Consider the following 57,671-nt stretch of genomic DNA (forward strand, 5'->3'; position numbering starts at 1 on the left):
CGGCCAGGCTGGAGGCGCGGCTGAATCCCGCATGGGTGAGCCACCTCCTCCAACACCTCGTCGCGGGCCTGCTGTCCGACCCCGGGACCGCGCAACTGCTCCAGCGCGCCCGCGACGCGTACGCCACGCGCAGCCGGAGCCTGATCGAGGCGTTGCGGCAGAACGGGATCACCGTGGCCGACCGCTGCGACGGACTCAACGTCTGGATCCCGGTGCCCGGTCGCACCCAGCGGGTGATCGCTGCCCTGGCGGAACGCGGATGGGCCGTACGGCCGGGAGCGGACTTCGCGGTCACCAGGAGCACCGCCTCGGCGATCCGGGTCACGACGGCCGGCCTCACACCCCAGCAGGCCCAGGCGTTCGCCGCCGACCTCGCACGGGCCATGCCCTGACGCCCCCTCACCCGCCTTACACCCACCGCAACCAGGGAGAAAGCCCATGTTCACCGGCCTGAGCGCCTTCCCGCTCACCCCGATCACCGACAACGGCATCGACGAGCAGGCCCTCGCGGGACTGGTCCGCCGACTCGCCGCTGCCGGTGTCGACTCGATCGGGGCACTGGGCTCCACGGGCTCCTACGCCTACCTCACCCGCGAGGAGCGCGCCCGGGCCGCCCGTATCGCGGTGGAGAACGCCGGCGAGACCCCCGTGGTCGTGGGCATCGGCGCGCTGCGCACCCGGCACGTCCTCCAGGCGGCCGAGGACGCCCAGCGCGCGGGCGCGGCAGGGGTGCTGCTCGCACCGGTGTCCTACCAGCCGCTGACCGAGGACGAGGTGTTCGGGCTCTTCGAGGACGTCACGGCGAACCTCTCCGTCCCCCTGGTCATCTACGACAACCCGGCCACCACCCGTTTCACATTCCCCGACGAGCTGTACGTGCGGGTGGCGGAACTGCCACAGGTGGCGTCCGTCAAGATCCCCGGCGTACCGGCCGACCCCGCGGCTGCCCGCGCCCGCGTCCAGCAGCTGCGGCAGACCCTGCCCAGCACCGTGACCATCGGCGTGAGCGGCGACGCCTTCGCGGCCACCGGGCTGAACGCCGGGTGCGACGCCTGGTACTCGGTGATCGCGGGCACCGTCCCCGGACCGGCGCTGACCATCACCCGCGCCGCACAGTCGGGCGACGCCGACCGGGCGCTGGCGGAGTCCCGGCGGCTCCAGCCGCTGTGGGAGCTCTTCGCCCGGCACGGCTCGCTGCGCGTGGTCGCCGAGGCCGCCGCACAGCTGGGCCTGACCCCGCCCGGCAGCCTCCCGCTGCCGCTGCGCGGACTGCGCGCCCAGGACCGGGCGCGCGTCGCCGAACTGCTCGAACAGCTGGGGCCGAACTCGTGAGACAGCGGGACACCACAGCGCCGGCGTCCTCCGCCTCGGCACCGGCCCCGGCCCCGGCCCCGTCATCGGCCCCGTCATCGGCAGCGCCCGCGGCGGCGCCGGGTTGGGGCGGTCTGGCCCGCTACATCACCGCCGCGACCCTGGCCCGGGCTTCCGACGGTGGTGCGGTGGTGGCCATCGTGCTGCTGGTGACCACCAGCGGCGGCCCCGGCTGGCTGGCCGGACTGCTCGGCGCCTGCATCACGGCACCCCATCTGCTGGGCCCCTTCGTCGCGCGGGTCCTCGACACCGCACGCGACGGCCGCAAGGTGATCGCCGCAGCGTGCATGGTGCACGGCGGCACCCTGGCGGCGGCCGTACTGCTCCACCCCGTCACCACTCCGGTCGTCACCGGCGTACTGCTGATCGCCTCCGGACTGGTCGGCCCGCTGCTCACCGGAGGGATCAGCAGTCGGCTGCCCGCCATCGCCGGGGAGGGCCGGGAGCGCCAACGCCGCGCCCAGGGCTGGGACGTGGCGACCTACGGCATCGGCGGAACCGTCGGCCCCACCGTCGTCGCGGCGGTCTCCGCCTGGGCCTCACCCCTGGTGGCCGCGCTCGTCCTCGCCGGGGGGACGTTCCTGGCCGCCGCCGTGGTCCGCTTCCTCCCCTACGCCCCGCCCCCGGCCGCCGCCTCCGACGTCCCGAAGCCCGGACGCACCCTCGTCGGCATCCTCACCTCGGGGCCGCTGCGCCGCACGTTGTACCTGACCGTGACGGTCGCCTTCGGCGTCGCAGCGCTGCCCGTCACCGCGGTGGCCGGCGCCGGTGCGCTGGGTGTCGGGCCCGCTGCCGCCGGCGTGCTCACCGCCGCCTACGGGCTGGGCAACCTCGCCGGCTCCGCGGGCGTGATGATCCGCCCCGCCCGCGCGGACGCGGACGGGCTGATGACCCGGCTCGCCGCGCTTGTCGCCGGCACCCTGGTCCTGGTCGCCCTGGCCCCGTCGTTCCCGGTCGCCGTCGCCGCCTACGCTGCGGCCGGGATCGCCAACGCGTGCTTCTTCGCGGCCACGCTCGCCGCCCGCAGCGAGTACGCACCCCCGGCCGCCCGCGGCCAGATATTCGTCTGGGTGGGAGCGCTGAAGATCACGGCCGGATCGGCGGGAACCGCCTTCGCCGGAGCCGTCGTCGGCACCTCCCTCCCGCTCCCCCTCACCCTCGCCGTCGTCCTCACCCTCGGCAGCGCACTGCTCTCCCTCGCAGAGCGCCGCTGACCCGCGGTTGCGCCCCGAAGGGGCGCGGGGAACTGCGCGCCCAGCCACAACACACCCGCAGCCTGCGACCCCGGCAAGGGGCACCCCCTCTCCAGCACAGGGGAGGGGCCACCTAGGTCTCACACGGCCAAACCGACCCGCACAGCCCGCACCGCGCCCGCACATGCCCCCGCACCGGCACCCGGACCCGCACCCGGCAGGTGGGGCAAGGGAACGACACCCGCATCCCCGCACCATCGCCGGGCTCGAAGGCGTACCCCGCGCCGCCGCCGGGACCGGCAGCCGCGGCACCGCCGCTCGCCCCATGCCGCCGCTCCCTCACATAGCGGCGCCGCTCCCGCCACGGCGCCCCGGCCAGCGGCGGCAGCTCCTCGTCCCGGGCCGCCATCTCGCGGCCCCGCACATACGCCTCGTACGCCTGCGGGCTGGTGAACCAGATCGCCGGGTCCTCCCCGAAGAGGCGGGCGCGCTTGGCCAGTACGTAGCCGAACTCCTCCGGGGTGAGGTAGCCGAGCTTCTGCGAGGTGAGTGCGTCCTGCCGGAACGCGTCCAGCAGCAGCCATCCGGCGCCGAGGTAGGTGCTGGCGGTGTCGGTGAGGATCTCGTTGGCCGGGGTGCCCTCGAAGGCCAGCCCGAGACGGTGCAGCCACACATGGGTCACCTCGTGGGCGAGGGCGGCCCCGATGTCGTTGCGGTGCTCCTTGAAGCGGGCGTTCAGCTCGACGAAGTACTCGGGGCCCGCCGTCAGTTCGACGTTCGCCGCGTGTGTCATCTCGCGGAAGCTGACGATCACCCGCGCCTCCGGCAGCCGCAAGTGCCGCACCATCACTCCCGCGACGCGCTGGGCACCCAGATACAGATCGTCGGCGTCCGCGAAGGCGATGTCGCCGGGGGCGACGCTGGTGTCGAAGCCGCGCACGGACTCCGCCGACATCCGCCGGTAGAGCGCGGTGATCGCCTCGCGCACCGTCTCCAGGTGCGGAAAGCCCCGCTCCACGGGGTCAGCAACCGAACCACCCATCCCACACCCCCAGCGCGCGGCCTACCGCCACGATAACGCCGCCCCGTGCGGCTGCCGGGAAAGAGGCGGCCGGTGGGGTTTGCGGCCGGTGCTGCCGGTAATACGAACCGCCAGGTGCTTGGGAGGACAGGCACATCCGCGGGAGGCGACCGCGCACGGTCACCCCGGGTGTCACCCGAGCCGCCTCCCGCGGTTGTCGGCACAGATGAAACCGGGAGGAGCGAGTCCCTATGTGCGCCGCACGGTACCGTCACGTTCGCGACCGCGCCCTGGACGTACACACGTCCCACCGGGTGCGGGAACTGCGGGAGAAGGTGCGCGCCGCTGTACGAGAACTGAGCAGTACGACCCCGGCCCACCCCGCATCCCCCACCGTCGAGCTGATCGCCCAGCACACCGGGCTGGCCGGGGACGAGGTCCGGGCGGGGCTGGAGGCGACGGAGAACTGCTGCACAATGGGTCGGCGCCGTGCTGCCGAGCCCGGGCACCGCACCGTCCGCCCGCACGCGACGGGGCGCGTGCTCATCGTCTGACGGCCATGGCCGCGGGGCACGGGTCCCGCGGCTCCCGTGCGTCCGCAGGTCCTACGGCCTACGGTGGCCCGGGCAGGGAGGGGAGGAGTGGTCGTCGGTGGGAGGTTCGGCGTGCGCGTGGGGGTCCTGGATATCGGCTCGAACACCGTTCGGCTGGAGGTAGCGGACGCCGGTGGGGCGGTTCCGCTCCCCGTGCACACCGTCAAGTACCGGCTGCGGCTGGCCGACGACGTGGACAGCGAGGGCCGGCTGCCCGAGTACGCGGTGGAGCGGCTGGCCGAGGCGGCAGCGGCGGCCGAAGAGGAGGCCCGGTCCTGGGGAGTGGTGCGGCTGACGGCCTTCGCGACGGCGATCGTACGGGAGGCACCCAACCGCAGCCAGATCGTGGAAGCCGTACGCAAGCGCTCCGGGCTGGAGCTGCGGATCATGTCCGGGCGCCGGGAGGCCGAGCTGACGTTCCTCGCCGCGCGGCGCTGGATGGGCTGGCGGGCCGGGCCGATGGTGCTGCTCGACATCGGCGGCGGCTCCGTGGAGGTGGCCTTCGGCCGCTCCGGAGTGCCCGACCTCGCGGTGTCGGTCCCGCTGGGAGCGGGGCTGCTCACCCGGGAGCACTTCGGCACGGCGGATCCGCCCCCGCCAGAGCAACTGCGGGCCGTACGCCGTCAGATACGGCACCAGCTGCGCGATGTCACGGCCCGCATCCGCTGGGAGAGGCCGCACACCGCGGTGGCCACCTCCCGCACGCTGCACCAGCTCGCCCGGCTGTGCGGCGCTGCGCCGGGTCGTGAGGGCCCGTTCACGCCCCGGTACTTGAAGCGCGGCCGGCTGCGCACGGAGCTGACCAGGCTGGCGCGGCTCCCGGCGGCCGAACGCGCCGAGCTGCCCGGTATCTCGCCGGCCCGGGCCGGGCAGGCGCTGGCCGGGGCCCTCGTCGCGCACACCACCATGACGCTGCTGGACGTGACGTCGCTGGAGCTGTGCCCCTGGGCGCTGCGCGAAGGGGTGCTGATCCACGAGCTCGAACAGGAAGCCCCGGGCGCGTCCGGAAGTCCAACAACCCCGCACACTTGTCCATAGGCAGCCGCGTACCCCCTCGCGAAGGCTGAGGCGTCGAACCGAAGGGCGACGGCCGAGCGGAGGCTGACATGGCGAGCGGCGAGGCGGGCGACCGGACGAGCGCGGACGCGGCCCGGACCGCCACCCGTGGCGTGACCCGCAGGTCGGTGGTGGCGGCAGGCGCAGCGGCGGGGGCCGGCACCGTACTCACCCCCCTCGCCTTCCCGGCGCCGGCAAGCGCAGCACCCCGCACCCGCACCCTGCGCACCCCGGCCCTCGACGTCACCGTCGATACGGCCTTCCCCCGCATCGTCGACTACACCGACCGCGGGACGGGCCAGACCCTGCACGCCCAGCAGGACCCGGTCCGCACCCTCCGCGTCGACGGCGAGGAACACACCCCCGAGGTCAGCAGCGTGCCGGGCGGCGACAGCAGCAGCATCACCTACACCCTCACCCTCGGCACCGGCACCGAACTCACCGTCGAGATCGAGGCCGAGGACCACCAGGTGCACTGGCGTGTCACCCGTATCAAGGAGAGCGCCTCCGGCCGGGTCGGCACCCTTGAGCTCCCCGAACTGGCCTTCCTCTCCGTCCGCTCTGACCAGCGGCCCGAGCCGGTGCTGTATGCGGCCCGCGTGGAGCTGGACAAGGACAGCAGCGGCGACACCCTGGTCGAGCTCACCGGCAGCACCGAGCCCGATCCCGAACCGGTCGGCTGTGCATACGCGGTCGTCGCCACCGGCGAGCTCGCCGCGGCGATCGAGACCAACACCAGCTACGACAAGCCCGCCGGAACCAAGGGCGCCGCCTGGGACAACGGCCGGCTGTGGCGGCAGACCGTGACCGCGGGCGACGGGGCCCGCTCAGCGCGGCTGACCTGCGGCCAGTGGACCTACCGCGCCGCCACCGCCGGACCGGACCAGACCGAGCCGCTGCCGTACGTCACGGTCGTCGTCACCGGGGACCGCAACGGGGACGGGGCCGCCGACTGGCAGGACGCGGCGACAGCGATGCGCGACATCATGGTCGACCCGCACGGTGCCGACGAGCAGCATCTGCGGGTGGTGCCGCATATCCCGTTCAACTTCGCCAGCCAGGCCACCAACCCGTTCCTGACCACCCTCGACCAGGTCAAGCGCATTCACCTGGCGACCGACGGGCTGCGCCAGTTCACCCTGCTCAAGGGCTACCAGTCCGAGGGCCATGACTCCGCGCACCCCGACTACGCGGGCAACTACAACGAGCGCGCCGGCGGCCTCGCCGACCTCAACACACTGCTGGCCAAGGGCAAGCAGTGGAACTCCGACTTCGCGGTGCACATCAACGCCACCGAGTCGTACCCGGTCGCCAACGCCTTCTCCGAGACCCTCGTGGACAAGACGGACGAGCAGTGGGACTGGCTCGACCAGTCCTACCGCATCGACCAGCGCCGCGACCTGGTCTCCGGCGACATCGTCGAACGCCTGAAGAACCTGCGCCGCGACACCGACGAGGGACTGAACTCCCTCTACATCGACGTCTTCCGCGAGTCCGGCTGGACCTCCGACCGCCTCCAGCGCACCTTGCGCGAGCAGGGCTGGCGGGTCACCACCGAGTGGGGCCACGGCTTCGAGCGGTCGGCGCTGTGGTCGCACTGGGCGACCGAGACCGACTACGGTCCCGACACCTCGCGCGGCATCAACTCCCGCCTCATCCGCTTCATCCGCAACCACCAGAAGGACGTCTTCGCCGACAAATGGCCCACCCTGCTGGGCATCCCGCGGACGGGCAACTACGAGGGCTGGCGCGGCAAGACCGACTGGCACGCCTTCTACCGGCTGATCTGGACCCACAGCCTGCCCGCCAAGTACCTCCAGGCCAGGCCCATCCGCAGCTGGACCGAGCACGAGATCACCTTCGAGGGCGCCGAGGCCACCTCCGTCACCGACACCGACGGCAAGCGCCGCATCACCACCGACGGCAGACGGGTCTACGACGACGGCACCTACCTGCTGCCCTGGGAGCCCCGCAAGGCCACCGACCCGGAGAAGCTCTACCACTTCAATCCGCGCGGCGGACGCACCACCTGGCAGCTGCCCGCCGGCTGGACGAACACCGGCGCGGTGTACGCCTACCCGCTGACCGGCCAGGGCCGCGGGAAGCCCCGGAAGGTGGCCGTCTCGGGCGGCAGGGTCACGCTGACCGCCGAGCCCGAGCAGCCCTACGTCCTCTACCGCACTCCCGCGCCGGCGCCGCGCGACCCCCGCTGGGGCGAGGGCACCCCGCTGGCCGACCCCGGCTTCCACGCGGGCGACCTCGCAGCGTGGACCGTCAAGGGCGCGGCGAGCGTCGAGGTGAGCGAGCGCGGCGACAACGAACTCGTCCTCGCCCCCGGCGGTGCCGCCTCCGTCAGCCAGCGGCCGGCCCGTCTGAAGCCGGGCAGCTACGCCGCGTCCGTGCAGGTGCAGGTCGGCACCGAGGCGGCCCACCGGCGCCGCGCCGCGCTCTCCGTCCGTACCGCCGACGGCGTCACAGCGGAGAACTGGACGGAGACCTCCACCGCCGTCAACCACGTTGCGGCCGACCTCAAGCAGGGCACCCGGTTCCAGCGGATGACGACCTGGTTCACCGTGCCCGAAGGAGGCGGACCGGTCACCCTCGCCCTCATGGCGGGGAAGGGCGAGGTACCGGTCCGCTTCGACCACGTACGAGTGGTCCCCGGGCGCCGCGCCGGCCGCCGAGGAACGCTGGTGTACGAGGACTTCGAGCACGTGCCGCAGGGCTGGGGACCGTTCGTCAAGGGCGACGCGGGCGGCTCCACCGACCCACGCACCCATATCGCCCAACGGCACGCGCCCTACACCCAGCGCGGCTGGAACGGCAAGGCAGTCGACGACGTGATCGACGGCAGCCAGTCCCTCAAGTCCCGCGGCGAGAACACCGGGCTCGTCTACCGCACCGTCCCGCACACCGTCCGCTTCGCGCCGGGGAAGACCTACCGGGTCTCGTTCCGCTACGAGAACGAGAAGGCCGGCCAGTACGCCTGGATCATCGGCGTGGACGAGCCGGACATGCGCGAGCTGGACCGCACCGCACTGCCGGTGGCGACCGAACCCGCCACCCACAGCTACGAGTTCACCGCTCCGGAGAACGGCGAGGCATGGGTCGGCCTGCGCAAGGTCGGCGACGACGGCAAGGCCGAGTTCGTGCTGGACACCTTCACGGTGACGGAGGTGCGGAGGTGAGGCCGGTGACGGAGCTGAGGCCGGTGACGAAGGTGACGGAGGTTAGGCCGGTGACGGAGGTGCCGGACCGGTGACCCGCCCGGGGTGATCACCGTACGCTGCTGCCCTGGACGAGTGAGGGGAGCGCGTGCGGTGGCCGAGCACCGGTATCAGTCCTGGATGCGGTACTTCACCCCGGGCCCCGTACACCACCGGCTCGGCCTGGTCTGCCTCGGCGTCGGTATGCAGCACGGTGCGCTGCCCCCGGTCGGCCCGCGCACCCTCGACCACCACGTCGCCATCGTCATCAGCGGAGGCCGCGGCTGGTACACGGACCCCGGCGATCCGGAAGGCCGCCGCCGGGAGGTGGTGGCCCCCGCACTGCTGTGGCTCACCCCGGGCGTACGGCACCACTTCGGCGCCGACCCCGGCGTGGGCTGGGACGAGAGCTTCGTCGACTTCACCGGCTCCGCCGTGACCGCCTACACCGAACTGGGCTGCATAGAACCGCACCGTCCCCTCGTCCCCCTCAGCGACGCGGGCCCGGCGCGTGCCGCCATCGCCCGGATCGCCCGCTCGGCGCGCCCCGGGAACCCGCTGCTGGAGGTGGAGGCCGCAGCCGCCGTCCATGAACTCCTCGTCGCCCTGCGCCGGGCCCGCGCCGACACCACGGCGGACGGCGCACCCGTCCTCCAGGCCCTGGCCCGCGACGCCTTCCTCCCGCTCTCCGTCGCCGACCACGCGGCGCGGCACGGTATGACCCCCGCCGAACTACGCGCCGCGGTACGCCGCAGCGCCGGGTGCAGCCCGAAGGACTATCTGCTGGGCATCCGCCTCGGCCGCGCCAAGGAACTGCTGGCCGGCACCGATCTGCCCGTCTCCACGGTCGCCCGCCGCGTCGGCTACGACGACCCGGCCTACTTCTCCCGCCTCTTCACCCGCCGGGTGGGCACCCCGCCCGTCCACTTCCGCACCGCCCAGTCCCGCAAGGTCCCCGGCGGCTACGCCAGCCGCGTCCCCGACCCGGACCACCCACCGACCATCCCGTGCAGCCGGCTCAGCGGATAGGGTCGGGCGATGACCAGCAGCAACATCCAGCAGCCCGACGAGTCCGTACGCGCGGAGCTGTCCGCGCTGCGCGACAGCATCGACAACATCGATGCCGCCGTGGTGCACATGCTCGCCGAGCGCTTCAAGTGCACCCAGCGCGTAGGCCGCCTCAAGGCCGACCATCACCTGCCTCCGGCCGATCCGGCCCGCGAGGCCCGGCAGATCGCCCGGCTGCGCGAGCTGGCCAAGGACGCCAAGCTGGACCCGGCCTTCGCCGAGAAGCTGCTGAACTTCATCATCGCCGAGGTGATCCGCCACCACGAGCAGATCGCCGGGGGCGTCCAGCAGCACAACAGCTGACCCGGGCCGCATCAGGCAGCCCGGGCCACACCGGTCCGTCAGGAGATCCCGCCGCCGCTCAGGCGTCCTCCTCGCCCAGCCGGTGCACCCGCACCAGGTTGGTCGAGCCGGGGACGCCGGGCGGCGAGCCCGCGGTGATGATGACCAGGTCGCCGCGGTCGCAGCGGCCCAGCTTCAGCAGCATCTCGTCGACCTGGTCCACCATCTCGTCCGTGGTCTGCACCATCGGCCCGAGGAAGGTCTCCACACCCCAGGTGAGGTTGAGCTGCGAGCGGGTCGCCGGGTCCGGGGTGAAGGCCAGCACGGGGATGGGGGAGCGGTAGCGGGACAGCCTGCGGACCGTGTCTCCGGACTGGGTGAAGGCCACCAGATACTTGGCGCCGAGGAAGTCGCCCATCTCCGCGGCGGCACGGGCCACCGCACCGCCCTGGGTACGCGGCTTGCTGCTCTGCGTCAGCGGCGGCAGCCCCTTGGCGAGCATGTCCTCCTCGGCCGCCTCGACGATCCGGCTCATCGTCCGCACCGTCTCGACCGGGTACTTCCCGACGCTGGTCTCGCCGGAGAGCATCACCGCGTCGGTACCGTCCATCACCGCGTTGGCCACGTCGCTGGCCTCCGCGCGCGTGGGGCGGGAGGCGTCGATCATCGAGTCCAGCATCTGCGTCGCCACGATCACCGGCTTGGCGTTCCGGCGGCACAGCTTGATGGCCCGCTTCTGCACCAGCGGCACCTGCTCCAGCGGCATCTCCACGCCCAGATCACCGCGGGCGACCATGATGCCGTCGAACGCGTCCACGATGGACTCCAGGTTCGCCACCGCCTGGGGCTTCTCCAGCTTGGCGAGGACGGGCAGCCGCCGGCCCTCCTCCGCCATCACACGGTGGACCTCCTTGATGTCGTGCCCGCTGCGCACGAAGGAGAGGGCGATCAGATCGGCGCCCATGCGCAGCGCCCAGCGCAGATCCTCGATGTCCTTTTCGGAGAGCGCGGGCACGGAGACCGCGACCCCCGGCAGGTTGAGCCCCTTGTGGTCGGAGACCATGCCGCCCTCGATGACCATCGTGTGCACCACGGAGCCCTCGACGCGGGTGACCTCCAGCGTCACCCGGCCGTCGTCCACCAGGATCCGCTCACCCGCCGTGACATCGGCGGCCAGCCCGGGGTAGGTGGTGCCGCACATCGAGCGGTCACCCTCCATCTCCTCGACCGTGATCGCGAACTCGTCGCCCCGTTCAAGGAGTACAGGCCCTTCCTGGAAGCGGCCCAGCCGGATCTTCGGGCCTTGAAGGTCCGCGAGCACCCCCACGTTCCGCTGTGTCTCCTCCGAGGCGGCGCGCACCCGGTGGTAGCGCTCCTCGTGCTCGGCGTGCGTTCCGTGGCTCATGTTGAACCGGGCAACATCCATTCCGGCCTCTACGAGCGTCTTGATCTGCTCGTACGAGTCGGTGGACGGGCCCAGGGTGCTGACGATTTTCGCTCGGCGCATAGCCCGAGCCTAAGACTTACCGGCGCGTAAAGAACGGCCACCGGACAATTGTCCAACCGCCTTTTACCGAAAAGCCATTCAATCCCGAGGACAACTATTAAAGTGGGCGGCCATTTGCTCTGATGAGCGCCCACCGGACTGTTCCGTCTCGACTGCCGAGACGGAACAGCCGAGCGCCCCTCGCGCCCTGCTCGCGGATCAGTCCAGCTGCGGCGGACTCAGCACGAAGCGCGCGTTGACCTGTGCGGACACCGTCTGCCGCTGCGGCTCCAGATCCAGCGCCGGCGGCGGCCCGGCCGCCCTGCCGTACCCGCCCAAACCCCCGGGCGCCGCCGGATAAGGCGGCGGAGCGCTGTTCTCCGCACCCAGATCCGCCAGCTCGACCAGCGCCACCAACCGCGCCCCCAGCGCCTCCGCGTACTCCCGGGCCCGCGTCACCGCCTCCCGTACCGCCTGCTGCCGCGCCGTACGGTGCGCCGGCGAGTTCCGCCACAGCCCCCACCACGGACCCTGGACCTGCGTCAGCTCCAGATCGGCCAGCCGCGTCGTCAGCTCACCCAGCACCGTGAAATCCGTGACGGTGGCATTCAGCCGCACCCGCCCGTCATAGGCGTGCACCCGCTCCCGCTTACCGTCCCGCATCTGGGGCTGCACACTGAACGTCCCCGTCGACAGCTTCTCCACCGCATCGCCGTAGCTCTTGACCAACTCCAGCGCACGCGCGTTGCGCCGCGTCAGATCCTCCAGCGCAGCACGCCGGTCGGTACCGCGTGCGGACACCGAGATACCGATCCGCGCATACTCCGGGTCGAACTCCAGGCTCGCCTCCCCGCGCACCGCCACCCGCGGCGCGTCAGGGGTGCCGTAGGGCACGGCGCCGAAGCCGCCGCCCGGACCGGCCTCCAGGCCGGAGTCCGCGTCGGCACCGTGCAGCGGTGGGGGAGGAGGCGGTGGAGTTCCCGGTATCTGTGTCATACGCCAACTGTGGCAGACCTCCCCGCAGCTCCGGCGCCCGACCGGTCGGCCCCGAGCCCGAACCGGGTGAAGGCCGTACGCTCCGGCAGCGGGTAACTCTCCCGGCCCGTCACCGCGTTGAGGATCACCGCACTACGGTGCGCGGCCAGCCCCAGATCCGGCGCCCCCACCCCGTGCGTGTGCCGCTCCGCGTTCTGCACGAAGACCGAGCCGGTGACCGCGGGGTCCAGCACCAGCCGGTACTCCTGGTCCACCAGCGGACGATCCGAGCCGTCCCGGCGCAGATACGGATCCAGCGCTGCCAGCATCCCGTCCGCCGGGCGCTCGGTGTACCCGGTGGCAAGCACCACCGCGTCCGTCGTCAGTACGCTCCGCTCCTGCTGCTCCGCGTGTTCCAGATGCAGCTCCAGCTGCGAGCCGCCGCCCCGCCCGGCCGTCCGCACCCGCACCCCGGGCGTGAGCACCGCGTCAGGCCAGCTACCGCCGTCACCATCTTGACCGGTGACACCGCGACCGCCCCCGCCGTCCAGCAGCAGCGTCCTGCGGTACAGCTCGTCGTGCACCGCCGCCAACGTCTCCGCGTCCACCGCCTTGTGCAGCTGCCACTGCCGGGGCACCAACCCGTCACGTACCCGCTCGGGCAGGCCATGGAAATAACGGGTGTAGTCCGGAGTGAAGTGCTCCAGACCCAACTTGCTGTACTCCATCGGCGCGAACGCCGCACTGCGCGTCAGCCAGTGCAGCCCCTCCCGCCCCACCGGACGCCGGCGCAGCAGATCCAGGAACACCTCGGCACCCGACTGGCCCGACCCGACCACCGTCACATGCCCCGCCCCCAACAGCTCCTCCCGGTGCTCCAAATACGCCGACGAGTGGCACACCGGCACCGACGGCGCCTCCGCCAGCGGTCGCAACGCCCGCGGCACATGCGGGGCCGTACCGATCCCCAGCACCACGTTCCGCGCGTACGACCTGCCCAGCGCCTCCGCCTCGCCGTACGCACCCAGCTGCGTGAAGTCGACCTGGAACAGGCCCCGTTCGGCGATCCAGCGCACCGAGTCCACTTGGTGCCCGAAGTACAGTCCGGGCACGCCCTCGCTCACCCACCGGCAATACGCGTCGTACTCCGCTCGCTCGATATGGAACCGCTCCGCGAAGTAGAACGGGAACAGCCGCTGCCGCTCCCGCAGGAACCGCAGGAACGACCAAGGGCTCGCCGGATCCGCCAACGTCACCAGATCCGCCAGGAACGGCACCTGAAGCGTCGCCCCCTCGATCAGCAGCCCCGGATGCCAGCGGAACGCGGCCCGCTGCTCGTAGAAGGCGCACCGCAGTCCCGGCAGCCCGTCACCCAACGCCGCCAGCGAGAGATTGAACGGACCGACCCCGACTCCCACCACATCCAACGGCTCCCCCACATCCTCGGCCGCCGCCGACCCCTGCTCGACATCCCTCACGCGTCCGCTCCCTCGCATACCGATCCCGCCGACTCCTCCGCCGCCGCCTCTGCCCCTGCCTCCGCCACGAGCTTGAGCAGCGCCGCCAGATCGCTTCCCCCCACCGCCGGGTTGAGCAGCGTCACCTTCCACCACAGCCGGCCGTCCAGCGCAGCCCGGCCCAGCACCGCCTGCCCCCGCTCCAGCAGCCGCCGCCGCACCCGCGCCACCAGCGCGTCGTCCCCGCCCACCGGGCGGAACACCACCGTGGAGATTGCCGGGCGCGCGTACAGCTCGAACCGCTCGTCCTGCACCACCCGGTCCGCCAACTCCACCGCCGCCGCACAGGTACTCTCCACCAGCCGCGCCATCCCCGCCCGACCCAACGCCCGCAACGTCACCGCCACCTTCAGCACGTCCGGCCGCCGCGTCGTGCGCAGCGACCGGCCCAGCAGATCAGGCAGGCCCGCCTCGGTATCGTCGACGGCGTTGAGATAGTCGGCCCGGTGGTCGAGGACACGCAGCACGCTCCCGTCCGGTACGGCCAGAAAACCCGCAGCCACCGGCTGCCAGCCCAGCTTGTGCAGATCGAACGTCACACTGTCCGCGAGCTCCAGCCCCGCAAGCCGCCCCCGCAGCCCCGCACTGAACAGCAGCGGGCCGCCGTACGCCGCATCCACATGCAGCCGGGCACCATGGCGGTGCGCCACCTCGGCGATCCGCAGCAACGGGTCGACGGCACCCGTGTCCGTCGTTCCCGCCGTCGCCACCACCAGTGCCGGTGCCGCTGCTGTCACCTCGCCCCGCGCCCGATCCCCCCGCGCCGGATCCCCCCGCGCCAGGTCGCCCAGCGCCGTCTCCAGCGCCGAGGGATCCAGCACCCCACGCGGCGTCGGCACCACCAGCGGCGGCTCCATCCCCAGCAGCCATGCCGAACGATGCACACTGTGATGCGCGTTCGCACCGCACACCAGCCGCGCCGGGCCGCCACCACCGTCCGTACGAGACCGCTCGCGGGCCAGCAACAGCCCGAGCTGGTTCGCCTCCGTACCGCCGGTCGTCACCAACGCCTCCGGCACCGCCGCCGCACCGTCCCCAGGGAACACCAGCCGCGCCAGTGCACGACACACCAGCACCTCCAGCTCCGAGGCAGCAGGCGCCTGGTCCCACGAATCCAGCGACGGGTTCAGCGCACTGGCCGCCACATCGGCGGCAGCCGCCACCGCCAGCGGAGGACAGTGCAGATGCGCCGCGCACAGCGGCTCCGCCGGATCAGCCGCCCCACGCGCCACCGCGCCGACCAGCACATCCAACGCCTCCGTGGCACCCGCACCGTGCTCCGGCAACGCCGCGCCCACAGCAGCCCGCACCCGCGCGGCGACCGCCTCAGGGCCGCCCTCCGGCAGCGGTCCCCCTCGCTCCACCGCACCCCGCGACAGTGCCCCCACCACCGTGCCGAGCAGCGGACGCAACGCGGCCGGACCGGCCGGCCCGCCCGCCAGCAGGCCGACAGGTCCAGTTTCCGGACCTGGATCCGGGACCGTTCTCCCACCCGGGATGGTGAATGCAGACGCAGGCACAGACATGGCGGCTCTCTCGTACACAGCGGCCGAACACGACCGCGACCACGATTGGTTAGGGCGGCCTAACTTAGGTGCCGCGTACTGTGCCGCCCGGCGATCTCCGCGCTACTTCGCCCGAAGGAGGTAGATCCGCCCCGACCGACGCGCCGGATCTGGTAAGAGACCCCGCACCCTCACGCCACCGCAGCCCGCACCCCCAAAGCCCGCCGCAAATCGTCCAGCTGATCCTCCAGACGCCGCCGAAGCTCAGGCACCGGGGCACCCGAAGTCAAACACTCCTCACCGCGAGTCAGCGTCTCCTCATCGACAAACGCCTCAGGGAAGGCATACCGCCCCGCCGCCTCCGCCAGCGCCGGACCACGACGAGCCGCCAGCGGCACCACATCGGCGAAATACCGCTCCACATAGCCGCCCAGCAACTCCCACTGCTCCGGCTGCCAGAAACCCTGAGCCGTGGCCGTGAACAAGTAGTTCGACAACGCATCCGCAGGGCCGAACATCGCCTCCCACGCCGCCTCCTTCGCCGCCGCACTCGGCAAAGCCGCCCGACACCGCGCCGCCGCCTCCTCACCCCGCGCACTCGGATCACCCGCACGAACCTCATCGATATCCGCCGCGCCCACCGCACCCAGCACCGACAGCCGCAACAACAGCCGCCACCGCAGCTCCACATCCAGCGCCGGACCACCACCCGGCACCCGCTCAGCCGCCCGCCACGCCAGCAAATCCTCCGGCCCCGTCGCACAGTCGATGAAATACCGCGCCGCCGTCAGCCGCACCCCCGAACCACCAGCAGCCACACCGCCCCCACCACCGCCCTCCAGCAGCTCACGGCACACCTCACCCAGCAACCCCAGCGCCTCCGTACGCTCCGCACCCACCAGAAAACGGTCCGCCGCATGACCCCGCGCAAACGCCAACACCCCCTGCACCACCGCATTGTCCGTCTCGTACGGCAGATGAGCCCGCACCACACGCACGAACTCCAGCGGCCCCAACTCCGCCTCCCGCACCATGTCCCGCGCCGCATTCCACACCACCGCACGCGACAACTGCCCCGGCAACCCCGACAGCGACGAACGCACCGTCCCCCACGACACCGGATCCAGCCGCACCTTCGCATACGTCCAGTCCAGATCGTTGACCAGCACCAGATCCGGACGCGGCCCATCCAGCGTCACCGTCAGCCGACCACCACCCGGCGGCACATCCCGCTCCAGCCGCTCCCGCAGCACCAACCGCGACTCGTCCACCGGAGCCCGGTCGTACAACCCCACCGCCAACCGATGCGGCCGGTCCCCGCGATGCTCCACATCCACATACCACTGCCGCGCCTCCGACTCGCCTACCCGCGGCACCAACGTGTCCACACCCGTCGTCCGCAGCCAGCTCTCCGCCCAACCACGCACATCCCTCTCCGAGGCCCGGCCCAACGAGTCGAGAAAATCCGCAAGCGTCGCATTACCGAACCGATGCCGCGCGAAATGCCCATTGATACCCGCCAGGAAACTCTTCTCACCCAGCCACACCACCAACTGCCGCAGCGCCGAAGCACCCTTCGCATACGAGATCCCGTCGAAATTGCCCCGCGCCGCCGCCGTATCCGGCACCGCATCCGCATCCGGCGCCACCGGATGCGTCGACGGCCGCTCATCCGCGTCGTACCCCCAGCACTTCCGCTCCACCGCGAAATCCGTCCAGGTATCCGTGAAGCGCGTCGCCTCACTCAACACCTGATAGCCCATGTACTCCGCAAACGACTCGTTCAGCCAGATATCGTCCCACCAACACAACGTCACCAGATCGCCGAACCACATATGCGCCATCTCATGCGCAATCACCATCGCCCGCGTCTGCCGCTCCGTATCAGTGACCGCCGAACGGAAGACGAACTCGTCCCGGAACGTCACCAGACCCGGGTTCTCCATCGCCCCCGAATTGAACTCCGGCACGAACGCCTGATCATAGGAGTCGAACGGATACGGCTCATCGAAGATCTCATGAAAGCGGTCGAAGCAGCGCCGCGTCACCTCCAGCAGCTCCCCCGCATCCGCCTCCAAATACGCCCCCAGCGACCTACGCACATGCAGCCCGAACGGCAACCCCGCGTGCTCCGTCCGCACCGAATGGAACGGACCCGCAACCACCGCCATCAAATACGTACTGATCGGCGGCGTCGGCGCACACTCCCACCGCCCACCCTCCCCACCACGCGCGGCAACCCCGTTGCCCAACACCGTCCACCCCGCCGGAGCCGTCACCGACACCCGGAACTCCGCCTTCAAATCAGGCTGGTCAAAACAAGCGAACACCAACGGCGCATCAGCCACACAGCACTGCGTGTACACATACGCACAGCCGTCCTCCGGGTCCGTGAAACGGTGCATGCCCTCACCCAGCCGCGAGTACGGCATCAGCGCCTCGACCCGCAGCTCGTGCTCCCCGGCCGCCAGCCCCCGCAGCGGCAGCCGTCCCTCGCACAGCTCCCCCGGATCGATCCCCACCCCGTCCAGCTCGACCCGCACCAGCCGGCTCGGCCGCACCTCCACGAAGGTGTCCACACCCGCCTCCAGCGCGGCGAACCGCACCACGGTCGTGGACCCGAACACATCCTCCCCCCGCGTCAGATCAAGATCCACGGCATACTGCCGCACCGCCACAACCCGAGCCCGCCCCTGCGCTTCCGCACGCGTCAACACGACCATGCGCGCCATAGTGCCGCACCCGCGCACCCCACGCACCGGTATCCGCCCACGGCTTGCCATCCCGGAGCAACTCCCGGCCATGTGGCTGGCGTTGCGCCCCTGCGGCACTGTCTCCCCGCCTCACCACTTCGCCCCGACATGCACATCCATCAGCGCCACGGAAGCACGCCGGGCGACGGAGATGTTGTACGGCACCGTGCCGCGCTTGGTGACCTTCCACTCGACGCCGACCTGGTCGAGGGTGCGGCAGTAGAGCTCGCGGATGTCGTCGGACTTGTTGGTGAAGAGGTAGCGCGGATACTCGTACCGCTTCCGCTGCCCGCCGACCATGCGCGTGGTCCAGTTGGTGATCCGGCAGCCGTCGGAGTGCACCAGCCCACGGATGAGCTCCCAGGGGTACGCGTCGACGATTTTTTGCTGCCAGGAAGCCAAGGTGATTCGGCGCTCGTGCTTCCTCCCCGGCCCGTGCTGGGGGAAGAGGCACCAAAGGTGCTGGGAGTACACCTTTACGTTGTGGCAGCCCTTCTTTGCAGCCCTGGAGACAGAGTTGTGCGGTAACACCCGCCGCATCGCTGTCTCACACTCGTCCATCAGGCCGGGCCAGGCGTCGGCGCAGGTCACCATGAGGCTGGGCACCCGGTGCTCGGAGTACTGGATGATGTGGCCGTCGCCGAGGTAGAGACCGAGCAGGTACGCGTACGCCTGTCGGTCGAAGGCGCGGCCCTCGCAGCGCGGGCACTCCCGCCGCCGCCAGTCCCGGCCGCGGTGCAGTGCGCCTCCCGCCCGACGCACCCGCTCCCTGTGTAACCAGTAGCCGACCGTGCCGTAGGGGACTTGGAGGCGTTGCGACACCTCGCGGTTGGATGCTCCTCGCTCGTGCAGAGCGATTGCCTGTGCCCGTTTCGAAGGCTCGTGCTGTTTCATGTGGGGAGCATCACGCCCCCGCCATGACGAGGGGAAAGAACAGGGCCCCTCTCACTCGTACGAGTGAGAGGGGCCCTGTTTCGGTGCCGGGTGCGGGACTCGAACCCGCACGCCCTTTCGAGCAATCCCTTTTGAGGGGATCATGTCTACCGATTCCATCAACCCGGCTGGCACGCGCCGCACCAGGAGTGTACCGGGTAAGCCCTCTCCATGGTCACTAGGTAGGCTCGAAGCTCCCACCTGTGCGGAAACGAGGAGCCAAGTGAGCGCGGCGGACTTCCCCGAGCCTGAGAGTGCCCAGAGTGCAGAGCCCGTCGAGGCGGAGACGTCGACGGACGGTAGTGCGCATGTACCTCCGGCGACGACCCGGGTCGTGATCGCGGAGGACGAGGCGCTGATCCGGATGGATCTCAAGGAGATGCTGGAGGAGGAGGGCTACACCGTCGTCGGTGAGGCCGGCGACGGCCAACGGGCGGTGGAGCTGGCCCGCGAGCACCGCCCTGACCTGTGCATTCTCGATGTGAAGATGCCGGTGCTGGATGGTATCTCCGCGGCGGAGAAGATCGCCGAGGAGAGTATCGCCCCGGTGCTGATGCTTACTGCTTTCTCTCAGCGTGAGCTGGTCGAGCGGGCTCGGGATGCCGGGGCCATGGCTTATCTGGTGAAGCCGTTCAGCAAGACCGATGTGGTGCCGGCCATCGAGATGGCGGTGTCCCGGTTCACGGAGCTGAAGGCGCTGGAGAAGGAGGTCGCGGACCTCTCCCAGCGGTTGGAGACGCGGAAGCTGGTGGATCGGGCCAAGAGTGTGCTGCAGACGCAGTACGGGCTGACGGAGCCGGCTGCGTTCCGGTGGATTCAGAAGACGTCGATGGACCGTCGGCTGTCGATGCAGCAGGTGGCGGAGGCGGTCATCGCTGACGCCGAGGAGCGTAAGAAGCAGCAGTAGCGGGCGGGAAGTGAGGGGGCGCCTACGACGATGGTGGGCGCCCTCTCGCGTTCAGTCTTCGCCGAGGTATGCCTTGCGTACTGATTCGTCGTGCATGAGTTCTTCTCCGGTGCCTGACAGGGTGATGCTGCCGGTTTCCATCACATGGCCGTGGTCGGCGAGGGAGAGCGCTGCTTGGGCGTTCTGTTCGACGAGCAGGATGGTTGTCCCCTGCTCCTTCAGCTCGCTGATGGTGGACATGATCTTCTGCATCATGATCGGTGAGAGTCCCATGGAGGGTTCGTCGAGCATCAGCAGTTTGGGGCGGGACATCAGTGCGCGGGCCATGGCGAGCATCTGCTGTTCCCCGCCGGAGAGGGTGCCGGCGGCCTGGCGGCGGCGTTCTCCGAGGATGGGGAAGCGCTCGTAGGCGCTGTCGATGTCTTTGGCGATGCTCTCGGCGTCCTTGCGGAGGAAGGCGCCGAGCTGGAGGTTCTCCTCGATGCTGAGCCGGGGGAAGATGCGGCGGCCTTCGGGGGAGTGGGCGAGGCCCATGGAGACGATCTTGTGGGCGCCGACTCCGTTGAGTACCTGCCCTTCGAAGGTGATCTTTCCGGTGGCGGGTTTGAGCAGTCCGGAGAGGGTGCGCAGGGTGGTGGTCTTCCCTGCGCCGTTGGTGCCGATAAGGGTGACGACCTCGCCGGCGTCGACGGTGAACGAGATGCCTTTGACGGCCTCGATCTTGCCGTAGGCGACGCGCAGGTCCTCGACTTCGAGCAGGGCCATCAGTCCGTCTTCCCTTCCTGCTTCCCGTCCCGCGGGGCAGCCGCTGCTTCGTCCGGCGGGGCAGTGGCTTTCTTGTCCCGCGGAGCGGCGGTGCCGGCCTCTTCCGCCGCCTGTACCTCGGCTGCTTCGGCTTCGCCGGGTTCGCCTTCGAAGGGGGTGCCGAGGTAGGCGGCGATGACGCGTTCGTCGCGCTGCACGGTCTCGGGGGTGCCTTCGACGAGTTTCTCGCCTTGGACGAGGACGGCGACCCGGTCGCAGAGGTTGAAGATGAACCGCATGTCGTGCTCGATGACGAGGACGGCGGTGCCTTGGTCGCGGATGGCGAGGACGAGTTCGCGGGTGGCGGTGGTTTCGCCGGCGGTCATGCCCGCGGTGGGTTCGTCCAGGAGCAGCAGTCCGGGTTCGCTGGCGAGGGCGCGGGCGATCTCCAGCTTGCGTTGTTCTCCGTAGGGGAGGTTGCGTGCGAGGTGTTCGCGTTTGTCTTCGAGGCCGGTGAAGCGCAGCAGTTCCATGGCGCGTTCTTCGGATTCTTCTTCGGCTCTGCGGAAGCGGGGGCCGCGGATGAGGGCGGAGAAGAGGCCCTCGTGGGTGCGGGTGTGGCGGCCGACGAGGACGTTTTCCAGGACGGTCATGTTGGCGAAGAGCCGGATGTTCTGGAAGGTGCGGGCGATGCCTGCCTGGGTGACCAGGTGGGAGCGGTGGGGCAGGACGGTGCCTTTGTAGCGCACCGTTCCTTCGGTGGGGATGTAGAGGCCGGTGAGGCAGTTGAAGAAGGTGGTTTTGCCGGCGCCGTTGGGTCCGATGAGGCCGACGATCTCTCCGGCGTGCACATCGAGGTTCACGTTCCGTACGGCGGTGAGGCCGCCGAAGCGCATGGTGACGCCGGAGGCGTCGAGTACGACGTCGCCCGGGGCCGGGCCGGGGCCGGGGGTGGGCGTGTCGGCGGGTGTGGTGGTGGTCGTCATCTCGTCTCACGCCTCCGTCTTGCCGAGGCCGGGGGTCGCTGCCGTGGGGACGTCGAGTTGCCCCGTCTCGTGGAACTCGAGCTGCTTGCGGCGGTCGGCGATGAGGCCCTCGGGCCTGAAGCGCATCAGCAGGATGAGGGCGATGCCGAAGAGCAGCAGCTGGTAGTCGGCCATGAACTGGAGTTTGGCCGGGATGAGGTAGAGCAGTGCGGCGCCGATGAGCGGGCCGCTGACGGTGCCCATGCCGCCGAGGATGACGGCGATCAGGAGGAAGGCGGAGTTGGGTGGCGCGGTGTGTACGAACTTGTACGACTCGGGGGTGACGGAGAACTCGACGTGGGCGAGGACGGTGCCCGCCATCCCGGCGAGGGTGGCGCCGAGGGCGAAGGCCATCAGCTTGAGCCGGAAGGCGTTGACGCCCATGGCGCGGGCTGCGACCTCGTCCTCGCGGATGGCGATCCAGGCGCGGCCGATACGGGAGTTGTCGGAGCGTCGGAAGACGGTGACGACGATCGCGGTGAATACGAGCATCAGCAGGTAGTAGTTGGCGAACCGGCCGAGTTCGAAGCCGAGGATGGTGTGGGGCTCGCCGAGGTTGAAGCCGAAGATCTCCAGGTCGGGGATGTTGGGGATGCCGTTGGGCCCGTTGGTGACGTTGGGGCCGGAGTCGCCGTCGAGGTTCTGTACGGAGATCCGGAAGATCTCTCCGAAGCCGAGGGTGACGATGGCGAGGTAGTCGCCGTGCAGCCGTAGTGAGGGGAAGCCGATGACCAGGCCGAAGACGAGGGCGACGGCGGCGCCGATGAGCACGGCGGCCCAGAACGGCACATGGATGCCGATCGAGGAGGTCTCGGCTCCGGAGACGAGCGCCGCAGTGTAGGCGCCGACGCCGAGGAAGGCGACGTATCCCAGGTCGAGGATGCCGGCGAGGCCGACGACCATGTTGAGGCCGAGCGCGACGGTCGCGAAGATCAGCACGCTGACGGCGATGTTGGTGTAGGCCTCGTTGCTCTGGGTGAGCGGGAAGAGCAGCGCCGCGACGAAGGCGGCGGCCAGGGTGGTGGTGCGGTTCTTTCCGGCCAGTACGGACAGCCGCCGGGGCAGTCCGGCCCTGCCGAGTGCGGGGAAGCCGAACGCCGCCAGTACGAGGAAGCCGATGAAGGGCGGTCCGTCCTCGGCCTGGATTCCGTAGGCGAAGACGTAGAGCGCGACGGCGCAGGCGGCGCAGATCACCAGGATCTCGGCCCAGCCGGGGATGGGTGCTGCCTTCTCGGGTGCGGGTGCCTTGAGTGCGTGGACGAGCCGTTTCCAGGCCCCGGACTCGCCGGTTCCGGAGTCGGGAGGGAGGTCGGTGGGCAGGGCGAGGGCGCCGACGACGGCCAGCAGGGTGCCCGCGATGCCGACCCACATGCCGGGTTCGAAGTTGACGAGGCCGCCGAGTTCGACGGCGATGGCCGCGGCCGTGTACCAGGTGACGCCGAGGTTGCCGAGGGTCAGCAGCAGCAGTGCGCTGTGTTTGCCGCCGGGGGTGAGCCAGCGCAGTCCGGGGACGCCTGCGGTGGCGAGCAGCATGGCCGCGGTGAGGACGGCGGCGGTGAGGGTGAGGAGCTGGAGTCCGGCCGGGTACATGGCGATGGTCAGGTCGCCGGGGAACTCGGAGGTCCAGGTCCAGGGGAGCATGGTGCTCACGAAGGCGACGACGGCCCCGGCGCCGATGAGGATCCGGCCCAGTTTGCGGCTGGCCGACGGGTCGGCGCCGAGTGGGAGCGGCGGGGGTCCTGCGGGGGTGTGCGGTCCGGTGGTGGCCGCTTCGTCGTTGTCCTTGGTGGCGGTGGTGTGCTGTGTCGTCATGGGTATCACGCCCGATCCGCGAGGCGTTCGCCGAGGATTCCTTGGGGCCGTACGAGGAGGACGAGGATGAGCAGGATGAACGCCCATACGTCCTTCCAGGAGCCGCCGCCGAACTGTTCGAGCCCTGGGATGTCGCCGATGTAGGCGGTGGCCATGGCTTCGGCGACACCGAGGACGAGGCCGCCGACCATGGCGCCGTAGATGTTGCCGATGCCGCCGAGCACGGCGGCGGTGAATGCCTTGAGCCCGGCGATGAATCCCATCCGGAAGTTGACCTCGCCGGTCTTGAAGCCCTGGGCGATGGCGGCGATGGCGGCGAAGGCGGCACCGATGGCGAAGGCCATCACGATGATGCGGTCGGTGTTGACGCCCATCAGTTTGGCGGTGTCGGGGTCCTGCGAGGTGGCCTGCATGGCGCGCCCGGTGCGGGTCTTGGCGACGAACAGGCCGAGGGCGAGCATGCACACCGGCGCCGAGACGAAGATGAACAGGTCCTCGCGGGAGAGGGTGACGAAGCCGAGGTCGAAGTCGCCGCCGCCGATCTGCGGGAAGGGCCGGGCCTTCTTCGCGTCGGGGTAGAAGGCCCAGATGGCCTGCTGGAGGGCGAGGGACAGCCCGATCGCGGTGATCAGCGGGGAGAGCCTGGGTCCGCCGCGCAGCGGCCGGTAGGCGAAGCGTTCGGCGCCGATGGCGACGAGTACGGCGGATACGACGCCGAGCAGGATCATCAGGGGGAGGGCGACGGCCAGGCCGGTGCCGTCGGGCAGCCACAGGTAGGCGGTCAGCGCGCCGAAGCCGCCGATCATGAATATCTCGCCGTGGGCGAAGTTGATGAGCTGGACGATGCCGTAGACCATCGTGTACCCGATCGCGATGAGGCCGTACAACGCGCCGAGTGCGAGTCCGTTCGCCAGCTGATCCGGCAGATCTTGCACCGGGACTCCTTGGGGTGTGTCAGATACGACGGCGGGCGGTTTTTTTCCCCCCCCCCCCGCCGCTGTGAGGTTCAGTTCGGGGCGTGGGTCCGGATCAGCGTTCCTTGAAGGTGCCGGTCTTGACGGGCTTGTGCTTGCCGTCCTTGACCTCGTAGACGGACAGCTGCTTGTTGGTGGTGTCGCCGTACTTGTCGAAGGCGACGTCGCCGGTCACACCCTTGAACTTGACGTCCTGCACGGCCTCGGTGACCTGCTTGCGGGTGTCGTCCATGTTGTCGGGCAGCTTGCCGTCGTTCTTCTCGACGACCGCCTTGACCGCCTGGATGATGGCCCAGGCGCTGTCGTACGAGTAGCCGCCGTATGCCTCGTAGGGGAGCTTGTAGCCGGCCGCCTTGTAGTCCTTCATGAAGGTCTTGGCGGTGTCGAGGGTCTCCAGTGGTGCGCCGACGGAGGTGGCCAGGTCGCCCTCGACGTTTTTCTTGCCGAGCTTGATGTACTCCTCGCTGTAGAGCGCGTCACCGCCGACGACCAGGGCTTTGGAGCCTGCCTTGCTGATCTGTGCGCTGAGTGGGGCGCCGGCCGGGTATTCGCCGCCGTAGTAGACGAAGTCGGCCTTGGACTTGGCGACCTTGGTGCCGACGGCGGAGAAGTCACGGTCGTCGGGGTTGATGTGGTCGGTGCCCACGACCTTGCCGCCGAGTTTCTTGAACTCGTCGGTGAAGGTGCCGGCCAGTCCTGCGCCGTAGGTTTTCTTGTCGTCGATGATGTACGCCTTCTTGAAGTTCCGCTTGTTGTAGAGGTATTGGGCGGCGTACGGGCCCTGTACGGCGTCGGTGGTGGAGGTGCGGAAGTAGGTGTTGAACAGCCGTTTCTTCTCTCCCTTCTGCCAGTTGGGGCCCTGGGTGAGCTCGGGGGCCGTGTTGGCGGGGGAGATCTGCACCAGGTTGGCGTTGCCGAAGACCTTCTGCATGGACTGGCCGACGTGTGAGTTGAGGGGGCCGACGACGCCGACGACCTGCTCGTTGCCGACCAGTTTGGTGGCGTTCTGCTGGCCGGTTCCGGCCTGGCCCTGGTCGTCCAGCGACTCCAGCTTGAAGGTGACGCCCTTGACCTCGTTGTTCTTGTTGGCCGTCTTGACGGCGAGCTCGCTGGAGTTCTTGATGCCCTGGCCCAGTGCGGACAGGTCGCCGGTGAGCGGGGCGTCGACGCCGATGACGACGGTGGTTTTGTCTCCGCTGTCGCCGCTGCTGCTCTTGTCGTCGCGCGAGCCGCACGCTGACAGGGTGAGGGCTCCCACCGTGACGGTGGCTGTGAGTATGAGCAAGGAACGATGACGCACGATCAGTCCTTTCCCCAAGGCGCGGCCCCCACGGAGTGAGTGGCCGTATCGCGCGCCGGGCCGTACGTGCAGTACAGATCGGAGCTTGTCGTGTTGCGCCCGGCGGCGCGGTGACTGGCGGTGACTCTATGGCCGCGGCCGTACGGTCGGGCAGAGGTCGGATCCAGGATGTGACTCTCTTGTTATGACCGTCACGGAACCGGCAGCCCGGTGGTCGGTTCACACCGGCAGATCCGATATGACGGGGAGATGGCGGACGCGTTTCCCCGCCGGAAGCCGCAGTTGGGTCAGCAGGTTGCCGATCAAGGGCGCGAAGAGGGTCCGCATACCGTACGGAACACGCGGGTGAGTGCCCGTGCGTAGCGGTCCCCGGGGATGAAGCTGAGGTCCTGCGACGCCCGAGCATTACGCAGCGTAACGTCCAGGAAGGGAAGCCGTGCCCGCATCGGCAGGTCCCGGCAGGAGGTGACCCGCGCCTTCACCCGCACCCTTTCGGCCTGTCCCGGCTGCACCGTCACCGCCCGCACCGAGGAGAGCTCCATCGTCACCGCGGTGTACTCCTGGGTGACTCGCCGTACCAGCACCGGATCCTTGGTCACTGCCCGCAACTCGACCCGGAAGCTGCGCTTCTCGACGTCCACGTCGGTGATGCGTACGAAACTCATTTGCGTACTGTGCACCGGATAGGGCACTTTGTTCCGCTTCGTATGGGCCGGAGGAACGCTCTTCCCGGGGCCGTCCAGGAGTAGGCAGGCTCCGGCACCGGCGAGGAGAAAGCTGAGCGCGAGGGCGACGGTCAGCCACCGGACGCGCCAGGACAGCGCGTTCCACCGTTCGCAGAGCCGGGGTCCGTCACCGCCGCCACCGGTGAGTACGTCGGCCATTTCCATCCCCCACTTGTTCTGCCGCAACGGCGCCACGTCACAACGGGGAGGGTTGGGGGCACCTCCCGGCGAAGAAGAGTGGGGGAGGTATCAGTGGCGGCGCAACCCCTATGCGTCTCGCAGCAGACAGGTGAGCCGGGCCGTACACACCCGGCGCCCGCTCTCATCGGTGATGACGACCTCGTAGCTGGTCATCGTCCGCCCGCGGTGCACCGGTGTGGCCACGCCCGTCACCAGCCCGGAGCGCGGCCCGCGGTGATGGGTGCAGTTGAGGTCCACCCCGACGGCGGCCTTACCGGGTCCGCCGTGCAGCATGGCGCCCACCGATCCCAGCGTCTCGGCGAGCACCGCGGAGGCCCCGCCGTGCAGCAGCCCGTACGGCTGGGTGTTGCCCTCGACCGGCAGCGTGCCCACCACCCGCTCGGGCGCCGCCTCCAGGATCTCCAGCCCCATCCGCTCGCCCAGCTTCCCGGCCGAGAACAGCGCGGGCAGGTCGACCCCCGACCCCGCCCACTGGTCCAGGACCTCCTGGGGGAACTTGGTCGTGGTCTGCTGCTCACCCATGCGCCGCTGCTCCGATCATGCGCTGTTCAACCGGCCGATCCGAGCTTAAGCCCGTACAGGCGTCACTCGGCCGCGGAGGGAGTGAGCCTGATCACGATGGACTTGCTGGCGGGGGTGTTGCTCGTATCCGCTGTCGCATCCAGCGGAACCAGCACATTGGTCTCCGGGTAGTACGCGGCGGCGCACCCGCGTACCGTCGGATAGTGGACGACGCGGAATCCGCGCGCCACCCGCTCCCGGCCGTCGCTCCACTCGCTGGTGAGGTCGGCGTACGAGCCGTCCGCCAGCCCGCACGCTGCCGCGTCCTCGGGGTGTACGAGCACCACGCGGCGGCCGTTCTTGATGCCCCGGTAGCGGTCGTCGAGCCCGTAGACGGTGGTGTTGTACTGGTCGTGCGAGCGCAGCGTCTGCAACAGCAGCCGCCCCTGTGGCAGCTGCGGATACTCCACCGGCGCCGCGGTGAAGTTCGCCTTGCCGGTCGCCGTCGGGAAGCGCCGCTCGTCCCGCGGTGCGTGCGGCAGCGTGAACCCTCCCGGGCGTGCCACCTTGGCGTTGAAGTCCTCGAAGCCGGGCACCACGCGGGCGATGCGGTCCCGGATCAGCCCGTAGTCGCCCTCGAACTCCTCCCAGGGGGTCGCGGACGCCTCGCCCAGCACCGCCCGCGCCAGCCGGGCGACGATCGCGGGCTCCGACAGCAGCTGCTCACTGGCCGGCGCCAGCCGTCCCCGCGAGGCGTGCACCATGCCCATGGAGTCCTCGACGGTGACGAACTGGTCCCCGCCGCGCCGGGTGTCCCGCTCGGTCCGGCCCAGCGTCGGCAGGATCAGCGCACGGGCGCCGGTCACACAGTGCGAGCGGTTCAGCTTGGTGGAGACATGCACGGTCAGCCGCGCCCGGCGCATCGCCGCCTCGGTCACCTGGGTGTCGGGGGAGGCGGCCACGAAGTTGCCGCCCATCGCGAAGAACACCTTCACCTGGCCGTCCCGCATCGCGCGGATGGCCCGTACGACGTCGTAGCCGTGCTCGCGCGGCGGGGCGAAGCCGAACTCCTGCTCCAGCGCGTCCAGGAACGCGGGCGCGGGCCGCTCGAAGATGCCCATCGTGCGGTCGCCCTGCACATTGCTGTGCCCGCGCACCGGGCACACCCCGGCGCCGGGGCGGCCGATGTTGCCGCGCAGCAGCAGAAAGTTGACCACCTCGCGGATGGTGGGCACCGCGTGCTTGTGCTGGGTCAGGCCCATCGCCCAGCACACCACGGTGCGGCGGGAGGCCAGCACCAGCTCCAGGGCACGCTCGAACTCGGCCCGATCCAGCCCGGTCGCGGCCCGTGTCGCCTCCCAGCCGGTGGCACTCGCGGCCTCGGCGAACTCCTCGAAGCCGTGTGTGTACTCCCGTACGAAATCCTCGTCGACGGCGTTCCGCTCCAGGATCATGCGGTTCAGTTCCCGGAAGAGCGCCTGGTCGCCGCCGAGGCGGATCTGGAGGAACAGATCGGTCAGCGGGGTACCGCCCGCGGCCAGCCCCTTGGGGGTCTGCGGGTTCTTGAACCGCTCCATGCCCGCCTCGGGCAGCGGATTGACGGTGATGATCTTCGCGCCGCCGGCCTTTGCCTTCTCCAGCGCGGAGAGCATGCGCGGGTGGTTGGTGCCCGGGTTCTGCCCGGCGACGATGATCAGGTCGGCCTTGTACAGGTCCTCCAGCAGCACGCTGCCCTTGCCGACGCCGAGCGTCTCGGTCAACGCGGAGCCGGACGACTCGTGGCACATGTTGGAGCAGTCCGGCAGGTTGTTGGTGCCGAACTCGCGGGCGAAGAGCTGGTAGAGGAAGGCGGCTTCGTTGCTGGTACGTCCCGAGGTGTAGAAGACCGCCTCGTCGGGCGAGGTGAGCGCCGTCAGCTCTTCGGCGATCAGCGCGAAGGCGTCGTCCCAGCCGATCGGCTCGTACCGCTCGCCGCCCTCGGGCAGATACATCGGCTCGGTCAGCCGTCCCTGCTGCCCCAGCCAGTATCCGGACCGCTCGGCGAGATCGGTCACCGGGTGCGCGGCGAAGAAGTCGCGGGTGACCCGGCGGGTGGTGGCCTCCTCGGCGACCGCTTTGGCCCCGTTCTCGCAGAACTCCGCGGCGTGCCGCTTGTCACCCTCGGGCCATGCGCAGCCCGGACAGTCGAAACCGTCCTTCTGGTTGACGCGCAGCAGCGTCAGCGCGGTCCGTTTCACCCCCATCTGCTGCCGCGCCATCCGCAGCGAGTGCGCGACGGCGGGCAATCCGGCCGCGGCATGTGCGGGCCCCTGCACCTGGGGCGCGTCCTGAACCGGATCACTGGAGGGAGCCTTCCGCGTCATAACCCCTGATGGTGCCACTGATCAGCCACTGTGGGCAGTCCTGCACCGGTTGACTTCGGGCAGTCCGAGCAAGGGGCTCAGGGCAAAGTCCACCCACCGGCCCGTACCCGGCCACGATGCCTCAGCCACACACCAGCGTGTCCCGCGATTGTCAGACCCGCATGCGAGGATCGGCACGTGGCTAAGAAGGCAGCATCGAAGACGGCACCGAAGGCAACGGCGAAAACAAAGGGCAGCGGCGAGGCGCAGCCTCGCCTGATGCTCATGGACGGGCATTCCCTGGCATACCGGGCGTTCTTCGCTCTCCCGGCGGAGAACTTCAACACCACCACGGGGCAGCCCACCAACGCGATCTACGGCTTCACGTCGATGCTCGCGAACACCCTGCGCGACGAGGCCCCCACCCACTTCGCCGTCGCCTTCGACGTCTCCCGCAAGACCTGGCGCTCCGAGCAGTTCTCGGAGTACAAGGCGAACAGGTCCAAGAGCCCGGACGAGTTCAAGGGCCAGGTCGAGCTGATCGGCGAGCTGCTCGACGCCATGCGCGTACGCCGCTACGCGATCGACGGCTACGAGGCGGACGACGTGATCGCCACACTCGCCACCCAGGCCGAGGCCGAGGGTTTCCAGGTGTCGATCGTCACCGGGGACCGGGACACCTTCCAGCTCGTCAGCGACAACGTCACGGTGCTGTACCCGACCAAGGGCGTCTCGGAACTGACGCGCTACACACCGGAGAAGGTGCAGGAGAAGTACGGCCTGTCCCCCGACCAGTATCCGGACTTCGCCGCGCTGCGCGGCGACCCGTCGGACAACCTGCCGGGCATCCCCGGCGTCGGGGAGAAGACGGCCACCAAGTGGATCCACCAGTTCGGCTCCCTCGCCGAGCTGGCCGAGCGGGTGGACGAGGTCAAGGGCAAGGCGGGCGACAATCTCCGCGCCCACCTGGAATCCGTCCTGCTCAACCGCCGGCTGACCGAGCTGGTCCGCGACGTGGCGCTGCCGGACCGCCCCGAGGACCTGGTGCGCGCTCCGTACGACCGCGACGCGCTCGCCGTCATCCTGGACACCCTCGAGTTCCGCCACCAGAACTTCCGCGACCGCCTCTTCGCCGCAGACCCGGGAGCCGCCGCGGAGGCCGAGGAGCCCCCCACGGCCGACGGCATCGAGGTGGACGGCACGGTGGTGGAGGCCGACGCACTCGCCCCCTGGCTGGAGCAGCACGGCGCCGCCACGCTCGGGGTGGCGACGGTCGATGTCTGGAAGCAGGGCAGCGGCAGCGTCAGCGAGATCGCCCTGGCCACCGGCGAGGGCCCGGCCGTCTGGTTCGACCCGGCCGAGCTGACCGAGGGCGACGAGCGGGCGTTCGCCGCCTGGCTCGCCGACGCGGACCGCCGCAAGGTCATGCACGACGCCAAAGCGCTGATGCGGGTCTTCGCCGACCACGGCTGGCAGGTGGACGGCGTATGGACGGACACCGCCCTCGCCGCCTACCTGGACAAGCCGGGCCGCCGCTCCTTCGCGATGGACGCGCTGTCGGTGGAGTATCTGGGCCGCGAGCTGGGCCCCACCGCCGAGGCCGACGGGCAGCTGGCGCTCGGGGTGGACGAGCAGGCCGAGGCGCAGTCCCTCATGATCAAGGCCCGCACCATCCTGGACCTGGGCAGCGCCTTCGAGCAGCGGCTGGAACAGGTGGGCGCCGCCGATCTGCTGCGCGAGCTGGAGCTGCCGACGTCCGAGGTGCTGGCCCGGATGGAGCGCGCCGGTATCTGCGCGGACCGCGAATGGTTCACAGGGCTGGAGCAGCAGTTCGCCGACGCGGTGCAGCAGGCGGTCGCCGAGGCGCACGCCTCGGTGGGCCACGAGTTCAACCTCGGCTCGCCCAAGCAGCTCCAGGAGGTCCTCTTCGGCGAGCTGGGCCTGCCCAAGACGAAGAAGATCAAGACGGGCTATACGACGGACGCGGACGCGCTGGCCTGGCTGGTGACGCAGACCGAGCACGAACTGCCGGTGATCATGCTGCGTTACCGCGAGCAGCAGAAGCTGCGCACGACGGTCGAGAGCCTGATCAAGACCATCACGCCCGACGGCCGGATCCACACCACGTTCAACCAGACGATCGCCGCCACCGGCCGGCTCTCGTCCACCGACCCGAACCTGCAGAACATCCCGGTCCGTACGGACGAGGGCCGCGCAATCCGCCGCGGCTTCCGCGTCGGTGAGGGCTTCGAGTCGCTGATGACGGCCGACTACAGCCAGATCGAGCTGCGGGTGATGGCGCACCTGTCGGAGGACGAGGGCCTGATCGAGGCGTTCACCTCGGGCGAGGACCTGCACGACACGGTGGCGGCGCAGGTCTTCAGCGTCAAGAAGACGGCTGTCGACGCGGAGATGCGCCGCAAGATCAAGGCGATGTCCTACGGGCTGGCGTACGGGCTGTCCGCCTTCGGGCTCTCGCAGCAGCTCGGCATCACGCCCGACGAGGCACGGAAGCTGATGGACACCTACTTCGAGCGCTTCGGCGGGGTACGGGACTATCTGCACCGCACCGTCGAGGAGGCACGCGCCACCGGCTACACCCACACGATCATGGGCCGCCGCCGCTATCTGCCCGACCTCACCAGCGACCAGCGGCAGCGCCGCGAGATGGCCGAACGGATGGCGCTCAACGCACCGATCCAGGGCACGGCTGCCGACATCGTCAAGGTCGCCATGCTCAAGGTCGATGCGGCGCTGCGGGCGGCTCAGCTGCGCTCCCGGATGCTGCTCCAGGTGCACGACGAAATCGTGCTGGAGATCGCGCCGGGGGAGCGCGAAGAGGTCGAGAAGCTGGTCCGCTCGGAGATGTCAACGGCCGTCTCGCTGCGGGCACCGCTGGATGTGTCCGTCGGCGTCGGCCTGGACTGGGAGTCCGCAGCACACTGAACGGTGGACCGGGAGTCCGCAGCACACTGAAACCGCTCCGGCGGGGCCGAGCGTCCCCCGGGTGGCAACGTCCGGACACAGCGGGGGCGTTCGCTTCCCGAGGGGGCTTTCAGCCCGGGGACGTACCGAGGGGCGCTCGCCCCTGGGAACGATGGGGAAACAACGGGGCAAACACCGGGAAAACCGGCCGCGAAAGCGGGTCAGAAGCGCCAGAAGTGGCCGCCGGCCGCTGACTTGTGGCCGGGCTCTGCCGTAGGGTCACGGTGATTGCGTCCGAAGGGGAGAGGACGGGGACTACCTATGGCGCGAAACCGGGGCAGGCACGCCGCACAGCGGGCGGCCACCACAGCGGCGGGGCACCGCCGCGGCGGGCTTCGCAGCACCAGATACCGCAGGGGCCTGGGCGGTACCGCGATCGCGGCCGTCGTCATGGCGGCGCTGACCGCCTCCCAGGCGCCCGGTGTGGAACTCGGCGGCGATCACAACAACGGACGTTCGGGCGCCGCGGGCGACCCTGCGCCGGGTGACGACAGCTACGAGACGGAGCTGCCTCCGCTGGAGTCCCCGCACCCGCCCGGCAGTTCGGAACCCGGCGGCTCAGGCGACAAGTCGGGCATACCGACCTCGGTGCTGGCCGCCTACAAGAAGGCCGCCAAGTCGCTCGCCTCCCGCACACCGGGCTGCGGCCTGCGCTGGGAGCTCCTCGCGGGCATCGGCAAGGTCGAGTCGGGGCACGCCCGCGGTGGCGCCGTCGACAAGGACGGTACGACGCTGCGCCCCATCCTCGGACCGGTGCTCAACGGGGAGGGCTTCGCCAACATCAAGGACACCGACGGCGGCCGGTGGGACAGCGACTCCAGCTACGACCGTGCGGTCGGCCCTTTGCAGTTCATCCCTTCCACCTGGAACCGCTGGGGCGCCGACGGCAACGGCGACGGCCGCAAGGATCCCAACAACGTCTACGACGCCGCGGTCGCCGCGGGCGACTACCTGTGCGCGGGCGGCCGTGACCTGTCGAACGGCGCCGATCTGGACCGGGCGATCCTCAGCTACAACAACTCCAGCGACTATCTGCGCACCGTCCTTGCCTGGTTCGAGTTCTACCGCAAGGGCACCCACGCGGTGCCCGACGGGGGCGGTTCGCTGCTGCCCACCGCACCGGGCCTCCGCGAGCCCGGCGGCGGCTCGGACAAGGGCTCTCCGGAGCGCGGCGGCAAGGGCGGCTCGCACAGTAAGCCCAACAAGCCGAACAACCCCGGCAAGCCCGGCAACGGCGGGGGCAACAACGGCGGCGGAGGCAACGAGGGCGGCGGCGGTCACGAGTCCCCCAGCCCCAGCCCCGAGCCGACGAAGCCGCACTCCATCGAGCGGGTCGGAGCCAAGGAGTTCACTGCGGTCGCCGGCGAGAAGTTCGCCGCGCGCCCCGCGGTCAAGGCCGAGACCTCCAAGGGCAAGGGCGTCAAGGGCGTCAAGGTCCGCTTCGAGATCCGCGGCAACACCGGCGCGACGTTCGAAGGCGGCACCAAGACCGCGACCGTCACCACCAACGCCGACGGCGTCGCCACCGCGCCCGCCCTCGCCGCGGGCAGCAAGACCGGCTCCTTCACTGTGCGCGCGACGGCCCCCGGCAAGGACCTGGGCACCGTCGACTTCAGGGCGTCAGTGACCGCACCGAAGGCGGACGAGCTGGCTCGGACGAGTGATGTGGTACTGGAGGCGCAGAAGAACGGTGTCTTCGGGGAGGCAGTCGAGGTCAAGGCCACTCGTAAGGGCAAGCCTGTAGGGAACACGACCCTGACAGCGGCGTTCGACGACACCACAAAGGGGCCGTTCTTCCACAAGGACGCGGAAGGCAAGCCCGTCCGCAGCCTCGCCGGGCTCAAGACGGACGACAAGGGCATCGTCAAGCTGCCCCAGATCTTCGCCGACGACCAGCCCGGCACCTACACGCTGACGCTGAAGGCGGACGGCGGCGCCACCCTGAAGGTGAAGCTCACCATCAAGGGCTGAGGCCGCAGCAGCCAAGCACAGTGTTCTCTTCGCCCCCGGCGCCGAGGCGCCGGGGGCGAAGGGCTTTCCGGGCGCCCCATTGTCGCGGCCGTTTGTCGCGGCCGTCGAACCCATGACGCACGGTTCCCATCCCGCGCGGGCGTTGCTACGGTGCGACCGCGGAATTGACGGGGCGTCAGCTCTGTTGCAGTCGGCCACCGGAAGAGGTGAAGCCAGCGCATGCGAGCCCTCATCGCCGCCGGGATCGGACTGGCCGCCGCGCTCGCGCTCGTCCTCGCGACCACCGCGATCGGTGCCCCGCCCGGCGAGACGCCGAAGAAGCCCCTGCATACCACCGTCCCCGAGCATCCCTAGCAGCCGGCAGGACAGGAGACAGCATGCGCAGGAGAGCGAGCCTGATCCTCCTGGCCCTCGCGGTGTTCTTCGCCGCGCTCTCGCCCCTGGTCCGCTGGTACGCCTTTCCGCGTCTGGCGAAGATCCCGCCCAGCCAGTACCAGGACATGGTCCTGGAGGCCAGGAACGCCACTCTCCTCGACTACGCCACCATGAAGTCGAAGAAGGTGCCCAAGGTCAGCATCGTCCAGTCCCTCAAGGGCAATGTGGAGGCAGCGAAGAAGGTCAAGGACAGCACGGGCCGTGATGTCGTCGTCTGGGACACCCTCAGCTATGTGGCCGACGACAAGGGCAAGCTGGTCTCGCGCATCCCCGAACGCTATGTCTTCGACGCCCACTCCCAGGAGCCCGTGCACGCGGGCGGCGAACACGTCGACGGCGACCCGGTACGCCGCCAGGGCATCGAGTACAAGTGGCCGTTCCTCACCGAGAAGCGCGACTACGAGTACTTCGACTTCCAGACCCGCACCTCAGCACCCATCCACTACAAGGGCACCCGCACCGTCCGCGGCATCGAGACCTACTACTTCGAGCAGACCATCCCCTGGACCAAGGTCAAGGTCCCCAAGAAGCTGGCTCTGGGCGCCACCCCCGAGACCGTCGAACAGATCGGCCTGGAGCGCTGGTACAGCACCAAGCGGATGTTCTGGGTGGAGCCGGCCACCGGAGCCCCGGTGGACGGCCAGGAGATCCACAAGGAGGAGATGCGCTGGAAGGACAAGCCCGGCAAGAAGCCGCTCACCGCCTTCGCCGGGCATGTGAAGATACGCCCCGACTACCAGGACGCGGCGGTCGACCTGGTCTCCTCCCAACGGCAGCTCGTCCTGACGATGACCACCTACCTCCCCTGGGGCTTCCTCATCCTGGGCGGCCTCCTACTGGCCGCCTCCCTCACCCTGGAAGCCCGCGGACGTGGCCGCACGGCAGCAGCTGACGGCCCGTCCGAGCCGGCTGGGGGAGCAGCGGCGTCCGAGCCGGAGGAGACGGTCGTGCCCTCGAAGCGATCCAGCGACCACTGACCTACGTCGGCCGCCCGCGGGCCCTGGTGTGCCGGGTGGGCTCCGCCGTGGCGGGATCCTCCGGCCACGGGTGCTTGGGATAGCGCCCCCGCAGCTCGGCCCGTACACCGCGGTAGCCCCCCGCCCAGAAGGACGCGAGATCGGCGGTCACGGCGGCGGGGCGCCCGGCGGGGGAGAGCAGGTGGACGAGCATCGGCACCCGCCCGTCCGCCACCCGCGGCGTCTCCCGCGCCCCGAACATCTCCTGGAGCTTCACGGCCAGCACCGGCTGCTCCGGCTCGTAGTCGACCCTGATCCGCGAACCGGACGGCACCTCGATCCGCTCCGGCGCCAACTCGTCCAGCCGCGCTGCCTCGCCGGACGCCCACGGCAGCATCCCCGACAGCAGTCCGGCGGCGTCGATCCGGGCGAGGTCGGCCCGGGAGCGCACCTGGCCCAGCCACTCGTCGGCCCGTTCCAACAGCGCCTCGTCACAGACGTCCGGCCAGGGCGCACCCAGCGTCCGGTGCAGGAAGCCGAGCCGGCGCCGCAGCGTCACGGCACTGTCCGACCACCGCAGCAGCCGCGTTCCGCCCTGCCGCAGCCCCTCCAGCGCGGCCTCGCGCAGCGCCTCGGGCGGCGGGTCCGGCAGCGGGCGTACCGAAAGCCGCACGGCGCCCAGGGACTCCACCTCGCGAGCCACCACATCGCCGCGTCCGCCCTGCACACTCTGCGGGCCCTGCTCGGGGTCCCAGCGCACCTCCTCTCGTACGCCGTACAGCGCGCCCGCCGCCGTGAGCGCCGTCTCCGCGTCGATCGGCGCCGCCAGCCGCACCCGCGCCGAGGCGGCGCCAACCGGCCGGTCCGCCACGGCGACAGCCAGCCAAGGAGTGCCGCGCAGCGCACTGTCCGGGGTCAGCTCGGCGCGGGTGCCGCCGACCATCAGATACGACGTGCCGCTCTGTGCCCGCGCCACCCGCTCCGGCTGGGCGAGTGCGACCACCGTCCCGACCCCCTGCTCGTCGGTGACCCCGCCCGGCCGCGCCGTCTCCTCGCCCAGCAGCGACCGCAGCCGCCGCACCTCGGCGGCCCAGCGCGCCCCGTACGGATCGTCACGCCGCGCCGTACGGGCCCGTCGCAGAGCCTCCGCCGCGTCGTCCCCGAAGGCACGCGGCGGCTCCTCGCTCAGCAGTGCCACCGTCTCGCACGCCAGCTCGCTGCCCACTGCCGCAGCGCCGTCCAGCAGCGCGCGGGCGAGCCTCGGGTGCACGCCCAGGCGGGCCATCCGCTGCCCCCGCTGCGTCACCCGGCCCGCCTCGTCCAGCGCGCCGACCGCGCGCAGCGTCCGCCGCGCCGCGCTCATCGCCCCCCGCGGGGGTGCGTCGAGCAGGGCGAGCTGCGCCGCGTCCGGGTCGCCCCAGCAGGCGGCCTGCAACGCGAACGCCGTCAGATCGGCCACCGCTATCTCGGGGGACGGCTCCCGCGGCCGTCCCGCCTCCTCCGCCTCCGCCCAGCACGCGTACGCCACCCCCGGCGCCTCGCGCCCCGCCCTGCCGCGTCGCTGCTCGGCCGCCGCGCGGGAGACCCGCACCGTCGTGAGCGAGCCGAGGCCGCGCGCGTGGTCCGTACGGGGCTCTCGGGCCAGCCCCGCGTCCACCACCACCCGCACCCCCGGCACGGTCAGGCTCGACTCGGCCACCGCCGTCGAGAGGATCACCCGCCGCCCGCGCTCCGCACCGCCGCCCGAGCCGCCGCTCAGCACGTCGTCCTGCACCTGTGCCGGCGCCCGCCCGTGCAGCGGCAGTACGCGGGCACGGACGTCGGACAGCAAGGCCGCCACCTTGCCGATCTCGCCGACACCCGGAAGGAAGCAGAGCACGTCGCCCTCCGGCACCGCTGCCAGCGCCTGCCGTACGGTCGCCGCCACATGGCGCAGCAGCGCCGGATCCATCCGCATCCCGTGCGGCGGACGAACCCCCGCGGGCGGCGGCGCGTACCGCACGTCCACCGGGTGGCTCGTCCCCCGTCCGGGTACGACTCGCGCGGCCAGCAGCCGTGCCCACGCCTCGCTGTCCTGCGTCGCCGACGCGGCGATCAGCTGGAGCTCCGGGCGGAGCGTGGCGCGCACGTCCAGCAGGAACGCCAGCGTCGTATCGGCGTCCAAATGGCGCTCATGGCACTCGTCCATCAGCACGACATCCACGCCGGACAGCTCCTGGTCCCGCTGGAGGCGTTGCAGCAGCACACCTGTCGTGACGACCTCCACTCGCGTCCGGGCACCGGCGCGGCGCTCGCCCCGCACCGTGAAGCCGACGCTCTCGCCCGGCTTCTCGCCCAGCAGCCACGACATCCGGCGCGCCGCCGACCGTGCCGCCATCCGGCGGGGCTCGGCCACCAGCACGGTGCGCGGGGGCGCACCGTCGGCCAGCAGCCCGGCCAGCGCCAACGGCAGCAGTGTCGTCTTGCCGGTGCCCGGTGGCGCGTGCACGACGGCCGCCCCGCACGCGGTGAGGGCTTCCCGCACGCGTGGCACGGCCTCGGCTATGGGCAGCCGGTTCAGCTGGTCGTCATGGCGCACCGGAAATTCTCCTGTCGGGTGCTCACGCGCGCGTGCACACGAAAATGGCGGTCCCGGGCACCAGCCGCCCCCGCAGCGGTGACCAGCCGCCCCACACCTGCTGGTTCCATGCCGGCCACTCCGGCTCGACGAGGTCGTCCAGCCGGAAACCGGCGCCGACCAGCTCCCGCACCCGGTCCCCCAGCGTGCGGTGGTGCTCCACGTACACCGTCCGCCCCGCGGTGTCCTGCTCGACATACGGCGTGCGGTCGAAGTAGGAGGTCAGGACGGTCAGCCCCTCGGTGCCGGGCTCGTCCGCCAGGGACCACCGCAGCGGGTGGGTCAGCGAGAAGACCCACCGGCCCCCGGGCCGCAGCACCCGTGCCACCTCAGCGAACACCCGTTCGGGATCGGCCACGAAGGGGATCGCTCCGTACGCCGAACAGGCGAGATCGAAGGATCCGTCCGCGAACGGCAACGCCCTCGCGTCCGCCTCGACCAGCGGGAACGCCAGTTCGCCGCCCTGTCCGTCGCCGATCCGCAGCGCGTGCTGGAGCTGCCGGTGGGAGAGGTCGAGGGCGACAGGGCGCGCGCCCTGTGCCGCCAGCCACCGGGAGCACTGCGCGGCGCCGGCTCCCACCTCCAGCACGTCCAGCCCGCGCAGCTTCTCGCCGGGCCCGAGCAGGCGCGCCGTGGCCTCGTCCAGGCCCTCGGGGCCCCACACGAAGCGGGCATCGCCGAGGAAGTCGCCGTGGTCGTTCTGGTACTCGTCCGCGTTCCGGTCCCACCAGCCGCGACTGGCCCGGCTGCTCTCCCGGCCGCCGGCCGGTCGCCGTACGGCGTCGCCGTCGGCGGGATCGCCGCCATGATCACCGTATGTCAGGGGGTGGACACCCCAGCCGCCCTCGTGCTTTTGTTCCATTGCGCCAGTGACCGTACTCTCGGTTAGCCGTACTCTCGGTCGGAAGCCTCGCGGCTAACGCCGCGGGAACGCCTCCCCCAGCCTTCGGCCGGGAGGTGCCCCCATCGGGGCCATCTGACCGTGGGGGGCGGCGAGTTCTGCCGGGAATGGGGTGTTGTATCCCAGGTGTGCTCTTTCGCGCATTGACCATGCCCAGCGGCCCCCGTATGCTACAAGTTGCGCTGCGGGCCTGCGTGCCTCGGACGGAGCAGGCCGCGCTCGCATCGGCTGTATGTCCCCTCGGGTTCCCGGCTTTCCTGGCTCTCCGGCTGACTTGCATGTGTGGTGCGATCAAAGGGTCCTCGGCGTAGCAGTACCTACGACTTCATGTCCGTACCGGAGACCCTTTCCCACATGACGAGCAGCACCGAGACTTCCGCCACCACCCCGCAGGTTGCGGTCAACGACATCGGTTCCGAGGAAGCCTTCCTCGCCGCGATCGACGAGACGATCAAGTACTTCAACGACGGCGACATCGTCGACGGCGTCATCGTGAAGGTCGACCGGGACGAGGTCCTGCTCGACATCGGTTACAAGACCGAAGGCGTCATCCCTTCCCGAGAGCTGTCGATCAAGCACGACGTCGACCCGAACGAGGTCGTCGCCGTCGGTGACGAGATCGAAGCCCTGGTTCTCCAGAAGGAGGACAAGGAAGGGCGCCTGATCCTCTCGAAGAAGCGCGCCCAGTACGAGCGTGCCTGGGGCACCATCGAGAAGATCAAGGAAGAGGACGGGATCGTCACCGGTACCGTCATCGAGGTCGTCAAGGGCGGCCTCATCCTCGACATCGGCCTGCGCGGCTTCCTCCCGGCCTCCCTGGTCGAGATGCGCCGCGTCCGCGACCTCCAGCCGTACGTCGGCAAGGAGCTCGAGGCCAAGATCATCGAGCTGGACAAGAACCGCAACAACGTGGTTCTCTCCCGCCGCGCCTGGCTGGAGCAGACCCAGAGCGAGGTCCGCCAGACCTTCCTCACCACCCTCCAGAAGGGCCAGGTGCGCTCCGGCGTCGTCTCCTCCATCGTCAACTTCGGTGCCTTCGTGGACCTGGGTGGCGTCGATGGTCTGGTCCACGTCTCCGAGCTGTCCTGGAAGCACATCGACCACCCCTCCGAGGTCGTCGAGGTCGGCCAGGAGGTCACGGTCGAGGTCCTGGACGTCGACATGGACCGCGAGCGTGTGTCCCTGTCGCTCAAGGCGACCCAAGAAGACCCGTGGCAGCAGTTCGCCCGGACCCACCAGATCGGCCAGGTCGTCCCCGGCAAGGTCACCAAGCTGGTGCCGTTCGGTGCGTTCGTCCGCGTCGACGAGGGCATCGAGGGTCTGGTCCACATCTCCGAGCTGGCCGAGCGCCACGTGGAGATCCCGGAGCAGGTCGTCCAGGTCAACGACGAGATCTTCGTCAAGGTCATCGACATCGACCTGGAGCGCCGCCGCATCAGCCTCTCGCTGAAGCAGGCCAACGAGTCCTTCGGTGCGGACCCGACCGCCGTCGAGTTCGACCCGACGCTCTACGGCATGGCCGCGTCCTACGACGACCAGGGCAACTACATCTACCCCGAGGGCTTCGACCCGGAGGCCAACGACTGGCTGCCGGGTTACGAGAAGCAGCGCGAGGAGTGGGAGCGCCAGTACGCCGAGGCGCAGGCTCGCTTCGAGCAGCACCAGGCGCAGGTCATCAAGTCCCGCGAGGCCGACGAGCAGGCCGCGGCCGAGGGTGCCACCGGCGGCGGCGCCGCCGGTGCCCCGCAGGGCGGCGGTGGCGGCGGCCAGGGCGGCGGCGGCTCCTACTCGTCCGAGGGCTCGGAGGAGGACTCGGGGGCGCTGGCGTCCGACGAGGCGCTCGCCGCGCTCCGCGAGAAGCTGGCCGGCGGCCAGAGCTAGTCGCTCGCCGCGAGGCGTAAGCCGAAAACGAGGCCCGCACCCCCACCGGGGGTGCGGGCCTCGTCCCTTTCCCGGGCTGCTTCCCGCCGACCGCCACCCCCTTTCCGCCGCGACGCCGGCGAACCCCCACGACCTCTGGGGTACCGCCCGGACGGAGTCCGGGGGAGGTGCCGAGCCGACCTCGGCCGGGGTGGTTCGGCACCGCCGAACGCCGCCGGTCGGGCCGAGCACCGTTGCGGCGGGAAGAAGGTGGGCCGGAGCAGTGGGAGGGAATGCCTTATGGGGCAGCGGCGTTGGGAAGGACATGGCACAGAAGCGGGAAGCTATGTACGCGTGGGATCAGGCCGGACTCGATGCCGTCGACGCGATCATCGAGGAACCGGACAGCGCCGGACTGGTGATGCTGTACCACTTCGAGGGCTTCATGGACGCCGGTGACACCGGCGACCAGATCGTGGAGCGACTGCTGGAGAGCCAGCCGTACCTCACCGTGGCCCGCTTCGACGTCGACCGCCTGCTCGACTACCGCGCACGCCGCCCGATGATGACGTTCCGCCGGGACCGCTGGGTGTCGTACGAGACGCCACAGCTGGAGCTGCGGCTGATGCGGGATGCGACGGGCGCGCCGTTCCTGCTGCTGTCCGGGCCGGAGCCGGACAACGAGTGGGAGGGCTTCACTGCGGCGGTCTCCGAAATTGTGGAGCGGGTACGGGTCAGACTGTCCGTCACGTTCCACGGCATCCCCATGGGCGTCCCGCACACCCGCCCCGTCGGCCTCACTCCGCACGGCAACCGTACCGACCTGGTGCCGGCCCAGCGGTCCGTCTTCGACGAGGCGCAGGTGCCGGGCAGCGCATCGGCGCTGACCGAGCTGCGGCTGGCGGAGAGCGGGCACGACGTGCTCGGCGTCGTCGCCCATGTGCCGCACTACATCGCACGGTCCACATATCCCGACGCCGCGCTGGTCGTCACCGAGGCGATCACCTCCGCGACGGGCCTGGTCCTTCCGGAGGTGGCGCACGCGCTGCGTACGGAGGCGCTGCGGACGCAGAACGAGATCGAGCGGCAGCTGGCGGAGGGCGACGAGGAGCTGGTGTCGGTCGTCCGGGGCCTTGAACAGCAGTACGACGCGGTGGCAGGGGCCGAGACACGCGGCAACCTGGTGGCAGAGCCCAACGAGCTGCCTTCGGCCGAGGAGCTCGGCGCCGTCTTCGAACAGTTCCTCGCCGACCGGGAGAGCCAGCAGGGCCCCGGCTCCGAGGGCGGGCAACCGGACTGAGTCCCGGCACCGCGCGGGCAGCGTATAGCGTGTGCCGCATGGTGAAGGTGGGTCTCACGGGCGGGATCGGTTCGGGCAAGAGCGAGGTGTCGCGGCTGTTCGCCGAGTGCGGAGCGGTCATCGTCGACGCGGACCGGATCGCACGGGAGGTCGTGGAGCCGGGTACGCCGGGGCTGGCGGCGGTCGTCGCCGAGTTCGGCGCGGAGATCCTGGCTCCGGACGGCAGCCTCGACCGGCCGCGGCTGGGCTCCCTGGTCTTCGCCGACCCCGAGCGGCTGGCCGCGCTGAACGCGATCGTCCACCCGCTGGTGGGCGAGCGCTCCGCCGAGCTGGAGCGGGCCGCCCGCGAGGCCGACGAGGACGCGGTCGTGGTGCACGATGTGCCGCTGCTGGTGGAGAACGGACTCGCCCCGCTCTACGACAAGGTCGTCGTCGTGGACGCCGCCCCCGAGACCAGGCTCGACCGGCTGGTGCGGCTGCGCGGTATGGCCGAGGACGAGGCGCGGGCCCGGATGGCCGCGCAGGCCGGCCGCGAAGAGCGGCTGGCGGTCGCCGACATCGTGATCGACAACAACGGCCCGCTGGAGAAGCTGGCCCCCCGGGTACGCGAGGTCTGGGAAGCGCTGCACGGCTGATCGGCGGCAGTGGGCGCTGATGCCGGCCGCAGGCTGGCGCGGCTGGGCTGATCCGCGTCCGAGGGCCGATTTTCGTTCGCTCCGCCTGTTCGCGGGGCATATGCTCCCCAGCCCCCGGCCGGGCATGCCCTGGGAATGGTCACGGGCAGCCCGACGTTGTGCCGAGGCGAGAGTCGAAGGAAGGGCAGTGTTGTGACGAGCCCCGAGACGAACGTCATCCAGTTCCGCGCGGCGGAGCAGCTGCTGCAAGCGCGTGACCCGCGCGGTGCGGTCGACCTTCTGGACAACGTGATCGAAGAGCACCCCGAGCACCGGGGTGCCCGCCTGCTGCGCGCGCGTGCGTACTTTCTGGCGGCACGGCTGCAGTCGGCCGAGCAGGAGTTCCAGTGGGTGCTGGAGCGCGAGCCCGACAACGCGTTCGCGCACTTCGCGCTGGCCCGTACGCTGCAGCGGGCCTCCCGGGACGACGAGGCCCGTGCTCACTTCAAGCTCGCCGCCGCGCTCAACCCCCGGCCGGACTTCGTGGAGGCCGCGGGGTTCGACAGCTACGAGCCGCCGGAGCCCGGGGCGACGGATCTCGGCAACTGATCCGGAAGGCGCGACCGGCCGGCCCACCTTGACTACTCGTCCGGGTATTCCTCGGCCCAGCGGGCCAGCGCGGCGAAGTCTTCCGCGCGCAGTCCGCGCCGAGGGTCCACGTGGTGGAGGAGGGCGGGTCCGGGATGGTGGGTGCCGACGAACCGGCGCTCCTTCGCCGTCAGCGCGTCGTCCACCCACGCGAACGGCCGCCCGGCCGCCCACGCCACCACATGCCGGGTCTTGAACAGCAACCCGTCCAGCTCAGGCACGATCTCGCCCCACTCGACGACCGGCAGCCGCGGCAGCCCCAGCAGCGGCCCGATGTACTCGTTGGCCTCGGCGCCCCAGGTGGTCGCCCAGACGAGGTCGTACCCCAGCCCCAGCAGCCGCTTCCCGTGTGCGGCGTTCAGCCGTACGCGCAGTGGCGATGCGTCCCGCCCGGCGGCCTCCCGCCGCGCCACATAGCTGGGCGGCAGCATCTGATGTGTGCGATAGCCGCGTGGACGGCGCGGCCAGCGCGCGGCGAACGGGTTGAGCGGACCGTCGACGTCCAGCATGAGCAGCGGGCGCCGCGACTCGCCGGCGGCCATCAGCGCGCCTCCGCTGTTCCGGCTGCCGCGGCCTCGGCTGCCGCTGCGACGGCCAGGAGGTCGGTTTCCCGGCCGTGCGGGGCCACGAGTTGCAGGCCGACCGGGTCCCCGGCGGCCGTGCGCCCGGCGGGGAGGCTGATCGCCGGGTGGCCTGTGATGTTGAACGCCCAGGTGAGGGCAACGCTCATGGTCTCTCCCGGCCCTTCGTGGCCATGTGGTGGATTGGGGGTGGTCGGGGTGGCGATCAGATCCACCTCCCCGAAGACCCGGTCCAGCTCGGCGATGAGAGCGGCGACTGTGGCGGAGGCAGCCGATTCGTGGCCTGCCAGGTTGTGCGGGTCGGAACGGAGCGCCTGCCAGCAACCGGCGGGATCCGGCAGCCGAACGGACACGGAACGGGGGACGGTGCCGCCGGCCCGGGCCAGGAGGTCCAGAAACGTACGCGCCGTCGCGGCGACCGGCTGCTGTGTGTCGGCGAAGCCCAACGTCGCCGACCAAGCCGTCCGCAGCGGGCGCACCGGGGGCGCGAGCAGCGGCGGGGCGGTGCCGGTGAGCGCGGCCAGGTAAGCAGCCGCGTCGGCCGCCGTACGGGCCAGCGGGCCGGGCACGCTGCGTCGGGCGCATCCGCCGGACCGGCCCGGAACGGGCAGCAACCCGCCTGTCGTCTTCACGCCGAGGACAGCACACCACGCGGCGGGGATGCGCACGGAGCCCGCACCGTCGCTTCCGGTGGCGAGCGGTACCATCCCTGCCGCCACGGCGGCAGCAGAACCGGCCGACGAGCCGCCCGGACTCCGGTCCGGGTCGAGGGGGTTGAGGGTGGGACCACGGTCGGTGGCGCCCCACGTCTGCCACCCGGTGGCCGCGCCGGGCGTGGCGGTGGCCCCGACCGGCACACAGCCCGCGGCCACCAGCCGGGCCACCTGCCGGGACGAGACGCGTTGTGTGGCCTTGACCGCCAACGGCACCCCGGCCAGCGGCAGCCGGTCACCTGCCCGGACGGCCCGGTCGACGTCCGCCGCGTACGCAGCGGCCCGTGCGGGCCACACCTCGGTGAACGCCCGTATCGACTCGTCGGCTTCGGCGATCCGTGCCAGTGCTGCTCGCGCCACCTCGCGGGCGGACAGCCGGCCCGCAGTCACCTCGTCGGCGATCTCGCATGCCGGCATGCTGCCGTATGCGGCTGCGCCGCGCGGATCGGACCGCGGGGCGGGCGGTGCGGCGCTGCTGTCCCCGTTCATCGGCAACCCCCCGTTCCCCAGAAACGGTACAACCGGGTGCGGTCTGGCGGGGCGCCTGTGGGCGATCTACCGTATGTCGTATGGACGTTGAGCCTGCCCTCGCCCTCGCCACCACCGCCGCCTCAGCCGTTGCCGGCGGTGCCGCCAGCGCGGCCGGGCAGTCCGCCTGGGAGTCCCTGCTGTCGCTCGTACGGCGGGTGGGCGGTCGTCGCCCCGACGGCGAACCGGACGAGGTCCGGTTGACGGCCGTCGACCCGGCAGACAGCGAGCAGGTCCGCGTCCTGACCTGCTGGCTCGGTGAGCAGGCTCGCGCCGATGAGGAGTTCGCCGCCCTGTTGCGCGGCTGGGCCGAACGACACGCCCCGGCGCTGCGCGTCGAGCACTCCGAGGTCCACAGCACCGTGTCCGGATCGGCGCAGGTGAACGGCCCCGTCATCCAGGCCCGCGACATTCACGGCGGGATCAATCTGGGCTGACCCGGGAACGCCGGGCAGCCGCCCGGCCGATCCGCAGCTTTCCCTCTGCCGAGGGCCTGGCCAGCAGGTCCCTTGATCGTCGGGGGGATTGTCAGTGGCCGCTCCTAGACTCGCAGGCGAGGTCGGAGTCAGGTGTGCGGAGGCGGTGGCGCGTATGGGGTCGGGGAGCGGTGCGGACCTCCTGCGGTGTGCCGCCGTTTTCCTGCCGGGGGAGGTGCCCCGGCAGGGACGGGTGGCGTTCTGGCGTGACGACGAGGGCGAGCTGCCCGAGGTGGGGGAGCCCGGAGAGCTGACCGTGGTGCGGCCGTACGGAAAGGGAGTGCGGCGGCGAGTGGTGGCTGCGCGCCGGCTGCCGGTGCGGGAAGCGCTGCCCGTCCTGATGAGGGCGCGGACGGACGGGCGCGCGCATCCGGCCGCCGCGTGCTGGGGTGCGGCTGCGCTGCAGGGGCTGCGGCTGGTCGCCCGGGGGCGCCTGATGCCGGGACTCGGTGAGGGGGACACGGATGTGTGGTTGGCGGGCCCGCTGGACGCGGAGGATGTGGCGCACCTGAGCGCGGTGGCCGCCGCCATGCCGCCGGAGGCCCATGCGGTCCCGGTCCGGTCAGGTGCGGCCCCCTCGGGAGAGCCGTCCCAGGCCGGGGCCGGGCGGCAACCGACCGGCGGGCAGATCCGGGTGCCGGAGCCGGAAGGGCTCGTACGGGCCTTCCTGGACGCGGTCGCCGATGTGCTGCCCCGTACGCCTGCTGGTCCCGCTGCCACGGGACCGGCGTTCGCGGGGCGGGAACCGCAGCGGCTCTCCGAGCGGTATCCCCGGCTGCGGGAGTGGGCGGCCGAGGTCGCGGCGGGTACGGAGGCCGGAATCCGGATCTCCCTCCGGCTCGACCTGTCGGCGGACCGGATCTTCGACGGCGGCCCGAACCCGGATCCCGAGGGTGCGGGCCCGGATCCCGAAGGGGCGAACGGCGGGGACGGCCCTCCCGAAGGCCGGGGGAGCCGGTCCGGCTCCACGTCCGCAGAGCCGTACGTCGCGGCGGCGGTCGTGCAGGCGACGAGCATCACGGACGCGACGTTGGTGGCGGACGTGGCGGCGCTGTGGCAGGGGGAGGCGGAGTATCTGGGGCCGCGGGCCCGGGTGGACACCGTGCTGGCGGTGCGCCGCGCGGCGCGGGTCTGGCCGCCGCTCGGACGACTGCTGGAGCGGCCCACGCCCGATGTGCTCCCGCTGACGGAGGAGGAGCTGAACGATCTGCTGGGTCGCAAGGCCCGCGAGCTGGCCGCTGCGGACGTGGCCGTGCACTGGCCGCGTGCGCTCGTCCGCGACCTGCTGAGCGCTACGGCGGTGGTGCGGACGAGTCCGCAGGCGCCGGGCTCGGCAGCCGACGGGTTCGGCTTCTTCAAGGAGCAGCAGCTGCTCGAATTCCGCTGGCAGCTGGCGCTCGACGGGGAACCGCTCACCGAGGGCGAGATGGACGAGCTGGCCGAGGCGCACCGTCCGCTGGTGCGGCTGCGCGACCAGTGGGTGCTGGTCGACCCGGAGCTGGTGCGCAAAGCACGCAAGCGGCATCTGGGGCTGCTCTCGCCCGGCGACGCGCTGGCCGCCGCGCTGTCGGGCGAGGCCGAGGTGGACGGCGAGCGGGTCGAGGCGGTGCCGGAGGGTGCCCTGGCGGCGCTCCGGGACAGGCTCGGCGGCGCGACCGATCCGGCCGCAGCGGACGTGGCCCCGCCCGCCCGGCTGCAGGCCCGGCTGCGCGGCTATCAGCGGCGAGGGCTCGCCTGGCTGGATTTGATGACCTCGCTCGGGCTGGGCGGTTGCCTCGCCGACGACATGGGACTGGGCAAGACCGTCACGCTCATCGCCCTCCACCTGCGCCGCGCCGAGCGGGGCGAAACGGCGCCGACGCTGGTGGTGTGCCCCGCGTCGCTGCTGGGCAACTGGCAGCGGGAGCTGGCACGGTTCGCACCCGATGTCCCCGTACGCCGCTTCCACGGGCCCGGGCGCACCCTGGAAGGGCTGGGCGGTGACGGCTCCGGCGCCGGGCCGGGGGCGGAGTCCGACGCGGAGTCCGATGCCGGGTTCGTCCTGACGACCTACGGCACGCTCCGCAGCAGCGCGGAGCAGCTCGCCGCGCGTGAGTGGGGTCTTGTCGTCGCGGACGAGGCCCAGCATGTGAAGAACGCCTACTCCGCCACGGCCCGCGCACTGCGTACGCTCCCTGCCGCCGCCCGGGTCGCCCTCACCGGCACGCCCGTCGAGAACAACCTGTCGGAGCTGTGGGCGCTGCTCGACTGGACGACGCCGGGACTGCTCGGCCCGCTCAAGACCTTCCGCGCCCGGCACGCCCGCGCCGTCGAGGGCGGTGAGGACCCGGAGGCGACGGAGCGGCTGGCCCGGCTCGTGCGCCCCTTCCTGCTGCGCCGCAAGAAGTCCGACCCGGGCATCGTCCCCGAGCTGCCGCCCAAGACGGAGACCGACCACACGGTCGAACTCAGCAGGGAGCAGGTGGCGCTGTACGAGGCCGTGGTGCGCGAGACCCTGGCTCGGATCGAGGCGGCGGAGGGCATCGAACGGCGCGGCCTGGTGATGAAGCTGCTGACCGCGCTCAAGCAGATCTGCAACCATCCGGCGCAGTATCTGCGGGAGGGAGCAGACGGACGGCTCCCTGGCCGCTCCGGCAAGCTCGGACTGCTGGACGAACTGCTGGGGACGATCCTGGCCGAGGGCGGCTCGGTGCTGGTGTTCACGCAGTACGTGGCGATGGCGCGGCTGCTCCAGGCGCACCTGGCCGAGCGCCGGATCGGGGCACAGCTCCTGCACGGGGGGACGCCGGTGGGACGGCGGGAGGAGATGGTGGACGCCTTCCAGTCCGGTGAGGTACCCGTCTTCCTGCTGTCGCTCAAGGCGGCGGGCACCGGCCTCAATCTGACCCGCGCCGGGCATGTCGTCCACTACGACCGCTGGTGGAACCCGGCCGTCGAGGAGCAGGCCACCGACCGCGCCTACCGCATCGGCCAGACCCAGCCCGTGCAGGTGCACCGACTGCTGACGCAGGGCACCGTGGAGGACCGCATCGCCCAACTGCTCGCGGCGAAGAAGCAGTTGGCCGATGCGGTGCTGAGCGGCGGAGAGGCCGCACTGACGGAGCTGACCGACGCGCAGCTGGCCGACCTGGTGTCGCTGCGGAGGCAGCCGTGAACGGCGCCGGGCAGGCCCGCGGGGCAGGCCCGGAGAGGGTGACGGAGAGCTGGGGCGGGGCGTGGCTGCGCGCGATGGAGGGAGCCGCGCGGGACTTGGCCCGGCTGGAGCGCGGGCGGGCGTACGCGCGTGCGGGCCAGGGTTTCGGCTCGGGCCGGGCGGGTGCCGGGGGAGTGTCCGCGGTGCGGGTGGGGCCCGGCCGGGTCACGGCGTATGTGCACGGCAGCCGTCCCCGCCCCTACCGCGCCGAATGGCGGCTGCCCATGCTGTCGGAGGAGGAGTGGGACGCCTTCCTGGCGGCGGTCGCGGCCCGGCCGGTGGATGCGGCGGCGCTGCTCGACGGGGAGATACCGCCCGGCGTGGCGGCCACGGCCCGGTCGGCCGGCGTGCAGCTCCTCCCCGACGCGGGCGAGCTCATCCCCGCATGCAGCTGTCCGGACCAGGGCCACCCGTGCAAACACGCGGCAGCGCTCGGCTACGAGACGGGACGTCTGCTGGACGCCGACCCTTGGGCACTGCTCCTGGTGCGGGGCCGGGAAGCGGAGACCGTACGGGAGGAGGTGGCGCGCAGAAGCGTCGCGCGGCAGGACACAGGTACCGCGCGGCAGGGCAGAAGCGCTGAGCAGCAGAGTATGAGCTCCGCGCCGCACGGCCGAAGCTCCGCGCAGCAGGAGGGCACCGGCGCCGGTGCCGACCGCGTGCTGCCGGGCGTTTCTCCGGGCGTCCCCGGTGTCCTTCCCGCCCAGCGGCAGTTGAGCAGCACTGTGCCCGCGAGGGAGGTGTTCGCCACCGCCGTACGGCCTCCGCTGCCCGAGCTGCTGCCGCTGCCGGAAGCTCCCGGCGAGCCGGGTACGTTCCCCGACCTGCCCGGAGCCCCCAGCGCCGACGCCCTCACCTTCCTGGCGACCGACGCCGCCACCCGGGCCCGGCTTGCGCTGACGGCGATGTCGGCGGAGGGCAACGCCGAGGAGGGGCCGGGAGCCGCGGAAGACGGCGACCCGCTGCCAGAACTCTCGCTCTGGCACGACACCATCCGCCTCGCCGCCACTCACCCACAGCTGACCGGCCGTCGCAGCCTCACCTCGCTCTTCGCCGCACTGGCGCGGTCGGCGGGCCGGGATGCGCTGGAGCTGGCCCGTGCCGCGGCGGCCTGGCGGCAGGGCGGCCCGGCGGGGCTCGGCGTACTCGAAACCGCCTGGGACCCGCCCGCGGGCGACTTCGACCGCGGGCGCAGCGCCCTGGCGGGCCTCGGCATCACGATGACCATCCACCGCAACCACCTCACCCACACCACCCGCCCCGTCCAGCTCCGTTACGGGCGCGACGGCCGCTGGTACCCGTACCGGGCCGCGCCCGAGGAGACCTCGCAGCCGGAATCCCCCGACCGGCGCGACTGGTGGCCGGAAGGCCCCGCCGCCCCCGATCCGGTACAGGCCCTCACCGGACTCCGGGAACACTGACCGCCGTTCCGCGCACCCTCGCCCCGACCCGGAGAGACCTACGCGTCGATCGCTGTGCCGCGCGCGACCGTCTCCCAACCTTCGATCTCCGTGCGGACGCGGTCCAGGTGGCCGAGGACGGCGTGCACGGCGTCGTCGCCCAGCGGGAGGCGAAGCGGGGTCTGCTCGGCGTCGAGGGCGGTGAGGATGGCGGCGGCGGCCTTGGCCGGGTCGCCGGGCTGCTTGCCGTCACTGGCCTCGATCATGCGGCGGGTGGGGCCGACGGTGTCCGCGTACGGTCCCGTCTCAGCGCTGGCGGTGCCCGCGCTGAACAGGCCGGTACGGAACGATCCGGGTTCGACGATCAGCACCCTGATGCCGTACGGCGCCACCTCGTCCGCCAGCGCCTCGGACATCCCCTCCAGGGCGAACTTCGTGGCGCTGTACGCCCCGAACCCGGCGAAGGACAGCTGGCCGCCCATGCTGCTGAGTTGCACGATGGCGCCCGCACGGCGTTCCCGCATGTGCGGCAGGACGGCGCGGACGAGTGCGGCGGGGCCGAAGACGTGCACGTCGAACAGGGCACGCAGTTCCGCTTCGGAGGTCTCCTCCAGGGCACCGACGTGGGTACGTCCGGCGTTGTTGACCAGCACATCGATCCTGCCGTGCCGGGCGATCACCTCGGCGGCAACCGCCGCTGCCTGCTCGCTGTCGGTGACGTCCATATGGACGGGGTCCACCTGGTCGGGGTGTGCCGCAACGAGGTCGTCCAGGGTCGAGGTGCGGCGCACCGCCGCCACCACGGTGTCGCCCGCGGCCACGGCCGCCTCGGTGATCGCCCGTCCGAACCCGCTGTTGGCGCCCGTCACCAGCCACACTCTGCTCATCGGTTCTCCGTCTCGTTCCAGTTCCGGCTCGTCTCGGTACGGCTCATCCCGTGTCCGGTTCCGGACCGACGCCGTTCGCGGCCAGGGCCCTTGGGAAGCCGGCAGGAGCCGACAGGAGTCGGCAGGAGCCGTCGGGAGCCGTCGGGAAGCAAGACTCCTCGACAACTCCGTCGCACGTCCAAGACCTTCCGTGATAACCAACGGTTATGGATGTGCATGGTCGGGATCTGCGGTATTTCGTAGCGGTGGCGGAGGAACTGCACTTCACCCGGGCTGCCGAGCGGCTGTTCGTCTCGCAGCCCGCGCTGAGCAAGCAGATCCGCATGCTGGAGCGGACGCTCGGCGTGGCCCTGTTCGAGCGGGACCGGCGGGGCGTGGCGCTGACACGTGCAGGCGCCGCCCTGCTGCCGTACGCCCAACGGGTGCTGGCCGAGTGGCAGACGGGCTGGGAGGCGGTCGAGGCCGTCAGGGCGGCGCAGCGGGCCGGCCTGGTGATCGGCATGAGCACCAGCCCCGGGCGGGGCGGTCTGCTGCCCGCCGTCCGGTCGCGCGTCACCGCCGAGCACCCCGAAGCCGCGCTGACGGTGCGGCAGTTCAGCTGGGACGACGCCACCGCGGGGCTGGCGGACGGCACCAGCGACGTGGCCTTCGTCTGGCTGCCGCTGCCCGAGGCGGAGCGCTACGGCTGGACCGTGGTGGCTCAGGAACCGCGGCTGGTCGCGCTGCCCGACACCCACCGGCTGGCCGGGCGCCCGGCAGTCGACTTCGCCGACCTGCTCGACGAACCGTTCCTCGCACTGCCGAAAAGCGCCGGGCCGCTGCGCGACTACTGGCTCGCGACGGACGCCCGCGGGGGACGTGAACCGGTCGTCGGTGCCGAGGTGAGCAGTTCCGAGGAGACCTATGAAGCCCTCGTCGGCGGTCAGGGCGTGTGCCTGCTGGCGGACGGCAACGCGCCGCTGCTGATGCGCGGCGGCGTGATCACCCGCCGCGTCGTGGGCGTGACGCCGAGCCGGCTGGCGGTCGCCCGCCGCGCCGACGACGACCGCCCTCTCGTCCACGCCTATCTTCGGGCGGCGGCCGAGGTAGCGGGCGTCTGATCCGGACTGACGCCGACGTTCGTCCTGCTCTGGCCGACGTCGCCGTCCCGGCCCTGCGCCGCCCGTACGACCTGTGCGTCGCCCCCGGCCGCCCGCTCGACGTCGCCCGCCCTGAGCAGTTCCTCCACGACCTGTCCATACCAGGTGCTGCCCGGCCGCCACTGTGACCGTCATCACGGCTTTGTCGTCCTCGCTGAGGGGTAACGGGCGAACGGCCATCGGACGGCGCCAACTCCCTTTTTCGGGACGGAAGATGCAGTGCGGGCGCTGCAGAATTTTTGACCGCTCATGACCGCACGTTGACCGGTCCTGGTCTGTTCCTTGGTTCCACGCCCACCCTGAGCCACCGGGCTGTGGCCCCCGGGCAGGAGAACTGTCACCTTCGGCGAGTACTCTGCGCCGAACGCAAAGACAGCGCCGTACAGCGCGGCGAACGCAGCGAGGAGCGGTCCGATGGCCTTTCGTAAGGCGACGATGAAGAAGCAGGTGGCCGAGGCCATTGCCCAACAAGCGCCCGGAGACCGGCCGCTGGTCACGGTCGCCACTGTCGCGGGGCCGACCCCGTGGCTCAGTGTCGGGTTTCTCGGGCTGATCGGCCAGCTCTTGATCAAGTACTACTTCATCACGGTCACCGAACAGGCCCTGCTGGTGCAGCAGATGTCCCGTTTCTCGCAGCGTCCGAAGGAAATCGTGCACGCCATCCCGCGCGACCAAGCACGGCCGCTCTTCGGTGAGATCCAGCTGAACCCGCTGTGGAGCTTCTACCACATGGCGCTGCCGGGCGAGGCCAAGCCGGTGCGCATCAACATCCACCGTATGTGGCGCAACGAGCTGGAGGAACTGCTCGCCATCGTCGGGAGCACGCCCGGTCCGCAGGGTGGTGCCCCGCAGGGTTACGCGCCGCAGCAGGGCTACGCCCCTCAGGCCCAGCCCCAGCAGGGCTACGCACAGCAGCCCCCGCAGGGTCAGCCGCAGGGTCAGCCCCCGCAGGGCCAGCCGCAGGGTCAGCCGTACGCCCAGCCGCAGGCCCCCGGCGGCTACCAGCAGCCTCAGCAGCAGCCCCAGCCCGGCCAGCACTACGGCAACCCGCAGGCCCCTGGCGCCCCGGCGGCCCCGCCCCAGCAGCAGCCGCAGCAGCCGGGCCAGTACTACGGCAACCCGGGTCAGCAGGGCGGCGCCCCCGCCGACCCCCGCAGCAACCCGTACGGGTGACGCCGCTCGCCGGTCGGCCGACCCCTCTCCGCACGGCGCCGCGTTCCCCGAACGCGGCGCCGTCGGCTTGTCCGCGGCGCAACCCCGTTCGGCAGCCCGCAGCTTGAGGTCGGCGCCGGACGGCTGGAGCCCGGCCGATAACTTGAGGTCATGAGTCAGGTAGCCGGCCAGTTGGGCGAGGAAGACGAGCAGTTCCCCGGCAGGAGCGGAGCCACCGCCACGGTCGAGGTGGATCCGCGCGCCGTGGGCGCCGTACGTATGACGTACGCGCCCGATCCGGACGGCGACCCGGACCCCGGGGAGATCGTATGGACGTGGGTGCCGTACGAGGAGGCCGACGGCCGGGGCAAGGACCGGCCGGTGCTGATCGTCGCGCGGGAGGGCAACGGTGACCCGTCCCCGGTCCTCGCCGTACAGCTCACCTCCCGGACCAGGAACGGTGACCAGGAGTGGCTGCCGCTGGGTTCCGGTCCCTGGGACCGCGAGGGGCGGGAGTCATGGGTGGGACTCGATCGGGTGCTGCGGGTGCATCCGCGCGGCATGCGGCGCGAGGCGTGCGCCCTGGACCGCGCACGCTTCAACGCGGTGGTGCACCGCCTCCAACAGGTCTACGGCTGGCGTTGAACCGGCCGGACGGCCGACATGCTTCCGGGCCCGTGGGCTGACACGCTGAGGGTGCCGCTCGGGAACAGTTCGGCGCGGTGTGCCGTTGCATCCGTTGATCGTTGCGTCAGCTGATCAGCGCCAACGGGGGCGCGCGAAGAAAGGTGGAACGGGATGACGGCCACAGCGCAGAGCGTGGAGGAGCACGGCACGACGGCGCGGCTGGCGGCGATGCCGGAGGACTGGACCCGGGCGCTGGCGATCGTCGCACACCCGGACGACCTGGAGTACGGCGCTGCCGCGGCCGTCGCCGAGTGGACGGCCCAGGGCAAGGAAGTCGTCTACGTCCTTGCCACCAGGGGCGAGGCGGGCATCGACACCATGGAGCCCGCCGAGGCCGCCCGCGTACGCGAGGCCGAGCAGCGCGCCAGCGCTGGGGTCGTAGGGGTGGCCGAGGTGGAGTTCCTCGACCACCGCGACGGCGTACTGGAGGAGGGCCCGGCACTGCGCCGGGACATCGCGGCGGCGATCCGCAAACACCGGCCCGAGCTGGTCCTCACCATCAACCACCACGACACCTGGGGCGACGCACCCGGCAGCCCCTGGAACACCCCCGACCACCGCGCGTTGGGCCGCTCCGTCCTCGACGCCGTCGGTGACGCGGGCAACCGGTGGATCTTCAGCGACCAGCTCGAACAGGACGGCGTCCTGCCCTGGGCCGGAGTGCGATGGGTGGCCGTCGCCGCTGCACCGGCCGTCACGCACGCCGTCCTGGTGGGGGAGGACGCGGCCCGCAAGGGCCTTGCCTCGCTGCTGGAGCACCGTGCCTACATCGAGGCACTCACCGACGAGGATCCCGAGACATACGCGCGTTCGATCGTCTACGGCGGCCTGGACCACTACGGCCACCGGAACGGCGGCCGCCGCTCGGTCGCCTTCGAACTCCACGCCCGCTGAGCCGTAACACTTCCCTGCCGCAACGGCGAGACGTCCGATGCCGATTTCGGCGGTGCCGAACCCCGCCCAGCCGGTGGGTTCGGCACCGCCGGTCCCCCGCCGTCGGGGCTGGACGCCGTTGCGGCGGGGATGAAGGGGCGCGGCCCTCCACCGCGGGTCAGCGCCGTGCCGCGACGGCGACCGTCAGCAGCGTGACGGGCACCAGCAGCGCCGCGGCCAGCAGGTTGAGCCAGCCGTAGCCCGCTTGGGCGACGACGAGGCCGGAGAGGGCGCCGCCGACACCCGCGGCCGAGTTCATGATCAGGTCCGAGAAGCCCTGTACGGCCGCGCGGGCCTGCTGCGGGACGGAGTCCGTGAGCAGCGCGGAGCCGGAGACCAGGCAAGCCGACCAGCCCAGCCCGAGCAGGAACAGCCCGGCGGCGGACTGTGCGTGGTTTCCGTTCGCCGTCCCGGCCAGCGCCGTGGCACACCCCAGCAGGGCAACGCCGAGCAGGATGACGCTGAACCGCCCGATCCGGTCCGCAAGCCAGCCCATCACGGGGGAGAAGGCGTACATACCGGTGATGTGCCCGCTGATGACCAGCCCGATCAGCTCCACCCCGGCACCGTGTCCGCCCAGGTCCACAGGGGTCATCACCATCACGGAGACCATCACCGTGTGGGAGCCGGCTATTGCCGCCAAGGCGACGCGGGCGTGCGGCGAGTCCGCCACCGCGGCCAGCCCGGCCCGCAGCGACCGCCCGCCACCGTCCCCGTCCGTTTCCGCTTCCGCGCCCTGGGCGGCGTCGCCCCTCTCGGCGCGTGCCAGCGCGCGGGCCGTCAGCAGCGGGTCAGGCCGCAGCAGCAGATGCAGCAGCGCCCCGGCCGCCAGGAAGACGACGGTGCCCCACAGGAAGGGGCCCGCGGCCTCCGGCACACCGAGCCCTGTCACGGTTCTCCCGGCGGGCGCCGCGATGTTCGGGCCCAGCACGGCGCCGATGGTGGTCGCCCATACGACCGTCGAGATGGCCCGCGCCCGGTGCAGCGGCTCGGCCAGGTCGGCAGCGGCGAAGCGTGCCTGGAGGTTGGCGGTGTTGCTGGCACCGAAGGCGGCCATGCCCACCAGCAGCAACGGGAAGTTCCGCACCGCTGCCCCGGTCACCACGACGAGCCCGCCGACAGCGGCGACCGCGTAGGCGGACGTCAGCCCCACCCGCCGCCCGCGCCGGGCCATCAGCGCCGCGAACGGCAGCGACAGCAGCGCCGTGCCGATGACCGAGGACGTGGACGCCAGCCCCGCCACGGCCTCCGAGCCCCCGATCTCCTCGGCCAGCACGGCGGCCAGCGCCACCGCGGTGGAGACTCCCAGCCCCCCGAGGATCTGACTGATGACCAGCGCCAGCCGCACCCGTCGCCGTACGGCCTCCAGTTCGACCCCGCCGAGCACCGCGGACTGCCCGGCAGTGAGCTTGGCCGGGGAGCCGGCTATGTCCCCGGGCGTGTCATCACCGTCGGCCGTGTCACGAATGTCAGTCACGACGCGCAGTCTGGCACCTCACGCCGCCTGCCCACCATGGACTTACGGAGGATCCATGGACGGTCAGAACAGGGGCTCCGGAAGTACGCCCTCCAGGGCGAGAAGGGCCCGCTTGGTTTCCAGGCCGCCGCCGAAGCCGCCTATCGCGCCCGAACTCTCCAGGACGCGGTGGCAGGGCACCACGACCGGCAGCGGGTTGGCGCCCATGGCGACGCCGACCGCACGGGCCGCGCCGGGGTCGCCCACGCGGAGCGCCAGATCCTGATAGCCGACGGTCGTCCCGTACGGCACATGGGTCGCCAGCTCGCGCAGGACCCGTTCGTTGAAGCCGCCGGTCAGCGACCAGTCCAGCGGGACGGTGAAGGGGCCGGGGAAGCCCGCGAAGTAGCGGTCGAGCTCCGCTGCGGCTGCGGCGAGGTGGCCGGGCGATGCGGGGGCGCGCTCGGCGGGGAGCGGCTCGGCGCCCAGGCGCCCGGCCAGCCGGGAGAGGGCCTGGTCGAGCGTGCGTCCTCGCGCGTGGAAGACGACGTTGACCAGACCCTCCTCGGTGGCCGCGAGCAGCAGCGGCCCGATGGGCGTCTCCCGCAGGGTCCAGGCCGGCTGCCGCACCGGGGTGTCAGTCATACCGGCACCCTAGAGGCCCCCACTGACAGTCCCCGGCGCCAGCCGTTCAGCGCCCCGGGCTCCGGCCCACGGCCCACGGCCCCGGGCTCCGGGCTCCGGCCCAG

Annotated in this window: 46 protein-coding genes and 1 tRNA gene (1 of these 47 only partly in view); 24 read left to right on the top strand and 23 right to left on the bottom strand. The window is 71.2% G+C overall.

Annotated features, from left to right (window positions below; translation table 11 throughout):
* The 3 genes in view from ACTWP9_RS14745 to ACTWP9_RS14755 are tightly spaced (at most 46 nt apart) and all read left to right on the top strand, a layout consistent with a single transcriptional unit that may run on beyond the window.
* On the top strand, positions 1-392 hold the end of the coding sequence (locus ACTWP9_RS14745; RefSeq protein WP_443246574.1) for an aminotransferase class I/II-fold pyridoxal phosphate-dependent enzyme. Its footprint begins 898 nt before the window's first position; only the last 392 of its 1,290 coding nucleotides appear in the window; its start codon lies off the left edge, out of view; it ends in the stop codon at positions 390-392.
* Positions 393-438: 46 nt separating this feature from the next.
* Positions 439-1,332, top strand: coding sequence for a dihydrodipicolinate synthase family protein (locus ACTWP9_RS14750; RefSeq protein WP_443246575.1), 894 nt, complete (start codon positions 439-441; stop codon positions 1,330-1,332).
* Positions 1,329-2,585 carry an MFS transporter gene (locus ACTWP9_RS14755; protein ID WP_443246576.1) on the top strand — a complete coding sequence of 419 codons (1,257 nt, stop codon included), beginning with the start codon at positions 1,329-1,331 and terminating at the stop codon, positions 2,583-2,585. The genes ACTWP9_RS14750 and ACTWP9_RS14755 overlap by 4 nt, the downstream gene beginning before the upstream one ends.
* Positions 2,586-2,697: 112 nt before the next feature.
* Here ACTWP9_RS14755 and ACTWP9_RS14760 read toward each other — a convergent pair whose 3' ends face one another.
* Positions 2,698-3,606 carry a hypothetical protein gene (locus ACTWP9_RS14760; protein ID WP_443246577.1) on the bottom strand — a complete coding sequence of 303 codons (909 nt, stop codon included), beginning with the start codon at positions 3,604-3,606 and terminating at the stop codon, positions 2,698-2,700.
* Between the two features lie 230 nt (positions 3,607-3,836).
* Between ACTWP9_RS14760 and ACTWP9_RS14765 the strand changes: the two genes are divergently transcribed.
* The 5 genes from ACTWP9_RS14765 to ACTWP9_RS14785 all read left to right on the top strand — a co-directional run bounded on the left by ACTWP9_RS14765 (position 3,837) and on the right by ACTWP9_RS14785 (position 9,811).
* Positions 3,837-4,139, top strand: a complete 303-nt coding sequence (locus ACTWP9_RS14765; protein ID WP_443246578.1) for a hypothetical protein — start codon at positions 3,837-3,839, stop codon at positions 4,137-4,139.
* Between the two features lie 111 nt (positions 4,140-4,250).
* The gene (locus tag ACTWP9_RS14770; RefSeq protein WP_443246579.1) at positions 4,251-5,216 is read left to right on the top strand and encodes a Ppx/GppA phosphatase family protein; all 966 of its coding nucleotides are present in this window, start codon (positions 4,251-4,253) and stop codon (positions 5,214-5,216) included.
* Positions 5,217-5,284: 68 nt separating this feature from the next.
* Positions 5,285-8,422, top strand: a complete 3,138-nt coding sequence (locus ACTWP9_RS14775; RefSeq protein ID WP_443246580.1) for an endo-alpha-N-acetylgalactosaminidase family protein — start codon at positions 5,285-5,287, stop codon at positions 8,420-8,422.
* Between the two features lie 159 nt (positions 8,423-8,581).
* Complete coding sequence (locus tag ACTWP9_RS14780; protein ID WP_443246730.1) at positions 8,582-9,469, top strand: helix-turn-helix domain-containing protein; 888 nt, start codon at positions 8,582-8,584, stop codon at positions 9,467-9,469.
* Between the two features lie 9 nt (positions 9,470-9,478).
* Positions 9,479-9,811 carry a chorismate mutase gene (locus tag ACTWP9_RS14785; protein WP_443246581.1) on the top strand — a complete coding sequence of 111 codons (333 nt, stop codon included), beginning with the start codon at positions 9,479-9,481 and terminating at the stop codon, positions 9,809-9,811.
* Between the two features lie 58 nt (positions 9,812-9,869).
* On the opposite strand, the gene pyk is transcribed toward ACTWP9_RS14785, so the two are convergent.
* The 7 genes from pyk to ACTWP9_RS14820 all read right to left on the bottom strand — a co-directional run bounded on the left by pyk (position 9,870) and on the right by ACTWP9_RS14820 (position 19,088).
* Entirely contained in the window at positions 9,870-11,297 is a 1,428-nt protein-coding gene (pyk, locus tag ACTWP9_RS14790) for a pyruvate kinase (RefSeq protein WP_443246582.1), read from the bottom strand.
* Between the two features lie 198 nt (positions 11,298-11,495).
* On the bottom strand, positions 11,496-12,272 hold the full coding sequence (locus ACTWP9_RS14795) for an SIMPL domain-containing protein (RefSeq protein WP_443246583.1): 777 nt from the start codon (positions 12,270-12,272) through the stop codon (positions 11,496-11,498).
* Positions 12,269-13,747, bottom strand: coding sequence for a lysine N(6)-hydroxylase/L-ornithine N(5)-oxygenase family protein (locus tag ACTWP9_RS14800; RefSeq protein ID WP_443246584.1), 1,479 nt, complete (start codon positions 13,745-13,747; stop codon positions 12,269-12,271). Before ACTWP9_RS14800 ends, ACTWP9_RS14795 begins: the two co-directional genes overlap by 4 nt.
* Complete coding sequence (locus ACTWP9_RS14805; RefSeq protein WP_443246585.1) at positions 13,726-15,294, bottom strand: pyridoxal phosphate-dependent decarboxylase family protein; 1,569 nt, start codon at positions 15,292-15,294, stop codon at positions 13,726-13,728. The genes ACTWP9_RS14800 and ACTWP9_RS14805 overlap by 22 nt, the downstream gene beginning before the upstream one ends.
* 170 nt (positions 15,295-15,464) lie before the next feature.
* Positions 15,465-17,996 (bottom strand): aminopeptidase N, encoded by a 2,532-nt coding sequence (gene pepN, locus ACTWP9_RS14810; protein WP_443246586.1) that lies wholly within the window; start codon positions 17,994-17,996, stop codon positions 15,465-15,467.
* Positions 17,997-18,116: 120 nt separating this feature from the next.
* On the bottom strand, positions 18,117-18,920 hold the full coding sequence (locus ACTWP9_RS14815; protein ID WP_443246587.1) for a helix-turn-helix domain-containing protein: 804 nt from the start codon (positions 18,918-18,920) through the stop codon (positions 18,117-18,119).
* A gap of 84 nt (positions 18,921-19,004) precedes the next feature.
* A tRNA-Leu gene (locus ACTWP9_RS14820) sits at positions 19,005-19,088 on the bottom strand.
* A gap of 94 nt (positions 19,089-19,182) precedes the next feature.
* On the opposite strand from ACTWP9_RS14820, the gene ACTWP9_RS14825 reads away from it, so the two are divergent.
* Complete coding sequence (locus ACTWP9_RS14825) at positions 19,183-19,866, top strand: ANTAR domain-containing response regulator (RefSeq protein WP_443246588.1); 684 nt, start codon at positions 19,183-19,185, stop codon at positions 19,864-19,866.
* 51 nt (positions 19,867-19,917) lie between these two features.
* On the opposite strand, the gene ACTWP9_RS14830 is transcribed toward ACTWP9_RS14825, so the two are convergent.
* The 8 genes from ACTWP9_RS14830 to ACTWP9_RS14865 form a co-directional block, all read right to left on the bottom strand.
* On the bottom strand, positions 19,918-20,634 hold the full coding sequence (locus ACTWP9_RS14830; protein ID WP_443246731.1) for an ABC transporter ATP-binding protein: 717 nt from the start codon (positions 20,632-20,634) through the stop codon (positions 19,918-19,920).
* Positions 20,631-21,596, bottom strand: a complete 966-nt coding sequence (locus tag ACTWP9_RS14835) for an ABC transporter ATP-binding protein (protein ID WP_443246589.1) — start codon at positions 21,594-21,596, stop codon at positions 20,631-20,633. Before ACTWP9_RS14835 ends, ACTWP9_RS14830 begins: the two co-directional genes overlap by 4 nt.
* A 6-nt stretch (positions 21,597-21,602) precedes the next feature.
* Entirely contained in the window at positions 21,603-23,447 is a 1,845-nt protein-coding gene (locus tag ACTWP9_RS14840) for a branched-chain amino acid ABC transporter permease (RefSeq protein WP_443246590.1), read from the bottom strand.
* A 5-nt stretch (positions 23,448-23,452) separates the two neighbouring features.
* Entirely contained in the window at positions 23,453-24,382 is a 930-nt protein-coding gene (locus tag ACTWP9_RS14845) for a branched-chain amino acid ABC transporter permease (protein WP_443246591.1), read from the bottom strand.
* 94 nt (positions 24,383-24,476) lie between these two features.
* A complete protein-coding gene (locus ACTWP9_RS14850; protein WP_443246592.1) occupies positions 24,477-25,721 on the bottom strand; it encodes a branched-chain amino acid ABC transporter substrate-binding protein in 1,245 nt (414 codons plus the stop codon).
* Positions 25,722-26,023: 302 nt separating this feature from the next.
* On the bottom strand, positions 26,024-26,632 hold the full coding sequence (locus ACTWP9_RS14855) for a hypothetical protein (protein ID WP_443246593.1): 609 nt from the start codon (positions 26,630-26,632) through the stop codon (positions 26,024-26,026).
* A gap of 81 nt (positions 26,633-26,713) precedes the next feature.
* Positions 26,714-27,169 (bottom strand): PaaI family thioesterase, encoded by a 456-nt coding sequence (locus tag ACTWP9_RS14860; protein ID WP_443246594.1) that lies wholly within the window; start codon positions 27,167-27,169, stop codon positions 26,714-26,716.
* 62 nt (positions 27,170-27,231) lie between these two features.
* Positions 27,232-29,511: an FdhF/YdeP family oxidoreductase gene (locus ACTWP9_RS14865; RefSeq protein WP_443246595.1), complete on the bottom strand. Its 2,280-nt coding sequence runs from the start codon at positions 29,509-29,511 to the stop codon at positions 27,232-27,234.
* Between the two features lie 258 nt (positions 29,512-29,769).
* On the opposite strand from ACTWP9_RS14865, the gene polA reads away from it, so the two are divergent.
* The 4 genes from polA (at position 29,770) to ACTWP9_RS14885 (ending at position 35,858) form a co-directional block, all read left to right on the top strand.
* Entirely contained in the window at positions 29,770-32,436 is a 2,667-nt protein-coding gene (gene polA, locus ACTWP9_RS14870) for a DNA polymerase I (protein WP_443246732.1), read from the top strand.
* Between the two features lie 300 nt (positions 32,437-32,736).
* Positions 32,737-34,446, top strand: coding sequence for a lytic murein transglycosylase (locus ACTWP9_RS14875; RefSeq protein WP_443246596.1), 1,710 nt, complete (start codon positions 32,737-32,739; stop codon positions 34,444-34,446).
* A gap of 219 nt (positions 34,447-34,665) precedes the next feature.
* Positions 34,666-34,800 (top strand): SPW_0924 family protein, encoded by a 135-nt coding sequence (locus ACTWP9_RS14880; RefSeq protein WP_443246597.1) that lies wholly within the window; start codon positions 34,666-34,668, stop codon positions 34,798-34,800.
* A gap of 23 nt (positions 34,801-34,823) precedes the next feature.
* Positions 34,824-35,858, top strand: coding sequence for a DUF3068 domain-containing protein (locus ACTWP9_RS14885; RefSeq protein ID WP_443246598.1), 1,035 nt, complete (start codon positions 34,824-34,826; stop codon positions 35,856-35,858).
* A 1-nt stretch (position 35,859) separates the two neighbouring features.
* Here the strand turns inward: ACTWP9_RS14885 and hrpB are convergent, their stop codons facing one another.
* Positions 35,860-38,415, bottom strand: a complete 2,556-nt coding sequence (hrpB, locus tag ACTWP9_RS14890) for an ATP-dependent helicase HrpB (protein ID WP_443246599.1) — start codon at positions 38,413-38,415, stop codon at positions 35,860-35,862.
* Positions 38,416-38,437: 22 nt separating this feature from the next.
* Complete coding sequence (locus ACTWP9_RS14895) at positions 38,438-39,316, bottom strand: class I SAM-dependent methyltransferase (protein WP_443246600.1); 879 nt, start codon at positions 39,314-39,316, stop codon at positions 38,438-38,440.
* A 393-nt stretch (positions 39,317-39,709) separates the two neighbouring features.
* Between ACTWP9_RS14895 and rpsA the strand changes: the two genes are divergently transcribed.
* The 4 genes from rpsA (at position 39,710) to ACTWP9_RS14915 (ending at position 43,738) form a co-directional block, all read left to right on the top strand.
* Positions 39,710-41,236, top strand: coding sequence for a 30S ribosomal protein S1 (rpsA, locus tag ACTWP9_RS14900; RefSeq protein WP_443246601.1), 1,527 nt, complete (start codon positions 39,710-39,712; stop codon positions 41,234-41,236).
* Positions 41,237-41,561: 325 nt separating this feature from the next.
* The gene (locus ACTWP9_RS14905) at positions 41,562-42,515 is read left to right on the top strand and encodes a PAC2 family protein (RefSeq protein WP_443246733.1); all 954 of its coding nucleotides are present in this window, start codon (positions 41,562-41,564) and stop codon (positions 42,513-42,515) included.
* Between the two features lie 38 nt (positions 42,516-42,553).
* Positions 42,554-43,150, top strand: a complete 597-nt coding sequence (coaE, locus tag ACTWP9_RS14910) for a dephospho-CoA kinase (protein ID WP_443246602.1) — start codon at positions 42,554-42,556, stop codon at positions 43,148-43,150.
* Between the two features lie 192 nt (positions 43,151-43,342).
* Positions 43,343-43,738 carry a tetratricopeptide repeat protein gene (locus tag ACTWP9_RS14915; RefSeq protein WP_443246603.1) on the top strand — a complete coding sequence of 132 codons (396 nt, stop codon included), beginning with the start codon at positions 43,343-43,345 and terminating at the stop codon, positions 43,736-43,738.
* A 32-nt stretch (positions 43,739-43,770) separates the two neighbouring features.
* Here ACTWP9_RS14915 and ACTWP9_RS14920 read toward each other — a convergent pair whose 3' ends face one another.
* Both ACTWP9_RS14920 and ACTWP9_RS14925 read right to left on the bottom strand, forming a co-directional pair.
* Positions 43,771-44,319 (bottom strand): hypothetical protein, encoded by a 549-nt coding sequence (locus ACTWP9_RS14920; RefSeq protein ID WP_443246604.1) that lies wholly within the window; start codon positions 44,317-44,319, stop codon positions 43,771-43,773.
* Positions 44,319-45,560 carry an amidase family protein gene (locus ACTWP9_RS14925; protein WP_443246605.1) on the bottom strand — a complete coding sequence of 414 codons (1,242 nt, stop codon included), beginning with the start codon at positions 45,558-45,560 and terminating at the stop codon, positions 44,319-44,321. The genes ACTWP9_RS14920 and ACTWP9_RS14925 overlap by 1 nt, the downstream gene beginning before the upstream one ends.
* An 80-nt stretch (positions 45,561-45,640) precedes the next feature.
* Between ACTWP9_RS14925 and ACTWP9_RS14930 the strand changes: the two genes are divergently transcribed.
* From ACTWP9_RS14930 to ACTWP9_RS14940, 3 genes are all read left to right on the top strand, one after another.
* Positions 45,641-46,036 (top strand): hypothetical protein, encoded by a 396-nt coding sequence (locus tag ACTWP9_RS14930; protein WP_443246606.1) that lies wholly within the window; start codon positions 45,641-45,643, stop codon positions 46,034-46,036.
* A gap of 154 nt (positions 46,037-46,190) precedes the next feature.
* Entirely contained in the window at positions 46,191-49,229 is a 3,039-nt protein-coding gene (locus ACTWP9_RS14935) for an SNF2-related protein (RefSeq protein WP_443246607.1), read from the top strand.
* On the top strand, positions 49,226-50,689 hold the full coding sequence (locus ACTWP9_RS14940) for an SWIM zinc finger family protein (RefSeq protein ID WP_443246608.1): 1,464 nt from the start codon (positions 49,226-49,228) through the stop codon (positions 50,687-50,689). Before ACTWP9_RS14935 ends, ACTWP9_RS14940 begins: the two co-directional genes overlap by 4 nt.
* 38 nt (positions 50,690-50,727) lie before the next feature.
* Here ACTWP9_RS14940 and ACTWP9_RS14945 read toward each other — a convergent pair whose 3' ends face one another.
* Positions 50,728-51,555, bottom strand: coding sequence for an oxidoreductase (locus ACTWP9_RS14945; RefSeq protein ID WP_443246609.1), 828 nt, complete (start codon positions 51,553-51,555; stop codon positions 50,728-50,730).
* A 206-nt stretch (positions 51,556-51,761) separates the two neighbouring features.
* On the opposite strand from ACTWP9_RS14945, the gene ACTWP9_RS14950 reads away from it, so the two are divergent.
* From ACTWP9_RS14950 to ACTWP9_RS14965, 4 genes are all read left to right on the top strand, one after another.
* Positions 51,762-52,655: a LysR substrate-binding domain-containing protein gene (locus tag ACTWP9_RS14950; protein ID WP_443246610.1), complete on the top strand. Its 894-nt coding sequence runs from the start codon at positions 51,762-51,764 to the stop codon at positions 52,653-52,655.
* A 453-nt stretch (positions 52,656-53,108) separates the two neighbouring features.
* Positions 53,109-53,867, top strand: a complete 759-nt coding sequence (locus ACTWP9_RS14955) for a hypothetical protein (protein WP_443246611.1) — start codon at positions 53,109-53,111, stop codon at positions 53,865-53,867.
* 150 nt (positions 53,868-54,017) lie between these two features.
* Positions 54,018-54,491: a type II toxin-antitoxin system PemK/MazF family toxin gene (locus ACTWP9_RS14960; protein ID WP_443246612.1), complete on the top strand. Its 474-nt coding sequence runs from the start codon at positions 54,018-54,020 to the stop codon at positions 54,489-54,491.
* Between the two features lie 153 nt (positions 54,492-54,644).
* Positions 54,645-55,427 (top strand): PIG-L deacetylase family protein, encoded by a 783-nt coding sequence (locus ACTWP9_RS14965; protein WP_443246613.1) that lies wholly within the window; start codon positions 54,645-54,647, stop codon positions 55,425-55,427.
* Positions 55,428-55,584: 157 nt separating this feature from the next.
* Here the strand turns inward: ACTWP9_RS14965 and ACTWP9_RS14970 are convergent, their stop codons facing one another.
* Positions 55,585-56,895 carry an MFS transporter gene (locus ACTWP9_RS14970; protein WP_443246734.1) on the bottom strand — a complete coding sequence of 437 codons (1,311 nt, stop codon included), beginning with the start codon at positions 56,893-56,895 and terminating at the stop codon, positions 55,585-55,587.
* Between the two features lie 111 nt (positions 56,896-57,006).
* Positions 57,007-57,567: a methylated-DNA--[protein]-cysteine S-methyltransferase gene (locus tag ACTWP9_RS14975; protein WP_443246614.1), complete on the bottom strand. Its 561-nt coding sequence runs from the start codon at positions 57,565-57,567 to the stop codon at positions 57,007-57,009.
* Between the last annotated feature and the right edge of the window lie 104 nt (positions 57,568-57,671).

Origin of the sequence: Streptomyces sp. 3N207, from assembly GCF_052246355.1 — a bacterium.
Lineage (GTDB): Bacteria > Actinomycetota > Actinomycetes > Streptomycetales > Streptomycetaceae > Streptomyces.

What these genes read in the sequence shown, in the direction of transcription:
- ACTWP9_RS14750 (WP_443246575.1), top strand. Translation starts at nt 439, where the DNA reads ATGTTCACCGGCCTGAGCGCCTTCCCGCTCACCCCGATCACCGACAAC.
- ACTWP9_RS14760 (WP_443246577.1), bottom strand. Translation starts at nt 3,606, where the DNA reads ATGGGTGGTTCGGTTGCTGACCCCGTGGAGCGGGGCTTTCCGCACCTG.
- ACTWP9_RS14765 (WP_443246578.1), top strand. Translation starts at nt 3,837, where the DNA reads ATGTGCGCCGCACGGTACCGTCACGTTCGCGACCGCGCCCTGGACGTA.
- ACTWP9_RS14775 (WP_443246580.1), top strand. Translation starts at nt 5,285, where the DNA reads ATGGCGAGCGGCGAGGCGGGCGACCGGACGAGCGCGGACGCGGCCCGG.
- ACTWP9_RS14780 (WP_443246730.1), top strand. Translation starts at nt 8,582, where the DNA reads ATGCGGTACTTCACCCCGGGCCCCGTACACCACCGGCTCGGCCTGGTC.
- ACTWP9_RS14785 (WP_443246581.1), top strand. Translation starts at nt 9,479, where the DNA reads ATGACCAGCAGCAACATCCAGCAGCCCGACGAGTCCGTACGCGCGGAG.
- pyk (WP_443246582.1), bottom strand. Translation starts at nt 11,297, where the DNA reads ATGCGCCGAGCGAAAATCGTCAGCACCCTGGGCCCGTCCACCGACTCG.
- ACTWP9_RS14795 (WP_443246583.1), bottom strand. Translation starts at nt 12,272, where the DNA reads ATGACACAGATACCGGGAACTCCACCGCCTCCTCCCCCACCGCTGCAC.
- ACTWP9_RS14800 (WP_443246584.1), bottom strand. Translation starts at nt 13,747, where the DNA reads ATGCGAGGGAGCGGACGCGTGAGGGATGTCGAGCAGGGGTCGGCGGCG.
- ACTWP9_RS14805 (WP_443246585.1), bottom strand. Translation starts at nt 15,294, where the DNA reads ATGTCTGTGCCTGCGTCTGCATTCACCATCCCGGGTGGGAGAACGGTC.
- pepN (WP_443246586.1), bottom strand. Translation starts at nt 17,996, where the DNA reads ATGGTCGTGTTGACGCGTGCGGAAGCGCAGGGGCGGGCTCGGGTTGTG.
- ACTWP9_RS14815 (WP_443246587.1), bottom strand. Translation starts at nt 18,920, where the DNA reads ATGAAACAGCACGAGCCTTCGAAACGGGCACAGGCAATCGCTCTGCAC.
- ACTWP9_RS14835 (WP_443246589.1), bottom strand. Translation starts at nt 21,596, where the DNA reads ATGACGACCACCACCACACCCGCCGACACGCCCACCCCCGGCCCCGGC.
- ACTWP9_RS14840 (WP_443246590.1), bottom strand. Translation starts at nt 23,447, where the DNA reads ATGACGACACAGCACACCACCGCCACCAAGGACAACGACGAAGCGGCC.
- ACTWP9_RS14860 (WP_443246594.1), bottom strand. Translation starts at nt 27,169, where the DNA reads ATGGGTGAGCAGCAGACCACGACCAAGTTCCCCCAGGAGGTCCTGGAC.
- ACTWP9_RS14865 (WP_443246595.1), bottom strand. Translation starts at nt 29,511, where the DNA reads ATGACGCGGAAGGCTCCCTCCAGTGATCCGGTTCAGGACGCGCCCCAG.
- polA (WP_443246732.1), top strand. Translation starts at nt 29,770, where the DNA reads ATGCTCATGGACGGGCATTCCCTGGCATACCGGGCGTTCTTCGCTCTC.
- ACTWP9_RS14875 (WP_443246596.1), top strand. Translation starts at nt 32,737, where the DNA reads ATGGCGCGAAACCGGGGCAGGCACGCCGCACAGCGGGCGGCCACCACA.
- ACTWP9_RS14880 (WP_443246597.1), top strand. Translation starts at nt 34,666, where the DNA reads ATGCGAGCCCTCATCGCCGCCGGGATCGGACTGGCCGCCGCGCTCGCG.
- ACTWP9_RS14885 (WP_443246598.1), top strand. Translation starts at nt 34,824, where the DNA reads ATGCGCAGGAGAGCGAGCCTGATCCTCCTGGCCCTCGCGGTGTTCTTC.
- ACTWP9_RS14895 (WP_443246600.1), bottom strand. Translation starts at nt 39,316, where the DNA reads ATGGAACAAAAGCACGAGGGCGGCTGGGGTGTCCACCCCCTGACATAC.
- rpsA (WP_443246601.1), top strand. Translation starts at nt 39,710, where the DNA reads ATGACGAGCAGCACCGAGACTTCCGCCACCACCCCGCAGGTTGCGGTC.
- ACTWP9_RS14905 (WP_443246733.1), top strand. Translation starts at nt 41,562, where the DNA reads ATGTACGCGTGGGATCAGGCCGGACTCGATGCCGTCGACGCGATCATC.
- coaE (WP_443246602.1), top strand. Translation starts at nt 42,554, where the DNA reads ATGGTGAAGGTGGGTCTCACGGGCGGGATCGGTTCGGGCAAGAGCGAG.
- ACTWP9_RS14920 (WP_443246604.1), bottom strand. Translation starts at nt 44,319, where the DNA reads ATGGCCGCCGGCGAGTCGCGGCGCCCGCTGCTCATGCTGGACGTCGAC.
- ACTWP9_RS14925 (WP_443246605.1), bottom strand. Translation starts at nt 45,560, where the DNA reads ATGAACGGGGACAGCAGCGCCGCACCGCCCGCCCCGCGGTCCGATCCG.
- ACTWP9_RS14930 (WP_443246606.1), top strand. Translation starts at nt 45,641, where the DNA reads ATGGACGTTGAGCCTGCCCTCGCCCTCGCCACCACCGCCGCCTCAGCC.
- ACTWP9_RS14935 (WP_443246607.1), top strand. Translation starts at nt 46,191, where the DNA reads ATGGGGTCGGGGAGCGGTGCGGACCTCCTGCGGTGTGCCGCCGTTTTC.
- ACTWP9_RS14945 (WP_443246609.1), bottom strand. Translation starts at nt 51,555, where the DNA reads ATGAGCAGAGTGTGGCTGGTGACGGGCGCCAACAGCGGGTTCGGACGG.
- ACTWP9_RS14950 (WP_443246610.1), top strand. Translation starts at nt 51,762, where the DNA reads ATGGATGTGCATGGTCGGGATCTGCGGTATTTCGTAGCGGTGGCGGAG.
- ACTWP9_RS14955 (WP_443246611.1), top strand. Translation starts at nt 53,109, where the DNA reads ATGGCCTTTCGTAAGGCGACGATGAAGAAGCAGGTGGCCGAGGCCATT.
- ACTWP9_RS14960 (WP_443246612.1), top strand. Translation starts at nt 54,018, where the DNA reads ATGAGTCAGGTAGCCGGCCAGTTGGGCGAGGAAGACGAGCAGTTCCCC.
- ACTWP9_RS14965 (WP_443246613.1), top strand. Translation starts at nt 54,645, where the DNA reads ATGACGGCCACAGCGCAGAGCGTGGAGGAGCACGGCACGACGGCGCGG.
- ACTWP9_RS14975 (WP_443246614.1), bottom strand. Translation starts at nt 57,567, where the DNA reads ATGACTGACACCCCGGTGCGGCAGCCGGCCTGGACCCTGCGGGAGACG.